General features: G+C 70.4%; 53 protein-coding genes and 1 pseudogene (2 of these 54 only partly in view). 28 read left to right on the top strand and 26 right to left on the bottom strand.

Features of this window, described 5'->3' with window-relative positions; translation table 11 throughout:
* The 4 genes from OG510_RS01035 to OG510_RS01020 all read right to left on the bottom strand — a co-directional run.
* A protein-coding gene (locus tag OG510_RS01035; protein ID WP_406134712.1) for an FGGY-family carbohydrate kinase crosses the window boundary here: on the bottom strand, positions 1-80 show its start. Its footprint begins 1390 nt before the window's first position; 80 of the gene's 1470 nt are visible here — the first part of the coding sequence; its start codon is at positions 78-80; the stop codon falls past the left edge of the window.
* Positions 81-127: 47 nt separating this feature from the next.
* Positions 128-1465: an MFS transporter gene (locus OG510_RS01030; protein ID WP_406134711.1), complete on the bottom strand. Its 1338-nt coding sequence runs from the start codon at positions 1463-1465 to the stop codon at positions 128-130.
* 107 nt (positions 1466-1572) lie between these two features.
* On the bottom strand, positions 1573-2349 hold the full coding sequence (locus OG510_RS01025) for a DeoR/GlpR family DNA-binding transcription regulator (protein ID WP_406134710.1): 777 nt from the start codon (positions 2347-2349) through the stop codon (positions 1573-1575).
* Positions 2346-2990: a histidine phosphatase family protein gene (locus tag OG510_RS01020; RefSeq protein WP_406134709.1), complete on the bottom strand. Its 645-nt coding sequence runs from the start codon at positions 2988-2990 to the stop codon at positions 2346-2348. Before OG510_RS01020 ends, OG510_RS01025 begins: the two co-directional genes overlap by 4 nt.
* 186 nt (positions 2991-3176) lie before the next feature.
* Between OG510_RS01020 and OG510_RS01015 the strand changes: the two genes are divergently transcribed.
* From OG510_RS01015 to OG510_RS01005, 3 genes are all read left to right on the top strand, one after another.
* Positions 3177-4238 (top strand): 2-hydroxyacid dehydrogenase, encoded by a 1062-nt coding sequence (locus OG510_RS01015; RefSeq protein WP_406134708.1) that lies wholly within the window; start codon positions 3177-3179, stop codon positions 4236-4238.
* Entirely contained in the window at positions 4235-5719 is a 1485-nt protein-coding gene (locus OG510_RS01010) for an FGGY family carbohydrate kinase (protein ID WP_406134707.1), read from the top strand. Before OG510_RS01015 ends, OG510_RS01010 begins: the two co-directional genes overlap by 4 nt.
* A gap of 291 nt (positions 5720-6010) precedes the next feature.
* Positions 6011-6886 carry an SGNH/GDSL hydrolase family protein gene (locus OG510_RS01005; RefSeq protein ID WP_406134706.1) on the top strand — a complete coding sequence of 292 codons (876 nt, stop codon included), beginning with the start codon at positions 6011-6013 and terminating at the stop codon, positions 6884-6886.
* Between the two features lie 31 nt (positions 6887-6917).
* Here OG510_RS01005 and OG510_RS01000 read toward each other — a convergent pair whose 3' ends face one another.
* From OG510_RS01000 to OG510_RS00985, 4 genes are all read right to left on the bottom strand, one after another.
* The gene (locus OG510_RS01000) at positions 6918-7724 is read right to left on the bottom strand and encodes an HAD family hydrolase (protein ID WP_406134705.1); all 807 of its coding nucleotides are present in this window, start codon (positions 7722-7724) and stop codon (positions 6918-6920) included.
* Positions 7725-7937: 213 nt separating this feature from the next.
* The gene (locus OG510_RS00995) at positions 7938-8849 is read right to left on the bottom strand and encodes a serine/threonine dehydratase (RefSeq protein WP_406134704.1); all 912 of its coding nucleotides are present in this window, start codon (positions 8847-8849) and stop codon (positions 7938-7940) included.
* Between the two features lie 66 nt (positions 8850-8915).
* Positions 8916-9560, bottom strand: coding sequence for a LysE family translocator (locus tag OG510_RS00990; RefSeq protein ID WP_406134703.1), 645 nt, complete (start codon positions 9558-9560; stop codon positions 8916-8918).
* Between the two features lie 191 nt (positions 9561-9751).
* Positions 9752-10762, bottom strand: coding sequence for a chitinase (locus OG510_RS00985; RefSeq protein ID WP_406134702.1), 1011 nt, complete (start codon positions 10760-10762; stop codon positions 9752-9754).
* A 701-nt stretch (positions 10763-11463) separates the two neighbouring features.
* Between OG510_RS00985 and OG510_RS00980 the strand changes: the two genes are divergently transcribed.
* The 3 genes from OG510_RS00980 (at position 11464) to OG510_RS00970 (ending at position 13415) form a co-directional block, all read left to right on the top strand.
* Positions 11464-12393 (top strand): serine hydrolase, encoded by a 930-nt coding sequence (locus tag OG510_RS00980; protein WP_406134701.1) that lies wholly within the window; start codon positions 11464-11466, stop codon positions 12391-12393.
* Positions 12394-12499: 106 nt separating this feature from the next.
* On the top strand, positions 12500-12871 hold the full coding sequence (locus OG510_RS00975) for a hypothetical protein (RefSeq protein ID WP_406134700.1): 372 nt from the start codon (positions 12500-12502) through the stop codon (positions 12869-12871).
* A 211-nt stretch (positions 12872-13082) separates the two neighbouring features.
* Entirely contained in the window at positions 13083-13415 is a 333-nt protein-coding gene (locus OG510_RS00970; RefSeq protein WP_406134699.1) for an ArsR/SmtB family transcription factor, read from the top strand.
* A gap of 59 nt (positions 13416-13474) precedes the next feature.
* Here the strand turns inward: OG510_RS00970 and OG510_RS00965 are convergent, their stop codons facing one another.
* The 3 genes from OG510_RS00965 to OG510_RS00955 all read right to left on the bottom strand — a co-directional run bounded on the left by OG510_RS00965 (position 13475) and on the right by OG510_RS00955 (position 16095).
* Positions 13475-14113, bottom strand: a complete 639-nt coding sequence (locus OG510_RS00965) for a DUF1707 domain-containing protein (protein ID WP_406134698.1) — start codon at positions 14111-14113, stop codon at positions 13475-13477.
* Positions 14114-14218: 105 nt separating this feature from the next.
* Positions 14219-14914, bottom strand: a complete 696-nt coding sequence (locus OG510_RS00960) for an erythromycin esterase family protein (protein ID WP_406134697.1) — start codon at positions 14912-14914, stop codon at positions 14219-14221.
* A 125-nt stretch (positions 14915-15039) separates the two neighbouring features.
* Positions 15040-16095 carry an SDR family oxidoreductase gene (locus OG510_RS00955; protein WP_406134696.1) on the bottom strand — a complete coding sequence of 352 codons (1056 nt, stop codon included), beginning with the start codon at positions 16093-16095 and terminating at the stop codon, positions 15040-15042.
* Between the two features lie 316 nt (positions 16096-16411).
* Here OG510_RS00955 and htpG point away from each other — a divergent pair, with 316 nt between their 5' ends.
* Complete coding sequence (gene htpG, locus OG510_RS00950; protein ID WP_406134695.1) at positions 16412-18406, top strand: molecular chaperone HtpG; 1995 nt, start codon at positions 16412-16414, stop codon at positions 18404-18406.
* A gap of 91 nt (positions 18407-18497) precedes the next feature.
* Here htpG and OG510_RS00945 read toward each other — a convergent pair whose 3' ends face one another.
* Together OG510_RS00945 and OG510_RS00940 are read right to left on the bottom strand one after the other, a co-directional pair.
* Positions 18498-19616: an alpha/beta hydrolase gene (locus tag OG510_RS00945; RefSeq protein ID WP_406134694.1), complete on the bottom strand. Its 1119-nt coding sequence runs from the start codon at positions 19614-19616 to the stop codon at positions 18498-18500.
* A 108-nt stretch (positions 19617-19724) separates the two neighbouring features.
* Complete coding sequence (locus OG510_RS00940; protein ID WP_406134693.1) at positions 19725-20144, bottom strand: nuclear transport factor 2 family protein; 420 nt, start codon at positions 20142-20144, stop codon at positions 19725-19727.
* Positions 20145-20453: 309 nt separating this feature from the next.
* Here OG510_RS00940 and OG510_RS00935 point away from each other — a divergent pair, with 309 nt between their 5' ends.
* Positions 20454-21722, top strand: coding sequence for an MFS transporter (locus OG510_RS00935; RefSeq protein ID WP_406134692.1), 1269 nt, complete (start codon positions 20454-20456; stop codon positions 21720-21722).
* Between the two features lies 1 nt (position 21723).
* Here OG510_RS00935 and OG510_RS00930 read toward each other — a convergent pair whose 3' ends face one another.
* The gene (locus OG510_RS00930; RefSeq protein WP_406134691.1) at positions 21724-22335 is read right to left on the bottom strand and encodes a TetR/AcrR family transcriptional regulator; all 612 of its coding nucleotides are present in this window, start codon (positions 22333-22335) and stop codon (positions 21724-21726) included.
* A 70-nt stretch (positions 22336-22405) separates the two neighbouring features.
* Between OG510_RS00930 and OG510_RS00925 the strand changes: the two genes are divergently transcribed.
* On the top strand, positions 22406-23299 hold the full coding sequence (locus tag OG510_RS00925) for an NADP-dependent oxidoreductase (RefSeq protein WP_406134690.1): 894 nt from the start codon (positions 22406-22408) through the stop codon (positions 23297-23299).
* Positions 23300-23386: 87 nt separating this feature from the next.
* On the opposite strand, the gene OG510_RS00920 is transcribed toward OG510_RS00925, so the two are convergent.
* Both OG510_RS00920 and OG510_RS00915 read right to left on the bottom strand, forming a co-directional pair.
* Positions 23387-24289 (bottom strand): NADP-dependent oxidoreductase, encoded by a 903-nt coding sequence (locus OG510_RS00920; protein ID WP_406134689.1) that lies wholly within the window; start codon positions 24287-24289, stop codon positions 23387-23389.
* A gap of 104 nt (positions 24290-24393) precedes the next feature.
* Positions 24394-25014, bottom strand: coding sequence for a transglycosylase SLT domain-containing protein (locus tag OG510_RS00915; RefSeq protein WP_406134688.1), 621 nt, complete (start codon positions 25012-25014; stop codon positions 24394-24396).
* Positions 25015-25485: 471 nt separating this feature from the next.
* Between OG510_RS00915 and OG510_RS00910 the strand changes: the two are divergent.
* A pseudogene (locus OG510_RS00910) lies at positions 25486-25790 on the top strand (Rid family hydrolase); the annotation flags it as partial.
* Between the two features lie 292 nt (positions 25791-26082).
* Here OG510_RS00910 and OG510_RS00905 read toward each other — a convergent pair.
* Positions 26083-26589: a GNAT family N-acetyltransferase gene (locus tag OG510_RS00905; RefSeq protein ID WP_406134687.1), complete on the bottom strand. Its 507-nt coding sequence runs from the start codon at positions 26587-26589 to the stop codon at positions 26083-26085.
* A gap of 1106 nt (positions 26590-27695) precedes the next feature.
* Here OG510_RS00905 and OG510_RS00900 point away from each other — a divergent pair.
* The 6 genes from OG510_RS00900 to OG510_RS00875 all read left to right on the top strand — a co-directional run bounded on the left by OG510_RS00900 (position 27696) and on the right by OG510_RS00875 (position 34323).
* Positions 27696-29240 carry an FMN-binding glutamate synthase family protein gene (locus tag OG510_RS00900; RefSeq protein WP_406134686.1) on the top strand — a complete coding sequence of 515 codons (1545 nt, stop codon included), beginning with the start codon at positions 27696-27698 and terminating at the stop codon, positions 29238-29240.
* A 158-nt stretch (positions 29241-29398) separates the two neighbouring features.
* Positions 29399-30205 (top strand): alpha/beta hydrolase family protein, encoded by an 807-nt coding sequence (locus tag OG510_RS00895; RefSeq protein ID WP_406134685.1) that lies wholly within the window; start codon positions 29399-29401, stop codon positions 30203-30205.
* 118 nt (positions 30206-30323) lie between these two features.
* The gene (locus OG510_RS00890; protein WP_406134684.1) at positions 30324-30857 is read left to right on the top strand and encodes a VOC family protein; all 534 of its coding nucleotides are present in this window, start codon (positions 30324-30326) and stop codon (positions 30855-30857) included.
* A 398-nt stretch (positions 30858-31255) separates the two neighbouring features.
* Positions 31256-32905 (top strand): MFS transporter, encoded by a 1650-nt coding sequence (locus OG510_RS00885; protein ID WP_406142267.1) that lies wholly within the window; start codon positions 31256-31258, stop codon positions 32903-32905.
* 189 nt (positions 32906-33094) lie between these two features.
* Positions 33095-33592: a DUF6314 family protein gene (locus OG510_RS00880; protein WP_406134683.1), complete on the top strand. Its 498-nt coding sequence runs from the start codon at positions 33095-33097 to the stop codon at positions 33590-33592.
* A gap of 191 nt (positions 33593-33783) precedes the next feature.
* A complete protein-coding gene (locus tag OG510_RS00875) occupies positions 33784-34323 on the top strand; it encodes an AAA family ATPase (protein WP_406134682.1) in 540 nt (179 codons plus the stop codon).
* 120 nt (positions 34324-34443) lie between these two features.
* Here OG510_RS00875 and OG510_RS00870 read toward each other — a convergent pair whose 3' ends face one another.
* The 3 genes from OG510_RS00870 to OG510_RS00860 form a co-directional block, all read right to left on the bottom strand.
* The gene (locus OG510_RS00870) at positions 34444-35112 is read right to left on the bottom strand and encodes a hypothetical protein (RefSeq protein ID WP_406134681.1); all 669 of its coding nucleotides are present in this window, start codon (positions 35110-35112) and stop codon (positions 34444-34446) included.
* Between the two features lie 353 nt (positions 35113-35465).
* Complete coding sequence (locus tag OG510_RS00865; RefSeq protein ID WP_406134680.1) at positions 35466-35813, bottom strand: MerR family transcriptional regulator; 348 nt, start codon at positions 35811-35813, stop codon at positions 35466-35468.
* A gap of 21 nt (positions 35814-35834) precedes the next feature.
* A complete protein-coding gene (locus OG510_RS00860; protein WP_406134679.1) occupies positions 35835-36773 on the bottom strand; it encodes an aldo/keto reductase in 939 nt (312 codons plus the stop codon).
* Between the two features lie 204 nt (positions 36774-36977).
* Here OG510_RS00860 and OG510_RS00855 point away from each other — a divergent pair, with 204 nt between their 5' ends.
* Positions 36978-37169 carry a hypothetical protein gene (locus OG510_RS00855; RefSeq protein WP_406134678.1) on the top strand — a complete coding sequence of 64 codons (192 nt, stop codon included), beginning with the start codon at positions 36978-36980 and terminating at the stop codon, positions 37167-37169.
* A gap of 190 nt (positions 37170-37359) precedes the next feature.
* Here the strand turns inward: OG510_RS00855 and OG510_RS00850 are convergent, their stop codons facing one another.
* From OG510_RS00850 to OG510_RS00835, 4 genes are all read right to left on the bottom strand, one after another.
* A complete protein-coding gene (locus OG510_RS00850) occupies positions 37360-38274 on the bottom strand; it encodes a trypsin-like peptidase domain-containing protein (protein ID WP_406134677.1) in 915 nt (304 codons plus the stop codon).
* Positions 38275-38466: 192 nt separating this feature from the next.
* A complete protein-coding gene (locus OG510_RS00845; RefSeq protein ID WP_406134676.1) occupies positions 38467-39378 on the bottom strand; it encodes a hypothetical protein in 912 nt (303 codons plus the stop codon).
* 4 nt (positions 39379-39382) lie between these two features.
* Positions 39383-40456, bottom strand: coding sequence for an NlpC/P60 family protein (locus tag OG510_RS00840; RefSeq protein WP_406134675.1), 1074 nt, complete (start codon positions 40454-40456; stop codon positions 39383-39385).
* A gap of 395 nt (positions 40457-40851) precedes the next feature.
* Complete coding sequence (locus OG510_RS00835; RefSeq protein ID WP_406134674.1) at positions 40852-42438, bottom strand: dienelactone hydrolase family protein; 1587 nt, start codon at positions 42436-42438, stop codon at positions 40852-40854.
* A gap of 111 nt (positions 42439-42549) precedes the next feature.
* On the opposite strand from OG510_RS00835, the gene OG510_RS00830 reads away from it, so the two are divergent.
* Positions 42550-43452: a MerR family transcriptional regulator gene (locus OG510_RS00830; protein ID WP_406142266.1), complete on the top strand. Its 903-nt coding sequence runs from the start codon at positions 42550-42552 to the stop codon at positions 43450-43452.
* A gap of 39 nt (positions 43453-43491) precedes the next feature.
* Here OG510_RS00830 and OG510_RS00825 read toward each other — a convergent pair whose 3' ends face one another.
* A complete protein-coding gene (locus OG510_RS00825; protein WP_406134673.1) occupies positions 43492-45420 on the bottom strand; it encodes an acyl-CoA dehydrogenase in 1929 nt (642 codons plus the stop codon).
* Positions 45421-45788: 368 nt separating this feature from the next.
* On the opposite strand from OG510_RS00825, the gene OG510_RS00820 reads away from it, so the two are divergent.
* The 7 genes from OG510_RS00820 (at position 45789) to OG510_RS00790 (ending at position 52412) form a co-directional block, all read left to right on the top strand.
* Entirely contained in the window at positions 45789-46475 is a 687-nt protein-coding gene (locus OG510_RS00820; RefSeq protein WP_406134672.1) for a ScbR family autoregulator-binding transcription factor, read from the top strand.
* A 192-nt stretch (positions 46476-46667) separates the two neighbouring features.
* Positions 46668-47837: a cytochrome P450 gene (locus tag OG510_RS00815; protein ID WP_406134671.1), complete on the top strand. Its 1170-nt coding sequence runs from the start codon at positions 46668-46670 to the stop codon at positions 47835-47837.
* A 160-nt stretch (positions 47838-47997) separates the two neighbouring features.
* Positions 47998-48201: an acyl-CoA carboxylase subunit epsilon gene (locus tag OG510_RS00810; protein ID WP_406134670.1), complete on the top strand. Its 204-nt coding sequence runs from the start codon at positions 47998-48000 to the stop codon at positions 48199-48201.
* A gap of 147 nt (positions 48202-48348) precedes the next feature.
* Positions 48349-49935, top strand: coding sequence for an acyl-CoA carboxylase subunit beta (locus tag OG510_RS00805; RefSeq protein ID WP_406134669.1), 1587 nt, complete (start codon positions 48349-48351; stop codon positions 49933-49935).
* Between the two features lie 58 nt (positions 49936-49993).
* On the top strand, positions 49994-50581 hold the full coding sequence (locus OG510_RS00800; protein ID WP_406134668.1) for a ScbR family autoregulator-binding transcription factor: 588 nt from the start codon (positions 49994-49996) through the stop codon (positions 50579-50581).
* A gap of 310 nt (positions 50582-50891) precedes the next feature.
* Positions 50892-51725, top strand: coding sequence for a BTAD domain-containing putative transcriptional regulator (locus OG510_RS00795; RefSeq protein ID WP_406134667.1), 834 nt, complete (start codon positions 50892-50894; stop codon positions 51723-51725).
* A 42-nt stretch (positions 51726-51767) separates the two neighbouring features.
* Entirely contained in the window at positions 51768-52412 is a 645-nt protein-coding gene (locus OG510_RS00790) for a ScbR family autoregulator-binding transcription factor (RefSeq protein WP_406134665.1), read from the top strand.
* Positions 52413-52451: 39 nt separating this feature from the next.
* Here the strand turns inward: OG510_RS00790 and OG510_RS00785 are convergent, their stop codons facing one another.
* Complete coding sequence (locus OG510_RS00785) at positions 52452-53417, bottom strand: BTAD domain-containing putative transcriptional regulator (protein ID WP_406134664.1); 966 nt, start codon at positions 53415-53417, stop codon at positions 52452-52454.
* A 302-nt stretch (positions 53418-53719) separates the two neighbouring features.
* Here OG510_RS00785 and OG510_RS00780 point away from each other — a divergent pair, with 302 nt between their 5' ends.
* The 3 genes from OG510_RS00780 to OG510_RS00770 form a co-directional block, all read left to right on the top strand.
* Positions 53720-54541 (top strand): BTAD domain-containing putative transcriptional regulator, encoded by an 822-nt coding sequence (locus OG510_RS00780; RefSeq protein WP_406134663.1) that lies wholly within the window; start codon positions 53720-53722, stop codon positions 54539-54541.
* A gap of 98 nt (positions 54542-54639) precedes the next feature.
* A complete protein-coding gene (locus OG510_RS00775) occupies positions 54640-55398 on the top strand; it encodes a thioesterase II family protein (protein ID WP_406134662.1) in 759 nt (252 codons plus the stop codon).
* Positions 55398-55680, top strand: the 5' end (the start) of a protein-coding gene (locus OG510_RS00770) for a beta-ketoacyl-[acyl-carrier-protein] synthase family protein (RefSeq protein WP_406134661.1). 983 nt of this gene lie beyond the right edge of the window; the window shows 283 of its 1266 coding nt (coding positions 1-283); its start codon is at positions 55398-55400; its stop codon lies beyond the right edge, outside the window. The genes OG510_RS00775 and OG510_RS00770 overlap by 1 nt, the downstream gene beginning before the upstream one ends.

Raw genomic sequence — 55680 nt, 5'->3', positions numbered from 1 at the left:
ACCCGGACCGCGGCGGTGGCCACATCGACCCCCGCGACGACGGGGACGGGCACGGGCCGGGCACCGGTGGCTGAACTCATCTGCGGAGCAGGTCCTCTCGTACGCGGAAGGCAGGGCGGGCACACGGTCAGCCGGCGGGCGCGGTGAGCGGCTCGTCGTCATCGGTGGCCTCGTGCAGGGACTTGCCCTCCCTGATGGCCTCCTCCGACGCCTTCGGCAGCCGCAGGAAGAGCGTCAGCACAGCCGCGACGACATACAGCCCCGCGAAGATCAGCACCACCCCGTCCCGGCCCAGCGGGCCGAGGAAGAGCGACACGATCGCGGGACCCACGAAGGCGGCGCCGCCCGCACCCAGGTTGAGCAGGGCCATCGCGCCGCCCTTGTTCCCTGGGGCCAGCGACGGCATCAGCGCCGAGATGGGCACGAACCCGGCGAGCGTGGCGCCGTAGACCATGCCGACACCGACCGCGACCCAGTAGTTCCCGGTCAGCAGCTTCGGTACGAAGTAGAGCGCCAGGACGCTCACCGCACAGCCGACCGCACCGAACCAGCCGATGGTGGTGCGCCAGCCGATCCGGTCGCTGACCACCCCGAAGAGCAGATTGAAGAAGATGTTGGTGGCGAACATGATCGAAAGCAGTCGCAGCCAGTCGCCGTCGGTGAAGCCCATCTCGTCGGTGAAGAACGCGGGCAGGATCACCCAGAGGCCGAACTGCGGCGCGGTGTTGATGATGCGCACGACGCAGCCGACGGTGACCTTCGGATGGGTCCAGACGATGGAGAGGCTGCGGGCCAGCGACTGGACCGGCCGGACCCCGGGCGGCGCCAGCCGTGCGAAGCCGGTCCGCTCACGCACCCCGATGAGGCAGAAGGCCCCGCCCACGGCGATCACACCGAGCGCGATCCACAGCGTGCCGAACTTCCCGAACAGCGGGTTGGTGACGGACGCGGTGAGCGAGCCGAGGGTCGGCAGCCCGCCGGTGAAGGCGAAGTAGAACCAGCCGACGGCCGCACCCAGCCTGGCCACCGGCGCCGTCGCCGTCACCCACACCAGGAACGAGAAGGCGAAGAGCGGATAGCCGAAGCCGCGCAGCCCGTAGAAGACCAGCATCAGCGGGTAGTTGCCCTGCGCGGCGCCCAGCGACAGGAACAGCACGTCGAAGACGATCCAGACGGTCAGTCCGATCTGCATGACCCGCCGCGGCCCCCACAGCTCGGACAGCGCGCCCGACAGCCAGGAGGCGAGCATGACGGTCACGCCGTACGCCGTGATCACATAGCTCGCACGGACTTCGGTGCCCGCGCCGTTGCCCTTGATGAACGGGGCGATGAACCCGGACTCGACCCCGTCGCCGATCATGAAGATCAGGACCCCGATGAAGCCGAACAGCAGCGGCCGGGGGATACCGGCGCGGTCCCAGACCGTTCCCGTACGTGCGGCGGTGCTCGCGGCGGTGCTGCGCATAGCTCGTGCCTCCACAGTGAGGTGTCATCGGCCCACGGGCGTACAGCCCCGACGAGAACGCATCATGACCTCTGTGAAATTAACACGCAATACTTTAAGAAGCCGTGTTATCGGCCCGTGGCCGCGACCCTGACATCGGTCCGCTCCCGCAGCGCGGCCAGCAGCTCCGCGTCCACCCGGTCGTCCACCACCAGATGGTCGAAGTCCTCCACCGGGCCGAGCCGGTGCAGCGCCGTCCTTGCCAGCTTCGTACGGTCCATCAGCAGCACCTTCCTGGTGCCCGAGGCCAGCATCGCCCGCTTCACCAGCACCACGTCCTGCTCCTGGTGGTACGTCATCCGGGCGTCCATCGCCGATGTGGAGACCAGCACCATGTCCACCGAGAGCGCCTCGACGGCCTCCAGGCACGCGACGCCCAGGAAGGAGTCGTGCGGGTGTGAGTACTCCCCGCCCAGCGAGATCAGCCGTATCCCGTCCCGGCCCGCGAACAGGTCGATGACCCGCCTGGCGTTGGTCACCACCGTCAGCGGCTCCAGCTCCACCAGCAGCGCGGCCAGCGCGAGCGCGGTCGTCGAGTCGTCGAGCAGCACCGACATCCCCGGTTCGACCAGCTCGGCCGCTGCCTTCGCGATCGCTTCCTTCTCGGTGGTGTTGACACCGAGCCGGTAGTCGAGATTGGACTCGAACACGGTCGAGGGCAGCGCGGACACCCCGCCCCTGAAACGGCGCAGCACCCCGCGCCTGGCCAGCTCGTCCAGGTCCCGGTGCACGGTCATCAGGCTCACGCCCGTCAGCTCCGCCAGCTCGGCGCCGCTCGCGGTCCCGCTGGCCAGGACGTGCTCCGTGATGATCTGCCTGCGGGCCTGGGCACCGTTCGTCGTCATACGGCCAAGTTTCGCGTACCGCCCGCGGAAGCCGGCCGGGTGGGGACGTTCAGCGACCGCAGCGCCGTACGGTCACCGCTCACCTCGATCTCCGTCACGGCCGCGTTGTCGAGCCGGGGGAACACCAGCCGGTAGCGCCCCACCGGGATGCCCAGCATCGTGCACAGGGCCATGCGCAGCAGCGTGTTGTGTGCCACCACCAGGACCGTCGCACCTGGGTGGCGCCCGGCCAGGGCCCGCAGCGCCTGCGACGCTCGGGCCGCGGCGGCCGACGGCGGCTCGGAACCGGGGAAGGCCCCGGTCTCCGCATCCTCGCGGAACCGGCGCACCGCATCGGCGTCCTCGGCGGCCATCTCCGCGATGGTGCGGCCCTCGCCCCAGCCGAAGTCCACCTCGCGCAGAGCCTCGACGACCTCGGGCTCCGCGCCGAGCGCCCGGGCGGCCGGACGGGCGGTGAGCAGGGCCCGGCTGACCGGCGAGCAGGCCACCGCGTCGACACCGCGCAGCCGCGCCCAGTCCGCGAGATCCTCCGCCTGCGCCAGGCCCTTCGTCGTCAGCGGTACGTCGGAGACCCCCGCGTACCGGTTCTCCGCATGCCACCGCGTCTCGCCGTGCCGTACCAGCAGCAGCCGGGCCTCCATCGGATCTCCCTCCCTCGCGGCGGGCCGCCCACGCCCGGGACGGGACCGCCGGGACCGTGTCGGCCCATTGATTCTTCAAAACGATGATGTTAAATCTATCAACGCCCATGATAGCGATGCAGCGGCCGGGCAGGTGCGGCACCGCTGACGCACCGCGCCCCCGTGACCCGAAGAAGGGCCCAGCCCATGCGCATCCTCGCCGCCGGTGACCACTTCGTCCTCCCCGCTCTGCTCCGTACCGCCCTCCGCGAAGAGCTGGACACCGCCGCCGAGCCCGGCGGAGCCGTGGAGATCGGCGAACTCACCCTGCCCTGGCCGCACGAGCCCTTCGGCCCGGTCGGCGACGTCCACGAGGCCAGCGGCACCGAGGACCAGATGATCGCGGCCCTCGAAGGCGCCGCCCTCTGCGTCACCCAGATGGCCCCGTTCACGGAGCGGGTCTTCGCCGCCTGCCCCGACCTCCGCATGGTCGCCGTCTCCCGGGGCGGCCCGGTCAACGTCGACCTCGCCGCCGCCACCCGGCACGGCGTCGCCGTCTCCTTCGCACCCGGCCGCAACGCCCCGGCGGCGGCGGAATTCGCCATCGGTCTGATGCTGACCGCCATGCGCCGGATCCCCACAGCGGACGCCGAACTCAAGCGCGGCGTCTGGCGCGGGGACTTCTACGCGTACGACGAAGCGGGCACCGAACTCGACGGCGCCACCGTCGGCCTCGTCGGGTACGGCGCCATCGGCCGCATCGTCGCCCGCGTGCTGCGCGCCTTCGGCGCCCATGTCCTGGTCGCCGACCCGTACACCGACCCCGTCGCCGCCCGCGCCGACGGCGTCGAACCGGTCACCCTCGACCAACTCCTCACGCGCAGCAGCGTGGTGAGCCTGCACGCCAGGCTCACACCCGAGACCCACCACCTCATCGACGCCGAGAAGCTCGGTCTGCTCCCCGCCGGAGCGGTCCTGGTCAACTCCGCCCGCGGCGGCCTCCTCGACTACGCCCCACTGCCGGAACTGCTGCGGAGCGGCCGAATCGGAGCCCTCGCCCTCGACGTCTACGACATCGAACCGCCGCCCGCGGACTGGCAGTTGCACACCGTGCCGAACGTCGTCACCGCCCCGCACCTGGCCGGGGCCACCCGCCAGACCGCCCACCGCGCCGCCGCCATCACCGCGGCCGAGGCCGGCCGCTTTCTGCGCGGCGAGAAACTGGCCCACCCCGCCAACCCCGAGGTCCAGGAGGCCGCGCGGCCATGAGCGTCATCATCGGCGTGGACATCGGCACCTCCGTCACCAAAGCCGTCGCCTTCGACGGCGAGGGCCGGCCGCTCGCCTCCGCGACCCGCCGCAGTCACCTGGAGCGGCTCCCGGGAAGCCGCGTCGAGCAGGATCTCGACGATGTCGTCCGTACCGTCGCCGAAGTCGTACGGGAGACCACCGCCGCACTGCCCGCGCCACCCGCCGCACTCGCCCTCACCGGCCAGGGCGACGGCCTGTGGCTGCGCGACGGGCAGGGCCGCGCGGTCCGCCCGGCCATCTCCTGGATGGACGGGCGCGCATCCGACCGGGTCGCCGGGTGGCTGGCGGACGGCACCGTACAGCGGGTGTACACGCGGACCGGCTCCGGCATGTTCCCCGGCTGCCATGCCCCGCTCCTCGCCCACCTTCAGGAACACGAACCGGAGAGCCTGCGAAGTGCGGCCGTCGCCGGGTACTGCGTGGACGCCGTCGCCCAGCGCCTCACCGGCAGCATCAGCGTGGACGCGTCCGACGCGACACTGCCGTTCCTCGACCCGGTGACCCGTACCTACGCACAGGAGGCGCTCGCCGCCTGCGGAATCGAGAGCCAGGCCCGTCTGCTGGCGCCCCCGGCGGCCCCCGGCACCGTCCTCAGCCTCGACACACAGGGCGCCGCGCTCCTGGACCTGCCCGTGGGGCTGCCGCTCACCTCGGGCCCCTACGACCTGCCGGCCTGCGCCATCGGCAGCGGGGTGCGGGAGGTGGGCGACGGCCTGCTGATCGTCGGCACCACCCTCGCCTGCCAGGTGCTCACCGACCGTGCCCGCACGGACAGTTACGCCGAACCGGCCGGCATGTCGCTCTGCACCCCCGACCCGGGCCGCTGGCTGCGCTCCATGCCGGCCATGGTCGGCACCGCCGCCCTCGAATGGATCCTCACGCTCACCGGCACCGCCACCGCCGACCTCGGTGCCCTGCTCGCGGACAGCACGCCGGGCGCCCGCGGAGTCACGGCGCTGCCGTTCCTCTCCGACGCGGGGGAGCGCGCGCCCTTCGTCGACCCGCAGGCCCGCGGCCAACTGGACGGACTCACCCTCGCGCACACCCGCGCCGACGTGGTCCGCGCCATGTGCGAGGCCATCGGCTACGCCGCGCGCCACTGCCTGGAGGCCGCAGGGCTCTCCGGCACGCTCGCCGCGTGCGGCGGCGGCACCAGGTCGGGCCCGTGGACCCAGCTCTTCGCCGACATCCTGGGCCGGGAGATCCGCGTCCCGGTGGAGAGCGAGGTGGGGGCGCTCGGCGCGGTACGGGTGGCCCGCCGCTTCCTCGGTGAACCTGCCGGTACGAAAGCGCAGTTGTTCCACACCGTCGAGCCGGGGGAGGGGTGCCGCGAGGTGTACGAGGACGGCTACGCCGCCTACCGCACCGCACTGGCCGCGGCGCGCACCCAGTGGGACGGGCCGCCTGCGCGGGCGACGACCGGGGCGAGCGTCGCGTAAGGCCGCGGCCTGTTCGGCGCGTATGCTCCCGGCCCGTACATCTCCAGCCCCGTGCGACTCCGGCCTTGTGCGACTCCAGCCCGTACGGCTTCCGTCCCCGTCCCCGTCCCCGTCCCCGTCCCCGTGCCGACTCCGGTCACCGTGCGACGCTGTCCCGTGCGCCCCGCCCCGTAAGAAGTCTGGATTCCGAACGGCCCGCAGGCTGTGGCGAGTTCTTGTTCCGGGCCTACTCAGCCGCCCTACCAGACAGTAGCCTCAACGGAGTTCTCCGTACTCACCGTTGGAGGCTCCATGCGCGTTTCCCTGTTCAGACCCGCCCGGCTCGCGCTGACGGCCGTGCTCCTCGCCGCGGTCGCGCTGCTGGGCTTCTCCGCCCCGGCCTCCGCCACCGGAGCCGCGGCACCGCGCTACTACCTGGCGTTGGGCGACTCACTGGCCGCCGGATACCAGACGCTGCCCGGCGGCGGACATGTCACAGGCCGCGGCTACGCCCAGGACATCGCCCGGACGCTGTCGGCCCGCGCGGCCGGTGCGGGACAGCCCTTCGACTTCGTCGGGCTCGGGTGTCCCGGCGAGACCACCGGCTCCATGATCGACGGCCCCTGCCCCTACCCGCATTCGTACACCGGCTCGCAGCTGGCCGAGGCCGAGCACTTCCTCCGCCTCCACCACGACGACCGGGTGGTGGTGACCCTGGACATCGGCGCCAACGACGTCGACGGCTGTCTGACGGACGGGAACATCGACCTCGGATGCGCCGTTTCCGGTGTGGGGAAGGTGGGTTCAGGTCTCCACACCATCCTGGGCCGGCTGAAGGCGGCGGCGGGACCGCAGACCCGGATCGTCGGCATGAATCTCTACGACCCCTTCCTGGCAGCCTGGCTGACGGGCACTCAGGGCAAGGCGGCGGCCACTCTCTCCGTACCGCTCGCCGACACCCTCAACACCACGATCGGGCTGGCCGACGCCGCTCACGGGGTGCCGACCGCCGATGTGGCGTCCGCGTTCCGTACCAACTCCTTCCTCCCGACGGCTCCGCTGAACGGACAGCAGGTGCCGTTGAACGTGGCGCGCGTCATGCAGTGGACGAACATGGCGCGCGGCGACATCCATGCCAATGACACCGGGTACCAGGCCATCGCCGACGCGTTCCTGAAGAAGATCTGATGCCGGGCGCCGCGGAGCCCTGAGGTCCGGTTCAGCCGAAGAGGCGCTCCAGGACGACCGCTATCCCGTCTTCCTCGTTGGAGAGCGTCACCTCGTCCGCGGCGGCGATGAGTTCGGGATGGGCGTTGGCCATGGCCACCGCGTGTCCGGCGCGGCGGAACATCGGCAGGTCGTTGGGCATGTCGCCGAACGCGAGCAGCCGCGCCGGGTCATGACCCAACACCTCGGCGGCCAGGGCGACTCCGGTGCCCTTGTCGACACCGTGGGGCGCGAGCTCCACGGTGCCGGGGCCCGCCATCGTGACGGTGGCCAGATCGCCCACCGCGGTACGGGCGACGGGCGCCAGCGCGTCGTCCGACAGCAGCGGGTGACGTATGAGGACCTTGATGACGGGCCTGGCCCAGAGCTCCGACCGCTGCCCGACCCGCAGGACGGGCAGCGCGGGGTGCGGCATCAGGTACCCCGGCTCGGCCAGTGTCCGGCCGTCCGGCCCGTCCTGATCGACAGCGGCGAAGACCGGCCCCGTCTCGGCCTCGATCTTGCCGAGCGCCGTGTCGGCCGATTCACGGTCGAGCGTCACGGAGTTCAGCATCCGCGCCGACCCGGCGTCGTACAGCTGGGTGCCCTGCCCGCAGACGACAGGGCCGCGGTACTCCAGAGCGCCGATCAGTCCGAGGACGCCGGGGAGCGACCGCCCGGTGACGATCAGATGCCTGGCCCCGGCCTCGGCGGCCAGGGCCAGCGCGGCACGGGAACGGGGGCTCACCGTGTCACCGCGGCGCAGCAGGGTGCCGTCCAGATCGGTGGCGACGATGTCATATGCGGGTGTGGTGGACATGGGCGTCAGCCTAGGGAGATCCTTCCTGGCCGGATCACGCGGTACGACCGGATCACGCGGTACGAGGCGAGCCGGCCGCAGCACGCGGTGCGAGACGGCCGGCCGTGTCATCCGGTACGAGTGTGTGGCCGGCCGCGGCATGCGGTAGTGAGTGCGGCCCGGCCTGCTCACGTGTCGATGTGTGAGTGCGCGTACGGGCCGCGGGGCCAGGGCTCAGCCGGCCGTCCAGTCGGCGTTCGCGCCGCACAGCACCACACACGGCAGCTGTCCCGGCACCTTGCCTGCCAGCCACGCGGCGAAGGAGGCGGCAGCCGCGGGCTCCACGGCGATCCGGCACTCCTCCCACAGACGGTCGCGGGCCCGGAGGATTTCTTCGTCGCTGACGAGCACCGACTCCACCTCGTACGAAGTAACGATGCCGAACGGCACCGCACCGATCTGCGAAGCACCCAGCGCCGACGAAGCGACCGAGTCCACAGGGGAGTTCACCGGTTCGCCCGCCGCGAGCGCGTCGTGCAGCGCACGGCAGCCGTCGGGTTCGACGGCCACCACATGACGCCCGCCCGCCGCGAGTGCCGTGCCCGCGGTGAGTCCGCCTCCGCCCGCGGCGACAGCGAAGGCGTCCGTCCCGGGGACATCGGCCACCACCTCGGCCGCCAGGGTGCCCTGCCCCGCGACGACCGCCGGATCGTTGTACGGGTGGAGGAAGCGGGAGCCGGGCCGCTCGGCGGCCTGCTGCGCGGCCTCGGCGGCCTCGGCGAAGGTCGCGCCATGCCGTATCAGCCGCGCGCCGGCCTCCTCGATGCGCCGGGCCTTCGCCTCGGGGGCCGTCTCGGGGAGGTAGATGGTCGCCGGGAGGCCGAGCAGTGCGGCGGCGGTGGCGACGGCGAGACCGTGATTGCCGCCGGAAGCGGCGACGATGTGGCCGTCCGCCGCCGATTCCAGCATCGCGTTGACCGCACCGCGCAGTTTGAACGAACCGCTGCGCTGCAGGTACTCCAGCTTGAGGACGACACGGCGTCCGTCGATCTCCAGGTCCAGCAGGGGTGTGCGGCGGACATGAGGGCGGATTCGGTCTGCGGCCGCCGCGACGTCGGTGGCCGAGAGCGTCTGGATCTGGTTCATGCTCCCCATCCTCACCAGGCCGGACCGTCAGCACCAAACAGGGGCTGCGACGGATGCGGCCGTCGCTCAGGCGGTGGCCGCCGGAGCCCGGTCCGTCGCGAGCTTCACGGCCAGTGCGCCGAGGACGGTTCCCATGAGATACCGCTGGACCCGCAGCCACACCGGGCGCCGTGCGAGAAAGACGGCGATGGTTCCCGCGGCCAGAGCGATGGCCAGGTTCACCGCGAGACTGACGGCGATCTGGATGCCGCCCAGTACGAAGCCCTGGAGGAGGACGTGTCCCGCGTGGAGGTCGATGAACTGCGGGATGAGCGAGAGATACATGATGGCGATCTTCGGGTTGAGCAGGTTGGTCACGAGGCCCATGGTGAAGAGGCGCCGGGAGGAGTCCGGTGGCAGCTCCTGAGGGGCGAAGACCGATGTGCCTCCGGGGCGCAGGGCCTTCCAGGCCAGCCATGCCAGATAGGCGGCACCGGCGAGCTTCACGGTCAGATAGAGCTCGGGGACGGCCAGGAAGACGACGGAGAGCCCGAGGTTGGCCGCGCTGAGATAGACGAGAAAGCCGACGGCCACCCCGGCCAGCGATATCACTCCGGCGCGTCGGCCCTGGGTGATGCTGCGCGAGACGAGGTACATCATGTTGGGCCCTGGGGTGAGCACCATCCCGAGTGACACCGCTGATACGCCGAGGACGGCGTTTGCACCGATCATGGCCCCATGATCGGCGCAAACGGGGTTCGGGCACCAGTGACTATGTGCGGGTTTCCCGTGACCGGCTCTCTGCTCCCGGTGCGGACGGCAGGCGGGCCGGGTCCGCGCGACGGCCGGGCCCCTGTGGCTCGTTGGGGCCCGGCCGTCCGAACTCCGTTGTGCGGGAGGCTGATGCGTACTGACTGCTCCGGTCAGCCGCCCAGGATGTCCGCGAAGGCCAGCTGGCCCTGGGTCACACCGCTGCACGTCGGCGAAGCAGCCGTGGTGACGGAGCCGCAGGACTGATCCCGGTTGACCGACCAGTACGACAGCCGCCCCACACCGTTGCTGTCGGCCCAGCTCTTCACCGTCGAGGCGTCGGCCGTCGAGAAGACCGAACCGTCGTCGTTCACACCGATCATGGGCGTGATGCCGAGATTGGCGTAGGTGTAGCTCGGGTCGACCGACTGCATCTGCGCGAGGGTGGCCTTCCCCGCGCTGATCGCCGCCTGCCCCATGTCCTGGGAGCCCTGGTAGTAGTCCATGGTCATGACGTTGACGACGTCGATTTTGACGCCCGCGTCCTTGGCGGCCTTGAGGATGTTGACGCCGTCGGCCGTGAGGCCGTCGGGCAGGACGGGCAGGGTGACCGAGAACGTCAGGCCCGGATTCGCCGCCTTGAGCGTCTTCATCGCGCTCATGTTGCGGGCCGCGGCAGCGGTGTCCGCGATGGCACCGCCCTCGATGTCGAAGTCGAGCGAGCTGGGACCGTACGAGTCGATGATCTTCTGGTACCCGGCGTTGATCGCGCTCTGGTCCGTACAGCTCCAGGCGAGCGGCAGCCCGGCCGCGCCGCCCGACGACACGATGACGGATGCGCCCTCGGACTTCGCGTTGCTGATCAGCGGGTCGGTGTACGAGTCGCCGCCCACCGGGAGTGTGTCGCCCCAGATCTGGTTGCACCCGGAGCCGATGACGAATCCGGCGGTGAACGTCTTGACCCCGTGCTGGGTGATCGCGGTGTCGAGCAGCCCTTCCTGGGAGTTGGACATGTCCGTGTACGGGGCGAAGCTCGCGGCGGCCTTGACGCTCACCGGTGTCGCCGCTGCGGGACCGGCGGTCAGGGCGGCTCCGGCTACGGCCAGCCCGGCGGCCGCGAGAACGGCGGCGGCCCGGGAGGCGGAGGTCGTTCGACGTGACGTGGTGGGGGGACGTCGACGCATGGTCCGGTCCTTTCGATGACAGTGGGGAACGTCATCAAGGTGCAGTGGGCCGGAGGAGCAAGGGGTCGGCCTGGGCGACAACTTGACGGCGTGCAGACATGAGATTGGACTAGACCAAGAGGGCTGTCAAGGTTGTGGCCCGAAGTCATGGACGGGCGTGGGCGGATGGCGTGGAGCCTCGGGGCGGGGGATGTGAACAGCCGCTGCCGGGCTGGGGTGTTGGGGGTCGGGGCTCGGTCAGTAGGCTGCCGGACGTTCGCCCGCGGGTGACTTCGGAGGGTGCGGGCGTGGGGCCGGGCGGGGTCCCTGAAATGGGGCCGAGGTGTCCGTGGCGGGGGTGTTGGCGCGGCCGCTCCGGCCTCGTGTGGGCGGTACTGGGGCGTGGTCGCAGGGTTGGCGAATATCACACGTCGACATACCTACTCAAAACGGACATTCCGCACCGTGTGTCCGATGTTTGGGCCGCGGATGCCTCTACGGTTGGTCTGATCCAGGAACGGGAATCCGAGTCGGCCCGCACGGCGGCCGGCCCCCGTCCGGCAACTCTCCCTGCGGGTCACGCCCCGGATCCGGGCTGTCCACCGCAGACCGTCCTGCCGGGCGGAACTCCACCGAAGCAGCGGTAGACCGGCCTTCCGGCCCGGTTGTGCGAAGTCGGGCGATATCGACTTCGAGCCACCGCGGGAACAGGACGTACCTCCATGCACCGATCACGCATACCGGCCTGCGCGCGGCGCGGACTCGCCGTTTCTGTGGCAGCCGGAGCGCTGCTCAGCCCGTTCGTCGGGGCGGGCACGGCCTCGGCGAGCACCGCAGGGGCCCCGAAGAGCGCCACCGGCTCCGCGAGCGCCGCTGTGGGCGGCTCGAAGGTCGTCTGCACCTCCAAGAAGGCCGGCCTGGCCCCCGAGCTGTCGCACGACATCGCCGGCGCGCTCAAGGGCCGCAAGGACTCCTCCGCGCTGGCTGTCTACGACCGCAAGACCGGGACCAGCTGCGAGTTCCGGGCGGGAACGCACTTCGACTCGGCGAGCGTGGTGAAGGTCACAGTGCTGGGGACGCTGCTGCGGGAGGCCGAGGAGTCGCACCGCAAGCTGACCGCGCGCGAGGTGAAACTGACCACCGCGATGATCACGAAGTCCGACAACGACTCCACCTCCGCTCTCTGGAATCAGCTCGGAGCGGCCCGCGTCAAGCATTTCCTCGGGCTCGCGAAGATGCGGCACACCGTCCCGGGCTCCGGTGGAACATGGGGCCTCACCCAGATCACGGCGGCGGACCAGCTCACCCTCATGCAGCTCCTCACCACCAAGAACTCGGTGCTGAGCGAGACCTCGCGGGGCTACGCCCTGGGGCTGATGTCCAAGGTCGAGGCCGACCAGAAGTGGGGCGTGCCCACGGGATCACCGGCCACTGCCACGACGCACGTCAAGAACGGCTGGCTCTCGCGTGCGAAGGACGGCTGGCGGGTGCACAGCGTCGGGTTCTTCACCGGGAAGGGCCATGACTACGGCATGACGGTTCTCTCCACCGGAAACCACACCATGGCGTACGGCATCGACGCCATCGAGGGTGCGTCCCGCGTCATCCATCGCGATCTGAACAGCAAGGTGCGGGCGGCTGCGGGCCACTGAGCGGATTCCTCTGGATATCCACTCCTTGGAGTGACGGAAGTGTCACGGTGTGTGAGGCGGGGCAGATCGGGAGCGCACACACGCACCGTCACGAAGGGACTCCGTCATGAACCCTCAGCCCCGTCCGCGCCGTACCTTCCGCCGCGTCGTCACCGCCGCCCTGGGCGCGGCCGCCCTGACGCTGACGTTCTCCGGTTCAGCCCAGGCGGCGGAAGGCGAATTCGTCTACGTCTTCCATGATTCCAGCGGCGCCCCGGAACTGGGCCGCCTGGTCAATCCCCCGAGCCGGGAGTGCATCACGCTCCCCGAGGCGGCGGAGGAGTGGATCACGCCCGCTGCCGACAGCCCGCGCAACTTCACGGACGCCACGGCCGTCGTCTTCTCCGGCGCCGACTGCAGGGGCGACCACTTCGCTCTACGACCTCACGGAGGGCACGCGTCGGAGCGTCTGAAGCTGCGCTCGGTCATCTTCTCCTGATGCGCTGATGCGCTGATGGGCTGATCCCCTGATGTCCTGAATCACGGATCGGCACCGCGACGCTCGGTTCCCCGGCCCGGGGGAGCCGAGCGTCGCGGTGCCGTTCCACGCAGGGGTGGGCTCCCGGCCCCTAGGTATGATTGCGTTAATACCTGTAAGGGTGGGCCGGACTGAGCGGTACGAGGCAATCCGTATCCGAGGGTGAGTGATCATGGCAGACGAGCTGGGGCATCCGAGCCCGGAGGAAATGGACTTCGGCAAGGTCCTGACGGCTCTCTCCGATCCGCTGCGCCGCCGTGTCGTGACGGAGCTGATCGCCGAGCAGGGGGATCCGGAGCGCACCTGCGCCTCATTCAACTTGCCGGTGTCGAAGTCGACTTGTACCCATCACTTCCGAGTGCTGCGCGAGTCCGGTCTGGTCACGGATGTGGACTACGGCAACCGTCGTGGGGTGCGACTCAGGCGGCCGGAGGTCGAGCAGCGGTTCCCCGGCCTGCTGGGACTGCTGGCCCGGGAGAGCCGGGCCGCGCGCTCGTCGGCGTAACACCGCGAATCCCGCTCGGTGGGTCTCCCGTACTGAGGGGGTGTCCGGGTTCCCGTCCCTCAGCGGCCGATACTTTTCGGGGTGCGGCGGCGCAGCCATTCCGACGGCTTGCGGTGCGGGGGACGGGCGGTGATGTCACCGCCGCGGGACCGCCCGGACAGCCGGACCCGCAGCGTGACGGGGGAGTCCGGGGCGGATGAGGGCCGGATCTTGATGTCGCCGCTGCTGCGTTCCAGATCGTCGGTGTCGATCACGATGCCCGGCCGGGTGACCAGAATGAGGTTTCCCCCGATACGCAGGTCGACATCGATGTGCAGGGTGCTGTGGGTGATCACCGCATCGGTGAAGTCCAGCTTCGCGTCGCCGAACATCATCCGGATCTCCATGCGGCGCGGGACCAGCCAGCGGCCGTTTCGGGTGATGTCGCCGAAACGCTGGTCGATCCGTACCAGTTCCCTGGCTTGCGGCGGCATACCGTCCGAGGGCAGATCGGCGGTCAGCTCGGCGAGTTGGCCCATGGTGCGGGCCGACAGTGCGGCGTCCAGACGCTCGTCCAGCTCGGCTGCGGTGAGCCGGCCGTCGCCCGCCGCCACTTGCAGAATCTCGACGACCTGGTCCCGCTCCCGGTCGGATGCCCGCAAGTCCGGCGACATGCCGCTTCCGGAAGAGTCGTCGGCCGATTTCGGTTCACCCGTCATGCCCGCATTCTGCTGGATGGCCCGCAGCGCCGCAATGTCGGCCCTACGGCGGGGTGGGGACGACTGACCGACGATGTCTCTCCGTACCGGAACAGCCTTGTCCGGTCAGCTCGATACGGCGGACAGCGGCCGGGTCGGGGTGACACTCCGGGCGTGCAGAATGACGTCGAACCAGGCCGAGAGAGAGCCCCCTGCCAGGTGATAGGCGGCGTTGTCCGCGGCGTCGTAGGCCGGGCCGATCATGCGGGTCCTGCCCGGTTCGTCGAGCCAGGACCGCACGGGGGCGGGGCCTTCCGCGTGCAGGTCGAGGAAGAAGGCATCCAGACCCGCGTCCCCCAGGACCGCGTCGGCGAACTCCGGCGGCGGGGCGGGGATCGGACAGGGGGCCATGCCGTGGTGGAACATGACACCGATGGGCACATAACCGGCTCCGAAGTGCTCGCGGAGGTAGCTCCCGCAGTTCCGGTGTGTCAGGGGAGGGGACGAAGGGGAGAGGGTGCGCGGGGTGCCTTGCCCTGTGCCGATGTGCGCGCCGAGGCCGAGCCTCTCCGGGTCGTCTCCTTCCAGAGCCAGGGAACGGAACCCCATCTCCTCGACCAGGAACCGCGCGACTCTGTGCGAGAAAGCGGACAGCTCGTGGGCCTGGCGGGCCGAGGTGCCGAGCGCCACGACCTGCGCGTCGCCCACGAGTGCGGCCAGCGGGAGGAGGTCGGTCTGCGGGGCGTGGACATCCAGGGTGGTGAGGTGGTGAGCGTGGTCCCTGATCCACTGGATCACTGTCGTACGGGGTGACTTCGGCACTGTCGAGCCTCCTTGTCCGGCGAACCGGTGGACCGGTTCCGCGCCATGAGCCTCGGTCATCAACCGTGCTTGAGGTCAAGGGACTTCATGAGCGGACCAACGGCGCACCGGACAGCCCGCACGGCTCAGGGGATGATTTTCCGCCTGCGGAATTCGTCGAAGATGCCGATGAACATCTGCTCGGTCTCGACGTACTCGTGAAAACCGGCCCGTCGTGACTTCGATGTGTCGGCGAACATGTCGTAGTCGAGCCCGAACACGAAATCGCCGAAATTCCAGCAGGAGACCTCTTCGTACGAGTGCGTGAGACCGTACCGGGCCGCCATCTCGTTCCACAGGGCCTCTTTGTCGGCCATGACGGTGGTGAGGGACATCTGAAGCGGCGGGGCGACGTCCATCCCGAAGTACGCGGCGATCCTGGGCCACATCTCCTCCCAGCGGAACAGGTCGCCGTTGGCGATGTTGTACGCCTGGCCCGCACCGTCCGTGCCGGACGCCGCCCAGACAGTCGCCTTCGCGAGCAGCCCGGCATCCGTCATCTCGAACAGGCCGGTATAGGCGCCCGGCTTCCCGGGGAAGCGCAGGGGCAGGCCGAGTTCCTTGGAAATGGACGCGTACACGGCGATGACCAGAGCCAGGTTCATCGGGTTTCCCAGAGCGGCGCCACCCACCATCGAAGGCCGGATCGCCGACCAGGTCCAGGACTTCCCAAGGCTCCTGCGCTCCAGGAAGGACTGCTGGTCCACGTTGAACTCCGGCGGCATGTGCCCCGCGTCGGTCTCCCTCGCCGGTGTTTTGAACGGGCCCAGATGCGCGCCGTAGACCTTGTAGCCTTGCATCAGGCTGATGTGCCGCAGCCCGGACGCCGCCGGCTCGACGGCGTCGACGGAATTCACCAGCATGGCGAGGTTCGGCGGTACGAGCTCCGCCCAGGTGGGCCGGTCCTGGAACGCCGCGTAGAAGATGTGCGTCACTTCGCTGAGCCCGCCGAGCTTCTCGCGGGCGTCATCGGCGTCGAGCAGATCCACGGCGACATAGCGGACCCTGCCGCTGTCCGTGCCTCCGCGCCGGGAGGCGCCGATGATCTCCCAGTCGTCGAGACCGCGAAGATGCTGGATGATGTCGCGGCCGACCACCCCGTTCGCCCCGACGACCAGGGCGACTTTGCGTTCCGGATTCATGACCCCGCTCCTGAATATGTCTCTGGCCCTGTTTCTGGCTCTGGCTCTGTCTCTGGCGCTCGGAAGCGGACGTGTGCGCCGCTGCCGATTGGTACGACTTGGTTCGTACCTGCGGTAGTGAATCACGCCCGAAGGTATGACGCAAGGCGTACCTTGAGGTCGGGGTGTGCGGGGAGACCGGCGCTGTCCGGAGCCCGTGGTTCCGTACGCGGGCGCCTGTCACCGGAGCGGTGAACGGGACCTGCGGAGCCGTCGGCTGTTCTAGAGTTCCCAGGTCAGTCCCGTCACTTGATGACCTGAGAAGGAAGCACGGATTATGCCGACAGAGACGTTCGAGTTTCAGGTGGAAGCGCGCCAGCTTCTGCAGATGATGATCCACTCGATCTACTCGAACAAGGACGTGTTCCTGCGTGAACTCGTCTCCAACGCCTCCGACGCGCTCGACAAACTTCGTCTCGAAGCCCTCCGCGACGACTCTCTCGGCGCGGACGTGTCCGATCTGCACATCGCCATAGAGCCGGACGAGAAGGCTCGTACGCTCACCGTGCGCGACAACGGAATCGGTATGTCGCACGATGAGGTGGTCCAGCTCATCGGCACGATCGCGAACTCGGGTACGGCCAAGTTCCTCCAGGAGCTCAAGGAGAAGGAAGCGGAGGGCGCCGCCGCCGACGGTCTGATCGGTCAGTTCGGTGTCGGGTTCTACTCCAGCTTCATGGTGGCTGACGAGGTCACCCTGCTGACCCGCCGTGCGGGCGAGAGTCACGGCACCCGCTGGGTGTCGACCGGCGAGGGAACGTACACCGTCGAGACCGTGGACGACGCGCCGCAGGGCACCGCGGTCACCCTCCGGCTCAAGCCGGAGGACTCCGAGGACCGGCTGTACGACTACGCGTCACCCTGGAAGATCCGGGAGATCGTCAAGCGCTACTCGGACTTCATCACCTGGCCCGTCCGGCTCATCAGCCAGGCACCGGCGGCCGGCACGGACACGGCGCAGAACGAGTCGGAGCCGGGCACCGGTGAGGACGCGGGTCAGGACGCGGGCGAAGGCACCGACGCGGCCGCCCCGGCCGAGCCCGAGACCCTGAACTCGATGAAGGCGCTCTGGGCGCGCTCGCGCGACGAGGTCACGGACGACGAGTACCACGAGCTGTACAAGCACATCAGCCACGACTGGAACAGCCCCCTCGAAACCATCAGGCTGCAGGCCGAGGGCACCTTCGAGTACCAGGCGCTGCTCTTCATCCCGGCACACGCGCCGCAGGACCTCTTCACCCAGGGCTACCAGCGCGGAATCCAGCTGTATGTGAAGCGCGTCTTCATCATGGACGACTGCGAAGCGCTGATGCCGCCGTATCTGCGCTTCGTCAAGGGTGTGGTCGACGCGCAGGACCTGTCGCTCAACGTGTCGCGCGAGATCCTCCAGCAGGACCGGCAGATCCAGCTGATGCACCGCCGTCTGGCGAAGAAGGTGCTGTCGACGGTCAAGGACATGATGTCCGGCGAACCGGAGCGCTACGCCACGTTCTGGCGGGAGTTCGGCCGCGTCCTCAAGGAAGGACTGCTGAGCGACTTCGAGAACCGCGACGCCATCCTCGGTGTCTCCTCCTTCGCCACCACCCACAGCGACGAGGAGCCGGCCACCCTGCGGCAGTACGTGGACCGCATGAAGGAGGGCCAGGAGCACATCTTCTACCTCACGGGTGAGTCCCGTCAGGCCATCGAGAACTCCCCGCACATGGAGGCGTTCCGGGCCAAGGGCATCGAGGTGCTCCTGCTCACCGACCCCGTCGACGAAGTATGGGTCGAGGCGGTCCCGGAGTTCGACGGCAAGCAGCTGCGGTCCGTGGCCAAGGGCGAGGTCGACCTGGGCACCGAGGCGGAGAAGAAGGAGGCCGGGACCGAACGCGAGAAGCAGCAGCAGGAGTTCGAGTCCCTGCTGACCTGGATGACGGAGCGGCTGGGCGAGAACGTCAAGGAGGTGCGCCTCTCCTCGCGGCTCACCGTCTCACCCGCGTGCATCGTCTCGGACACCCACGATGTGACGCCGGCGCTGGAGAACATGTACCGCGCCATGGGCCAGGCCGTGCCGCACGTCAAGCGCATCCTCGAACTCAACCCGGGACACCCGCTGGTCACGGGGTTGAACAAGGCGTACACGGCGCGGACGGACGACACCGGTCTCGGCGGTCTCGAAGAGACGGCGGAGCTTCTCCACGGCATGGCGCTGCTCGCCGAGGGCGGCGAACTGACCGATCCGGCACGCTTCGTCAAGCTGCTGGCCGACCGACTGGAGCGCACCCTGTAGCTGTAGCCGCGGCTGTACGGGCCTCGCGCCCGGGGGAGCGTCCCGCCGCACCGCGCGGGGCGCTCCCCCCTGCCTTCGACCGGTGCCCCCGTCAGTGCATCGGGACCTGGTGCGTCAGCCAGCGGAAGACCTCCGGGACCTGCTGCTTCCACACCACGGTGGCGTGCCCGCCGGCGCCGGCGGGCAGTCTCACGGCCTGTACGGTCGTCGGGCGCTTGGCCACCTGCTTGAGGGCGAGCGCTCCCGGGTAGCCGTCCGTCGGCGCACCGGAGACGAACAGCGCGACCCTGGGCGGGACCCGGTCGTGCTGGAGGATCTTCCACGGGTTGTTGCGGTCACGCAGCCGAGGCGTCCGCGCCGTGAGCGAGGCCGGCTCGCCGACCGGGTCGTTGTAGCCGGAGAGACCGACCGCGGCCCGGTAGCGGTCCGGGTGTTTCACCCCCAGCTCGACCGCGCAGTGCGCGCCCGCCGAGTAGCCCGCGACGGCCCAGCCTGCCGGCTTCCGCTCGGCCCGGAAGGTGTCCGTCACCATCTTGCGGACGTCAACACTCAGCCAGGTGTCCGCGTTGACCTTGCCGGGGATGTTGGCACAGCCGGTGTCGGCGTTGCCCAGCAGTGTCGTACGGGGCGCGACGACGATGTACGGGGCCACCTCACCGCGCAGCATCAACGGCGCGAGCTGCGTATTCACCTGGAGGGCCCCGAACCAGGCCCGGGCCGAGCCGGGATAGCCGGGAAGCACCTCGACCACCGGGAAGTCCCGGTGCCGATAGGCCGGTTGACCGTACTGCGGCGGCAGCCAGACGTAGACCTCGCCCGACACCCCCGATATCCGCCCCTTGAGCTGGGTGACCTGCACTCCGGGGCCCATCCGGGGGTCGCCCGCGGGCCGGAAACTCTGCTTGATCCGTGGCTCGGTTCTGACGGACTTGCCGCCGGTTCCGTCCGGGCCGAGATCGGCGGCGGCGTTCACATGGTTGCCGGTCCCCAGGAGGTCGTCCCAGTTGTCGTAGAGACCGTTGGAGTTGTTGACGATCACGAACACCAGGAGCACCCCGGTGGCCTGGACGACGAGCAGCATGACCACACGCGCGGTGTGCCGCACCGCCCCGGGGCCGCGGATCCGGCTCCAGAACACCAACGGCAGGGCGAGGGCCGCCGCCACCAGCACGATCGACGTCAGAAAGAAGGGTGTCCCCGTAAGGCTCATCAGAATCTCGTCTCCGGATAACGAGGAGCCGCGGGGGCATCCCTGCCCGTCCCGGGCCCCGGTCCGGTGAAGGAGATGGCCGGGGACGCGCCGGGGTTCCCGAATGGCTCACGGTGTCGCGAACGCCTGGGCCACGGCGAGACTGTCCTCGTAGACGTGGTGCCGGGTGACGAGGCCGTTCTCGACCGTGAGATGCAGCGCGAACCGGGCCCGGTAAGCGCGTCCGGTGGCCCGGGCGGTCTGACGGATCTCGCCGAGCACGACCGCGTCGCAGCGGTCGATGAGGATGTGCTCGATCTTGGTGGCCGCGAGCCCGGGGGCATGGTGCTCGGCCAGCTCGCGATAGTGCGCGGCAGCGTCGGCGCGGGTGGACCGGTGGCGGATCCACGGGGTGGCCGTGCGCCCGTGTTCGGCGTCCGGCCAGTTCAGCTTCCAGTCGCCCCTCTCTGCGTACAGCTCCGCGATCCGTTCCGGGTCGCCCTCACCGATCCGGTGGAGCAGTTCCTCCACCACGTGGCGGGTTGTCATGGGTTTGGCTGTAGGCACGGTGCGGTTCCTCTCGTCTGTGGCTCTTCGTGTGTCAACTCTGGTGCGGAGACTCCTGCGTGGGCCTCCGCGTCGGCACTGTCCGCCTCGCGGGGACGCGGGGTGTCGCCATCCTCGACGTCACTGGGGGCGACCGGCAATTACCTCCCGGGTAAGTACGGCAGGCGTGGCCGGATCTGGCACGTGCAGCCATCGAGGGGCGAGGGGGTGACTGAGGTGCATGGCCGTTTTCCGGTATCAGTTGGCAGAATATTGGAAGTGCGACAGGCGCGGTGTGCCGAGCATGGAGATGTGTCCAGGAACAAGTTGATCCCTCTGTTGTCCGTCGGCCACGCATGTGTGGATGTGTACCAGGGCTCGGTGGCGGCGCTGGTGCCGTTCTTCGTCGCTGAGCGCGCGTACAGCTATGCCGCCGTGTCCGGCATCGTCCTCGCCGCGTCACTGCTGTCGTCGGTGGCCCAGCCCGTGTTCGGTCTGCTGACCGACAAGTGGGCGATGCCGTGGCTGCTGCCCGTGAGCACTCTGCTCGGTGGAGTCGGGATCGCGCTCAGTGGCGTGAGCGGCTCCTACAAGCTGACGTTGGTGTTCGTGGCGCTCTCGGGGCTCGGTGTGGCGGCCTACCACCCCGAGTCGGCCCGGGTCGCGCGGCTGGCCAGCGGCGGCAGCCACAGTGGTATGGCGTGGTTCTCACTCGGTGGCAACGTCGGGTTTGCGGTGGCGCCGCTCATGGTCTCGGCGGTGGTGCTCTCCGGCGGTCTCCGGCTGTCGCCGCTGCTCGTGATCCCTGCCGTGGCGGGAAGCGCGCTCTGTGTGCCGGCGCTGCGGGCCTTGGAGAGGAGTGGCTCGGGGCGCGCCGCTGAGGCGGTGAACGCCCGTCGTGATGACCGTACTTCGTTCGTGAAGCTGTCGCTCGTGGTGGTCTGCCGCTCCATCGTCTTCATCGGCCTGAGCACCTTCATCTCGCTCTACGCCAAGCAGCGCATGGGGGGCAGCGCACCGGCGGGCACCGCCGCACTGTTCGTGCTCTACCTGGGCGGCGCGGTGGGCTCTGTGCTGGGCGGCAACCTGGCGGGCCGGTGGGACCGGGTGACGGTTGCCCGCTGGTCGTATCTCGCGACGACGGTCGCGGTGGCGGGGATTGTGACCGTGCCCGGGCCGGTGCTCTATCTGTTCGTGGCGCTGGCGTCGGTGGGTCTGTATGTGCCGTTCTCGCTCCAAGTCACCCTGGGGCAGGACTACTTGCCGTCGAGGGTCGGCACGGCCAGCGGGATCACACTGGGTCTGACTGTGAGCATTGGTGGTCTGGCCAGCCCGCTGATCGGTGCTGTCGCTGATGCGACGTCACTCCGTACGGCGCTGGCTCCGCTGGTGGTGTTGCCGGTGGTGAGCTGGCTGCTGTTGCGTACGCTGCCTGAACCGGCCTTGCCGGGACCTGTACTGCCCGGACGGGAGCCGCTTGAACCGGTACTGCCTGAACCGGTGCGGTCTGAACCGGTCATGCCGCCACCACAGGTGACGGAGCGAAAGGCTGACAATGGCGGGGCAGCGTCTGCTCCCTGACCTAGCCGACAGGAGGAACAGTTCCTCGCGTGTGTCGGGACAGGTCGGTGGCCTCCCAGGCTGCCTCGATCATCTGGAAGATCTCGTCCACGGCGGCCTGCGGATCGGCCGCCTCCCGGGCCAGGGAGTAGGCGTCGATCGCGAACCTCGCGATGGTCCGGCAGGCCGTTGTGGCCTGCGGCAGGCCGTGGTCGGTGGCGATGGCTGTTGCCAGCGTTTCCGCGTGGCGCAGTCTCATCGACTCTTCGTACTCGCGCAGTGCGGGCGATGTGTCGATCATGTGCCAGATCGGGGCGGCGCTGTCTGCTGTGCAGTGTTGCACCAGGGCCTGGATCGCCTCGTGCAGTGCGGGGATGAGGGGTGCGTGCGGTGGCCGGCCGGTGGCGGCCTGTGTGAGGCGTTGCTCGAAGTTGTCGTCCTGCTCGAACACCAGGGCCTCTTTCGAGGCGAAGTGGGAGAAGAGCGTGGTGACGGCAACGTCGGCCTCGGCGGCCACGTCGCGGATGCCGACGGCGTCGTACCCGCGTTCCAGGAAGAGCCGCAGGGCGGCGTCGGCGATCTTCTGGCGGGTCGCGGCCTTCTTGCGCTCGCGGCGTCCGGACTGCTCGGGCATGCCCTCACGCTATCAGGTGCGAAGCCGTAGCAGCTTCAAAAGACTAACGGTTAGTGTTATGGTCCACCGCATGAAGAAGATGAGCTTCGCCGAGTTCGGCGGTCCGGAAGTTCTGCGACTCATAGATGCCGAGGAGCCCCACGCGGGCCCCGGCCAGATACGCATTGCCGTGCGGGCGGCGGGTGTGAACCCCGTCGACTGGAGGATCCGTGAGGGCCAGATCCTGGGGGCCCATCCGACCGAGCTGCCCGCCGGGGTCGGGATCGATGCCGCGGGAGTGGTGGACGAGGTAGGTGAGGGCGTTGAAGGAGTCGAGGCCGGTGATCAGGTGTTCGGTGAAGGGGCCAGCACATATGCCGAGTTCGCGGTGTTGTCGGCTTGGGCCGGGATGCCTGAGGGGCTGACGTTCGAGGAAGCGGCGGGGTATCCGTCTGTGATGGAGACCGCGTTGCGCATCATCCGCGAAGTCGGTGTGCGGCCGGGGCAGACGTTGCTGGTCAGCGGTGCGTCCGGGGGAGTTGGATCGGCGGTGCTGCAGATTGCGCGAAGTCGTGGGATTGCGGTGATCGGTACGGCAGGGGCCGGAAACCAGGAGTATCTGCGGGGTTTGGGTGCCATTGCCACGACGTACGGGGAGGGGTGGGTCGAGCGGGTGCGTCGGCTGGGCCATGTCGACGCGGCTCTTGATCTGGCCGGCTCGGGCGTGATCCGTGAGCTTGTCGAGCTGACGGGTGATCCGGGGAGGGTGGTCTCGATCGCGGATCTCGATGCGCCGGAGTTCGGTGTGCGGTTTTCTGGTGTGGCGGGGAGTGTGGTGGAGGCGTTGGTTGAGGCTGTGTTGCTGGTTTCGCGGGGGGAGCTGCGTATTCCGGTGGAGAAGTCGTACGGGCTCGCGGAGGCTGCGGCGGCACATGTCGACAGCCAGGCCGGTCATACGCGGGGGCGTCGGGTGGTGGTTGTCTGAGTTGTAGTTCACCCCCACCGGTGCGGGGGTGCCGGTGGGTGCGCCGGTGGGGGTGTTTGTGTGTGGGCCTTGCGGGTGGGTGTGGTCCTAGCCGACGAGGAGTACGAGCTTTCCGCGTAGGTGGCCGTGCTCGCCGGCCTGGTGCGCCTCGGCGGCATCGGCGAGCGGGAAGGTATGTGTGGGCGGGGGCTGGAAGCGCCCGGACTGGATCAGTTCGCCGATGGTGTCGAGGGCGTGGAGGGCCCGGCCGCTTTCCCCGGTGCTGAACCTGACGCCGTGTTTGCGGGCTCCGGGGACGTCGGCGAGTGTGATGACGTGCTGGGCGCTGCCGGTGAGTTGGCTGAGCTCGGGCAGAATTCCGTTGCCTGCGATGTCGAGTGCGAGGTCGATGCCGTCGGGTGCGAGTGTGCGGACCCGGTCCGGGAGGCCGGGGCCGTAGGTGAGGGGTTCGGCACCGAGGGTGCGGAGGTATGCGTGGTTGGCGGGGCTGGCTGTTCCCAGCACGCGGGCGCCGCGTACCACGGCGAGTTGTACTGCGGCGCTGCCGACGGTGCCGGAGGCGCCGTTGATGAGGAGTGTGGTGCCGGGTCCGGCGCCGAGCTGGTCGAGTGCGCGGGTGGCCGTTTCGATGGCGGCGGGCAGCGCTGCGGCGGCGGTGAAGTCGAGGGGCGGCGGGATGGGTGCGTAGTGGGAGAGCACTGCGAGTTCGGCCTGGGCGCCTTCTTGGGCGGTGAAGCCGAATACGGGGTCGCCGATGGCGGTGTCGGTGACGCCTTCGCCGAGTTCGTCGACGGTGCCTGCTGCTTCGTGGCCGAGGGTCTGGGGGAGCCCTTGGTCCATGAGGCCCTTGCGCTTTTTCCAGTCGCTGGGGTTGATGCCGGCGGCGCGTACGGCGATGCGGATCTGGCCGGGGCCCGGGTGCGGGTCGGGGAGTTCCGTTGTCTCGAGGACTTCGGGTCCGCCGAACCGGCTGAATCGCACTGCTTTCATCGTTGGCTCCGCTTGTGGCCGGGTGTTGCTGGTGTCAGGTGCTTGTCGGTGGTGAGTGTGTCATGGGGTGGCGGGCGCACGGCACTTGGTGGCGTTGGTGGGGGTTAGTAGGCGGAGTTGACGTTGTCCATGGTGCCGTATTTGTCGGCGGCGTAGTTGGCTGCGGCGACGATGTTGGCGACGGGGTCGGTGAGGCTGTTTTTGGTGCCCTTGACGTGGTAGGTGTCGAAGGTGGGCTGGATGACTTGGAGGAGTCCCTTGGAGGGGATGCCGTTCTGGGCGTTGATGTCCCAGTTGTTCTGGGCGTGGGGGTTGCCGCTGGATTCGCGCATGATGTTGCGGTGGAGGCCTTCGTAGCTGCCGGGGATGTGTTTGGTCTTCATGATGGCGAGTGATTCCTTGATCCAGCCGTCGAGGTTGTTGCTGTATTTGGTGCTTTTGACGATCGCGGTGACGGCGTCGGTGTGCTTGGCGCTGGGGGTCTTCTTCGCCGTGGTCTTCGTGGCTGTGGTTTTCGTGGTGTGGTGTGCGGTTTTTTCGGTGTGGTGGGCCTGTTTGGTGATGGCTGCGGTGGTGATGGCGGCGGCGGAGACGGGGGTGGTGGTGTGTGTGGGTGTGGTGGCGTGGGCGTGGGGGGCGAGGGTGAGGGTGATGGCGGCGGCGCTGGTGGTGGCGAGGGCGGTGATGGTGGTCTTGCGGAGGGTGCGGGGGGTGGTGGCAGTCATGGGGGTGCCTTTCGGGTGGGGTGTGGTGGGGAGGCCGGCTGGGGGTGGGTGACACGGGTGGCTGTGGTGGCCGTGGTGTGTGTCGTGGGGCCGGTGTGTGGGTGGCGGGCGGTGGTGTTCCGTCCGGTCCGGTGTGTGGCTTCCCGGTATGTCCATCACCTTGCGAGAGGGTCCCTGCTGGTGGCAATTATGTGACCTACGACCCCAGATAGTGACAAAACGGACATGGGTGTTGTGGGGCCTGTGCTGGTGGGGGTGGGGGTGGGGTGTGGGTCTACTAGGGGGTGTCCTGTGTGACGGGGGTCCTATGTCCGGGCTCACAGTCCGCTGGTTTCAGCGCCTCTGATTCCTACTTTGTGTCACTGCCCGTGTACGGCGATGGCCCCGGTTCTGTGGTCCTGTTCCCTGTCCGGCGGAGGGGGATGGGGTGGGGGTGGGGTGGGTTGGTGTGGGGGCGGGGGTGTGCCGGGAGCCGGGGCGTGTCCGTTGAATGGTGGCGGCTCGACGGCTGCGGTCGGGGATTGTGCGGGCCGGGCGGCGAAGGCGGTTGAGGGTATGCGGACTGCTCTGGCTGCTTCGGGGTATCGCTCGAGGACGTCATCAGTACGCGGGTTCTTGTTGCGTCGGTTTGCCGGGAGGATTTGGTGGCCGCGTGGCGGGTCGTCCGGGACGCGTTCGCTGATCATGATGTCTCGAGCACGCTGATGGGTGTGACGGTGCTGGGTTACGAGGATCAGCTGGTCGAGATCGAGGCTGTTGCTGCGGTGCTCGATTCCTGGGCTTCTTCACAACGGCACGACACGGCGCGGCAGGATCAAGGGGGCGTGGCACGGCAGGTGCCGGCGGCCGGCCCCCCGGCCCCCGGAGGAACACCCCCCGGGGGTCGGAGGAACACCCCCCGGGGGTCGGAGGAACACCCCCCGGGGGGTCGGAGGAACACCCCTGGGGGTGTTCCTCCGGAGCTTTCCGGGGGTGGGGGTGCCGGGGTGTTTGGGTGCTGGGTGTTGTGGTGGTTGCCCCGCTCTGCGGGGAGGGTGCTGCTGTTGTTGTTGTGTTGATGGTGGGGGATCAGTGTGGGGGTGGGGTGGTTGGGCGGTTCAGGGCGTACACCGTGATGGGGTTGTCCTGGAGTTGGTCTTCTCGGCGGGGGGTGAATCCGAGGCGTTGGGCTACTGATATTGATGCGTTGTTGCCTGGTCGTATGAGGGCGGTGACGTAGTCGTTGTCGAGTGTGCTGAAGCCCCAGTCCAGGCATGCCTGGGCGGCTTCGGTTGCGTATCCGTGTCCCCAGTGGCTGGTTTTGAGGGTCCAGCCCAGTTCGACTTCGTCGAACTGTTCCCAGTACTGCAGGCCGGTGCGGCCGATGAATGTGTGGCTGGGTTTGAGTTCGATGGCGCACAGGCCGTGGCCTCGCTGGTTCCACTGCTGCTCGGTCTTGGTGAGCCGCTCTCGTGCCTGCCGGCGTGAGAAGGTCCCGGTGAAGTGGCTGACCTGTGGGTCGGCGTGGAGTTCGGTGAAAGCGTCGAGGTCGGACAGCCGGAGAGGCCGCAGGAGCAGCCGGTCGGTCTCGATCATGTCTTGAGCCTAGTTTCGCTGTCCCGGGGCTCTGGTGTGGTTCCGGCCGTTCTGCGGGGCGGGCAGCACGTGTGGGAAAGGGCGGGCCGGGCCTGCCCGTTGTCGCCAGCCTCGTGGGGGAGCGGAACACACACCCCCGCTGCGGTGTCCTGCTGCTCGGCGGTGCCCACGGCATTGCGGGCATGACGCTCAGCGGCCACCTCAGCACGTGCAGATTGCGCACTGCCTCCGACGAGCTCGTCGACGCCCTTATCTGCATGGTCACCACCACCAGCACCAGCACCAGCACCACCACCGGAGCCGTCGGAGCGGCATGCACCGGTACCGGCGAAAGCGCACAGCAACGCCCGTGCCCCGCCCCAGCAATGCCCGCGCCCCGCTTGGCAACACCCCTTGCCTCGCCCCAGCAATGCTCGCGCCTCGCTTCGCCTCGGCTGGCTGCGGCCGATGCTGTGTTTGGTGCCGGGGGTCGGGCGCTTTTCTTCGGGTGTCTGGTGTTGGGGGGTGTCGGCTGGCTGTCTTGCCGGTACGTGTATGTGTACGTGAACGGTGTTCGGCGGTCACGCAGTTGCCACGCTCTGTTATCGCCGGTAGTTCTCCGGCAGTGTTTGGGTGCCCGCCGCCGGCCCCCCGCCGCCGCCCCCCGCTGTCGGAACCCGCCCGTTGCGGGGCCACCCGCCGTCGGACCCACCGGCTGCGTGGCCCCTCGCCGCGTGGCCGCTTGCCGCGTGGCCGCTTGCCGCGTGGCCGCTTGCCGCGTGGCCGCTTGCCGCGTGGCCGCTTGCCGCGTGGCCGCTTGCCGCGGGTGTGCTGCGGCTGGGTCACTTGCTGTGGGGCCGCTCGCCTTCGACCGGGCGGGTCGCTGCTGGGCTGGCCGCCGCGGGGGCGGGCTGCTGCTTGGGCTGCGTTCTGTGTTGTGTTGTGGGTGGTCTGTTCTGTCTGGCGACCCTGGTCACATGGGTTTTCGTGTGGGCTTCTAATATTTGAATTCTGTGTTCTTCGACGGGGCGCTGATGCCTGTTTGGTCGTGCTCGGCGTCTCATGCCTGACATGGCGGCGTCCACCGTACGGGGGATGGAGCCGAGTACCCGAGGAGAGGAACGTTCATGCGCGCCCGGAGTATCGCAGCGGCCACCGCAGCAGCAGTAGCGGTGGTGGCGGCCCGTGACCTCGTTCAGAAGAAGCACGCGTTGCTGCGGAACTTTCCGGTGATCGGGCATGCCCGTTACCTGCTGGAGACGATCGGGCCGGAGCTGCGGCAGTACATCGTGACCTCCAATGATGAGGAGCGGCCGTTCAGCCGGGATCAGCGGACCTGGATCTATGCGTCGGCGAAGGAGGAGAACAACTACTTCGGGTTCGGGACCGATAATGACGTCGAGCACATGCAGGGGCACGCTTACCTCAAGCAGCGGACGTTCGCCGGTGAGCTGCCCGATGTGCATGATCCGCAGGCTCCGTTGCCCTCGGCGAAGGTGCTGGGCGGGCCGCGGGGGCGTGCCGGGGCGTTCCGGCCGGCGAGTGTGGTGAATATTTCCGCGATGAGTTTCGGGTCGCTCTCCGGTGCGGCGGTCACCGCGCTCAACAAGGGTGCGGCGCTGGCGGGCACGCTGCAGAACACGGGGGAGGGCGGGCTCTCGCCGTATCACCGCAACGGTGGTGACCTCATTCTGCAGATCGGTACGGCGTACTTCGGCTGCCGTAACGAGGACGGCACTTTCAGTATCGACAAGCTCAAGGATGTCGTTGCCGGTGCTCCGGTCAAGGCGATAGAGATCAAGCTTTCCCAGGGTGCCAAGCCGGGGCTCGGCGGGATGCTGCCGGGTGCGAAGGTGACTCCGGAGATCGCTGAGATCCGTGGTATCCCGCTGGGCAAGGACTGTGCTTCTCCGTCGCGGCACACCGCGTTCAGTGACGTGGACTCGATGCTCGACTTCGTCGAGCTGATCGCCGCGGAGACCGGTCTGCCGGTCGGGGTCAAGAGCGCGGTGGGCGAGATGGGTTTCTGGCAGGAGCTGGCCACGCTGATGGCGCGGGGGGACCGCGGTGTCGACTTCGTGACCATCGACGGTGGTGAGGGCGGTACCGGGGCGGCGCCGCTGACCTTCACCGACTCGGTGTCGCTGCCGTTCCGGATGGGTTTCTCCCGGGTGTACGGCACGTTCGCCGAGCTGGGGCTGACCGACGATCTGACGTTCATCGCGTCCGGCAAGCTCGGTCTGCCCGAGAACGCCGCGGTCGCGTTCGCTCTGGGCGCCGACATGATCAACGTGGCGCGTGAGGCGATGCTCTCGATCGGCTGTATCCAGTCGCAGAAGTGCCACACCGACAAGTGCCCCACCGGTATCGCCACCCAGAACCCGCGGCTGGCCCGGGGTATCGACCCGGTCTCCAAGTCCACCCGGGCGGCTGTCTACCTGCGGACCCTGCGCAGGGAGCTGATGAAGATCTCAGCGGCCGTGGGTGTCGCCCACCCGGCGCTCATCACGGCTTCCGACATCGAGATCATGAACGGCGACTACGACGCCCGTACGCTGCTCAGCGTCTACGGCTACAAGAAGGGCTGGGGCGAGCTCGGCCCGCGCCTCACCGAGGAGATCACCGCCCTGCTCACCACGAAACCGGCCTCCGGGCAGGAACCGGTCGTCTGAACCCGCCGGCAGCGGCCAGCACCGCGCCCACACGCTCACATGCTCACGCGTTCACCGTTCTTATGCTGCGTGGACGGGTGTGGTGCGGGTCCGGTGGCAGCGCCCCCGCCCCCCTCTTTTTTTGTCCTGCGAACAGTCCTTGCCTAGGTGATCACAGCATGAGTGAAAAAGTGAGATTCCGGAGCACTGTCGGCCCTGAACTGGCCGGAGTGATCGACCTTCCCGAGGGCGAGACGCGGGGCTGGGGACTGTTCGTGCACGGGTTCACCCTCGGCAAGGACTCGCCGGCCGCCTCGCGTGTCAGCAAGCAGCTGGCACGCGAAGGGATCGGGATGCTGCGCTACGACAACCTCGGGATCGCCGACTCCGACGGTGACTGGGGGGACGGTTCCTTCACCATCAAGGTTCAGGACACGATCCGCGCGGTGACGCTGATGGCGGAGCGGGGGACTCCGGTGGATCTGCTGGTGGGGCACTCGTGGGGAGGCGCCGCCGTGCTGGCCGCGGCGGCCGGGGCCACTGGTGTCCGGGCGCTCGCCACGATCGGGGCGCCCATCGATCCCAGTCACGTCGAGCGGCAGTACGACGCGGTCATGGACCGTGTCCTGAGCGAAGGGGCGCACGAGTGGTTCGTCGGCGGGCGGACCCTGGTCCTCAAGCGGGCCTTCGTCGAAGACGTCCATCAGGCTCATCTGCGCGACCGGATAAGCGAGTTGAACCTGCCGCTCCTCGTCCTGCACTCGCCCACCGACTCCACTGTCGGTATCGACAACGCGGGGGAGATCTTCCGCGAGGCACGCCACCCGCGCAGTTTCGTCGCGCTCGAGGGAGCGGACCATCTCCTGACCGCCCGGGGCCAGGCCCAGCGCGCCGCCCACATCATCAGCGCCTGGGCCGACCAGTACATCCACGGGACCCGGCCCGCAGGAACACTCCCGCCGGCCAGGGAGAGCTCACACAGCTAAGCCCTGGGCATCCTGCCCCTGCTCCTGTTCGCCCCCGGCGGGTCGCCTCGCCCTCGCCCTCCCCGGCTCTGTCTCTGGTTCCGGTTCCGGTCGGGCAGGATCCGGAAGCCGTGGCCCGGTGGTGTCCAGGGAGCTGGTGTCGGTCGCCGGTCCTAGCCTCGTTCCCGGGCTGACCGGCACCCGGCTGACCAGTCCCCGGCTGAAGGATTCGGCCGGCCAGTACGAGCGTCCGGAGAGCAGCGCCATGGCATCGATCCCGCAGAAGATCACCACTTTTCTCATGTTCGAGGGCAGGGCGGAGGAAGCGCTGACTTTCTACATGTCGCTGTTCGAGGACGCGGAGATCGTCGACATCTCCCGCTACGGCGCCGACGGCCCCGGCGAGGCGGGCACGGTCCAGCGCGCTACGTTCTCGCTCGCCGGACAGCGGTTCATGTGCGTTGACAGTTACGTCAAGCACGGCTTCGGGTTCACCCCGGCGGTGTCGCTGTTCGTCGAGTGCGGCACAGAGGCTGAGCTCGACCGCCTCTACGGTGCCCTCGCCGAGCAGGGCACGGAGCTCATGCCGCTGGGCTCGTACGGCTTCAGTGCCAAGTTCGGCTGGGTGAACGACCGCTTCGGTGTCTCCTGGCAGCTGAACCTGCCCGAGTGACAGCGGTGCGGGTTCGGTTCGTATCCCGCAGCGGAAGACCGTGAACGGCCGCCGGCGCCGTGTACGGGGGCTCGCCCCCCCGGGGCCGCTGTGGCCGGAGCCGTCCGCCTGTACCTCGGGCTGTGAGCGCCACACCAGTGTGTCCGCCCGTGGCGGTGCGTGCGTGGCGATCTTGCGCCAGGCTGGGGCCGAACCGTTCCGCCGGCGGCGCCTGCCCCACCCCCCTTCGGCGGTACAGCCAACGCCACTGGAGGTGACGGGTGGACCAGGGCCCTGCGAACCACGGCCCCGACCCCGACGGCCCCGACCGCGACCGCGACGGCACGAACCGCGACGGTACGGCACACGACGGCCCGGACTTCGACGGCCCGGACCGCGACGGCCAGGACTTCGACGGCATGGACCGCGATGGCCCGGACTTCGACGGCCCGGCTGGCGGTGACACGGCTCGTGGCCGGGGTTTTCCCGCCGGTGCCGTGTCCGAGGCGGCGGGCCGGGCCGGTTCCGGGCGGGCTGGTTCCGGGCGGGCGGGGAGTCTGCGGCTGGCTTCCCCGGCCGGGCGTGGTGTGCTGGCCTGCGCGGTCCTCGGCTCGGGCATGACCATGCTGGACGCCACCGTGGTCAACGTCGCGCTGCCACGCATCGGAGCCGACTTCGACGTCCCGCTCTCGGCGCTCCAGTGGACCATCACCGCGTACATGCTCCCGCTCGCCGGGCTGATCCTGCTCGGCGGCAGCCTCGGAGACCGCTACGGGCGGCGCCGGATCTTCATGACCGGGGTGGCCTGGTTCGCGGTGGCGTCCGTGCTGTGCGGGCTCGCACCCAACGACGGCGCGCTGATCGCCGCCCGCGCCCTGCAGGGAACCGGCGGAGCACTGCTCACCCCCGGCTCACTGGCCCTGGTGCAGGGCACCTTCCGCAAGCAGGACCGTGCCAAGGCGGTCGGACTGTGGTCGGGGCTGGGCGGCGTGGCCACCTCCGTCGGCCCTTTCCTGGGCGGCTGGCTGGTGGACGGGCCGGGCTGGCGCTGGATCTTCTACATCAACGCCCCGCTGGCCCTGGCCGTGCTGCTCCTCGCGGTGCGCTGGGTGCCCGAGAGCCGCGACTGGCTGGCGGCCGGGCGGTTCGACGCGGCGGGCGCCGCTCTGGCCGCTCTCGGCCTGGCCGGCATCACCTACGCGCTGATCGACGCGACCGGCGGTTTCGGGCCGGCGGTGATCGTGGCACTGCCGGCCGGGCTGCTGTTCACCGCGCTCTTCCTGCGGCGGGAGGCCAGGACCGGGCATCCCATGCTGCCCCTGGGAATGTTCCGGGTGAAGCTGTTCACCTCGGTCAACCTGGTCACCCTGTGCCTCTACGCGGCGATCGGCGGGGTGTTCTTCCTGCTGCCCACCCAGTTGCAGAACGGTCTGGGATACGAGGCACTGGCCGCCGGGGTGGCCTCGCTGCCCATCACCGTCCTGATGATGCTGCTGTCCGGGCCGGCCGGCGCCCTGGCCCAGCGGACCGGCCCGCGCCCGCTGCTCACCCTGGGACCGCTGGTCGCCGGGGCGGGCCTGGCCCTGCTGCACCGGGTGCATCCCGGCAGCTCGTACGGGGCGGACGTCCTGCCCGCCGTGCTGGTCCTCGGGCTGGGCATGAGTATGTTCGTCGCACCGCTGACCGCGACCGTCCTGGCGTCCGTCGACGTACGGCGGGCCGGAATCGCCAGCGGCGTCAACAACGCCGCCGCCCGGGTCGCCCAGTTGCTCGCGGTGGCCGCGCTGCCGCTCGCGGTCGGCCTGTCCGGCAGCGGATACCGCACCGTCTCCACCGTCGACCGCGCCTTCGGCCAGGCGGTGCTGGTCTGCGCCGGGCTCATGGTGCTGGGCGCCGCGCTCGCGTGGTTCACGGTGCCGGCCGACGTACTGCGCCCCGACGAGGACACCCCGCACGCCCGCCCCCAATGCACCGTGCACGGCGCACCCGCGCTCCCGCCGCTGGAGCCCGGCGCCCGCCGCGACCCCGGCCCCCCGCCCTCCCAGGGCCCCGGCACCGCACCCGCCTAGGCTGCCGCCCGCCAACAACCACAGCAACGCCCACGGCAACGCCCTGGCCGATGGGACTGGTGGGACCGGCGGGTTCGTCGGGCCCGGTCCAGGGCCCGGTCCGGGGCGGGGCGGTGGCGGGGCCTAGCATCACGACGCGGGACGGACCGGCAGGGCAGTGTGACGGTGGGACAAGGGGAGGGCGGGGCGGTGGGTGTGACACGGCAGGACACCACGGCAGGCGGCGAGGGCACTGTCCCGCCCGGCGGGCGGCTGCATCCGGTGGCGGACACTCTGGGCTACCTCGCCGGGCGGTGGCGGGTCGAGCGGACCGTGTACGACCTGTCCCAGGACCGGAACGGCACGTTCAGCGGCACGGCCTGCTTCACCCGCCGGGAACAGCCCGCCACCGGGCTGCTCCATGCCGAGCGCGGCGAGTTCACCTGGGGCGGGGTGACCCGGCCCGCTTCCCGTGAGCATCTCTTCGAGCCGGCGGGCGACGGGGCGGCCTTCGTACGGTTCGCCGACGGCCGCCCCTTCCACCTGCTGGACCTGCGCGGCGGACACTGTCTGGCCGACCACCCGTGCGCCGAGGACGTCTACCGCGGCGAGTTCAGTGTGCTCACCGCGGACCGCTGGCGGGTGGTGTGGACGGTACGGGGCCCGGCCAAGGACCTGCGGCTGGTGAGTGTGCACCACCGGATCTGAGACCCGCGGTGCGGTGAGTGTGCACCACCGGATCTGAGACCCGCGGTGCGGTGAGTGTGCACCACCGGATCTGATCCCGCGGTGCGGTGAGTGTGTACCACCGGATGTGAGTTCCGCGGCGGCCAAGGAGCAGCCCGCGCCGCGCAGGACAGGGCGTCCGGGGGCCGTGCACCTCGGCGTACGATGCCGGGATGTGCACGGACAGCCCTCTGGGCGCTTCGGCCCTGCTGATCAACGGCACTGTCGGGGTGGGTAAAACCACCGTTGCCGGCGCGGTGGGTGATCTGCTCGCCGGGGCCGGGACCCCGCACGCGGTCCTCGACCTCGACTGGCTGAGCCAGTCGTGGCCCGCTCCTGCTGGTGACCGGTTCAACTTCACCATGCTGCTGCGGAATCTGCGGAGCGTCGCCGGTAACTACCTCGCCGCTGGAGCGACCCGTCTCGTACTCGCCGGCGTGGTCGAGCGGCAGGAGGAGCGGCGGCAGCTGGCCGCTGCGGTGGGTGTCGGTCTCACGGTGTGTCTGCTGCGGGCCGAACCGGCCGTCGTCCACCGGCGTCTGACCCGCCGCCATGACGGGGAGCCCGGAGCACTGCGGTGGCATCTGGAGCGGTCCGGTGAACTGGACACCATCCTCGGCAGGGCCGCGGTCGAGGACTTCACCACCGACACCACCACAGGCTCCGTCCCCGCCATTGCCGCATCGGTGATCGGGGCAGCCGGCTGGCAGTGACCACCCCGGGGGCAATCCCGCTGTGCGGCACGAACAGCCTCCCCCCACACCAGCCGTTTCCACGGCATGGGTCACGCCGTCCGCGCCCCGGACCCTCACCGGGAGGCGGGGGAGGGGTTCTCAGGCGGCGGTTGCCGCGCCGCTGTCCGCGGTCTCCGTGCCGGCCGGCTTGGTCTGGTAGTAGACCGAACGGCCCTGCTTGGAACGCTCGATGACCCCACGGGCAACGCCCTGCTCCAGAGCATTGCGTACGACGGTCACCTGCACACCCCGCTCGGGGTGTGCCTGGGCCACCGCGGCGGCGACTTCGGTGGACGACTTGGGCTCACTGTGCCCGGCGAGGCAGGAACTCACCAGCTCGAGCCATGTGGGCCCGCCCGCACCCTGTGCGGGGGCAGCCTTCTTCGCGGGAGCCTTCGCGCGGCGTACGGGCTCGGCCCCGGCCTTCGGCGAGCGCCCCGCCTTCGGGGTCTTCGCACCGGCATTCTTCGCGCCGGTGTTCCTCGCGCCGGTGTTCTTGGCGGTCGCGGTCTTGTTCCTGGGGCTGCGTGCCGCGGGCACCTTGGCCGGCTTCCTGCCGGGCTTGGCTGCCGGCCCGGCAGAGGTGCCGAGGATGTCCTGCATCTTCACGAGGACCTGTCCGCTCTCCTCGAGCTGGACCAACTCCTCCTGCAGGCGCACCAGTTCGGCGCGGACCCGGTCTTGCTCACTCTGGTTGGCCGCGAGGTCATCGGCGACCTTCTGTGCGTACTCGGCCTGCACACCGGATGCGGCGTTGACTGTGGACATGAGGCCCTCATCTTTTAGCTGTGTGGTGGACGGGTGTGCTGGGGATGCTACTCACTTCCGCGAGGGTGATTCCCCAGTGGTACTGCTCGAACGCAGGCACCCCCGCGCAGGCTGCACACACGTCCAGGGCCCGCCCGCAGTGCCACGGCACCCCGGGCGGGCCCTGCGATTGACACTTCGGCCGCCTGCGGGACAGCTGACCGGGCCCCCGCCCTGGCACCAACCCGCCCCCGTACGAACGGTGTTGGACGACAGAAACTGCCGGTGCCGGTGCCGGTGCCGGTGCCGGTGCTTCACCGCGCCGGTGCTGTGACGGGTGTTCCTTCCGGTGCACGCGTGTCCCGGTGCTGTGCTCAGCTGTAGTAGGCGATCTTCTCGTCGAGGACCTCCATGGCCCGGCCCAGTGCCGCCACCCGCTCCTGCAGGGCGGCACGGCGCTCACGGAGGAAGACGACCCGGTCCTGCGGCGGGTGCTCGGCGCGCAGGATGGCGATGAACCCCCGCAGGTCCGCGATCCCCAGACCGGCCTCGCGGAAGCATGTGACCAGACCGATCCAGAAGACGTCGCTCTCGGTGTACTGCCTGCGCCCGCCGCCCGAGCGCCGGATCGGGCCGATGAGCCCTTCCCGCTCGTAGTACCGCAGCGTGTCGATGGAGACGCCGGTACGGTCGGCGGCCGCTGCCGGGGAAAGGGTGGTCATCGGGCTCCTCCGTGACTGCTGCTACCGCGCCTCGGCGAAGCGCGCCACGTGCTCGTCGTCGAGTTGCACCCGGCGTGCGGCGAGTGCCTCCTCGATCTGTTCCACCCGGCTCGCGCCGACGATGGGATCGATCCCCTGCCGCATCAGCCACGCGAGGACGACCTGGTTCCTCGTGGCCGCGAGCTCACCGGCGACATCGTCCAGGACCGCGAGTACCCGGGTGGTCCCGGGGTGATCATAGGCGGGCGGAAGCGGCCTGTCCGCGCGTACGTACGAACCCCACAGCAATGAGCTGTACGACCACACCCCGAGCCCCTCCGACCGCGCCAGGTCCAGATCTTCGGGGGTGAGCATGCGGTGGCCCGCCTCCGCGACGGGGGTGAGCGGGCGCGGCCCGACGAGCGAGTGGCGCAGCTGCAGGGCCGTCCACGGTTCCACGCCCCGCTCCCGCGCGAGCGACCGGGCCTGCCCGACACGCCAGGCGGTGTGGTTGGCCGCCCCGATGCGCAGAGCCACCCCCTTCGCGACCAGGTCGCCGAACACGCCGACCGTCTCCTCCAGCGGCACGGTCCGGTCCTCGGCGTGCGCCCAGAGCAGATCGACATGACCGACTCCCAGGCGCTCCAGACTCCCCTGCACACCGGCGCGGACGGCGCGGGCGGAGAGACCCTCGGCGCTCTGCGGCCAGGAGTGCGGGACCAGCGGGTTCTGCCGCACCTTCGTCGCGATCCGTACAGCGTCGCGAGCGCCCGGGCGGGCCCGCAGCCACGCGCTGATCAGGCGCTCGCTGGCGCCGCCGGTACCGCTGGGGTCGGCCCAGAAGGAGTAGCAGTTCGCGGTGTCGAGCCAGACACCGCCGCCGGCGACGAACGAGTCGAGGACCGCGAAAGCCCGGCCGGGGGCAACGCGGGTGCCGAAGTCCATTGTCCCGAGGACGATCTGGGGGTCGTTGGTGTGCATGCGGCCCATCCTCCGATCTGGTGCGCGCTCCAGGTCAAGAACCACACCCCGCCCGTGCCCGGCCGGCCTGCAACGCCTGTGCGAACACCACTTGTTGGAACACCACTTGTTGGAACGCCGCTTGTTGGAACGCCGCTTGTTGGAACGCCTCTGGGTTCCTGTGACGTCAGTAGGGGTGGACGGGGAACGCGGAGATGGAGAAACATGCTGGTTCTGGTGCTGATCGGTGTCGTGGTGCTCGCTGCCGCCGGGTGCGTGTGTGTGGTGTGGGCCCAGCGTGGCGGGCCCCGCTGGGTCAGGGCGGCGGCGTCCGTGACACTCGCCGCGGGCGAGGTGGTACGCCGCTCGAACCGGCGGCGCGGCCTGAACAGGACCACCGGTAACGGCGACGGCTGAACAGCCCGGGCCGGACCAGGCCGGGCCGGGCTGGGCCGGGCCGGACGGGCCGGGGACAGGAGGCGGGGGCGGGGGCGGCCGGTCCGGTGTGTGGACAACGGCCGTTCCCCACCCCGCCCCGCCCCGCCCCGCCCCGCCCCCGCCCCCTCCCTTCCCTTTTCCTTCGGTGTCAGTTCAGTGTGCTGACGCCTCAGTGTGCTGAGACCGCTGCCGGTTTCGGGAGTGTGCAGCCCGCGGCCGGCAGGTCGAGCTTGTTGCCCGTGGTGAAGCAGGCGGGGATGCCGTAGGTCTCCTCGGCGTATCCGATTCCCTTGCGGATGGTGACGGTGCCCTGCTCGTTCACCTCGCAGGGGTTGTCGAGGGTGCAGCTCTCACCGCTCTCGTTGATGGTGTTGTTGACCGCCGTGACCTGTCCCGTCGCCGTGTCGATGACCGGGGAACCCGAGGTGCCCCCGATGACCTGGCACTGCGGGGTGTAGCGGACGGCGTCCTTCCATGTCCACTGGTCTTCCTTCAGCCGGTAGGCGAATCCGTCGACGGAGCAGGAATAGACCTTTTTCCAGTAGCCGGAGACCACGTCGACCGCGTGCCCCTGCACCGGGTGAGCTGCGGAGAGTGTCAGCGCTGCGATTCCCGTGGACTGCTGTATCTGGGCGTAGGTCTGGGTCAGCTGGTAGAGCGTGACGTCGGTGTCGGTCATCGTCGAGTAGACGACTTTGTTCGCCTTGAGTGTTCCGGCGGTGCCGGCCGTTGCGTTGAGCAGTGTGAAGCTGCGGGTGGAGGGCTGGTCGGTGATGACCTGGCCCGCGCTCGGGAAGCCGGTTTCGAGACAGTGGCCGTTCGTCAGGACCAGGCCGGGGTCTGTCGCCTGCGAGTCCGGCATACGGATCAGGGAACCCGAGCAATTGCTGAGTGCCACGGTGCCGGCGAAGGAGGCGGCTTTCACCGGGACGGGGGTGCGTTCGGGGTGCGCGGCGGCCGCCGCGGCGGCGGGGGTCGTCCCGCCCGCATGGCCGGACGCTGCGGCTGCGGTGCCCGTGGTGCCCGCCAGGGCGGCGGCACCGAGGGTCACAGCGGTGAGGGTGGCGAGGAGAGGCTTGCGCATGGTGATGGTCGGTCCTCTCGGTTCGGCCCCGGGGGCCCGGTGGCCCCCGGACGGCGAAGGGTGACCGTATTGTCGGCGTACCGACAAACTCTTCGCTACCCCGCCTACCCCACCGGCCCCCCCCGCGCCCCCTGGCCCACCTGGTGGACCCGGTGGCGGGCCGGGTGGTGGTGGGGGCGGGCCCTGCGGGGTTCAGTCGGCCGAGCGGCCCGGCAGCCGGGTGAAGCGGCGCAGCCCCCGCCGGGTGGGCTTGAGCGGCTTGTCCTCGGGGGCGGCCGGGCCCTGACCGGCCGTCAGTGCCGCCGCGGGGGAGGAGGGCGGTGGCTCCACGGGCCGGGGGCCGCGTTCGAGCCGGCTGCGTACGGCCTGGGCCATGGTGTGGTGGGACGCTTCCTGCAGCAGGCCCTGCGCGGACAACCGGTCCCACATGTGCAGCAGTTCCTGCCCCCGGGTCGCCACCTGCTCCTCGTCCTGCAGCCGCTGCCACGCCGCGGTGGCCCGGGCCACATCGGGCGCGGCCCGGTTCAGGTCGGTGCGGCAGCGGATCCGCGCGACGGTCAGCGCGAGCACGGTGGAGATCATGTAGTCGCCGCGCAGATGCGCGATGTACGCCTCGATCGCCCGCGCCTCCAGCGACAGTTCGTCCTCCGCGCCCCGGCGCAGCGTCAGATGCTCCCGCAGCGCACCGGCGAGGACGTACGCGGCGTGCAGCTCCTCGCGCTGCGCATGCTGGATGATCCGCTCGACGCGCGCGAGCGGGGGGAACGCCTCTTCCTCCGCGGCGGTCCGCTCCCGGCCGGGCGGCAGGTCCTCCTCCTCGGCGATGGTGCGGCTGGAGCCGTCGGGATACACCCGCAGCCGCGCCACCTGCCGCACACTGCGGTCGATGACGGTCGCCGCGACCGGGGCCCCCAGGGTGCGGGCGAACATGGCTATGGCGTCGAGGATCGCCTCGTTGGGCGGGCGCATGCCGCCCATCTCCAGCAGATGGCCGTTGACGACCGTCGACCCGTCCTCGGCCACGTAGGCGTCGAGACGGATCAGCGGCGGTGCGCTCAGCGCGGGCAGGTTCCCCTTGTCACGGGGTGTCAGTGAATGGGACATCCGCTCAGACTCCGGGCCGGACCACGCCGAGGATGGGCATGGAGGCGGCCGGCGCGGTCGTGACCGTGCGTCCTGGCCGCGGGGCGTGGACGATCTGCCCGCCTCCGATGTACATGCCCACGTGCGTGGCGTCGTAGTAGATGATCAGGTCGCCGGGCCGCGCCGATGCCAGGCTGACCCGGGTCAGTGCCTGCCACTGCGCCTGCGAGGTACGCGGGACGGGGTGTCCGGCCGCCGCCCACGCCGCGGAGGTGAGCCCCGAGCAGTCGTACGACGAGGGGCCCACGGCCCCCCACACGTACGGCTTGCCGATCTGGGCCATGGCGAACGCGACGGCTTTCCCGGCCGCTCCGCTCACCTTCGTCCCGCCGCCCGGGCCGCCCCGGTCCGAGGGGCCGCCGCCGCCCTGCCACTTGGACTTGGCTTTCTGGGTGTCCTGTTTCTCCAGCTGGGCCAGCTTGCGGGTCTGGTCCTTCTGGAGGCCCGACTCGATCCGCTCGGCGTCGGCGATCTTCTTCTCGATCTTGTCCTTCGCCCTGGCCTTGTCCGTACGGGTGCGTTTCAGCTCCCGCAGCTCCTTCTCGGCGGCCTCGGTCCGCCCGTCGAGCTCCGCGCGGGCGGTCTTCTGGGTCTGGGCGGCGTTGACGAGGCCGAGCATGGCCTGGCGGGACTGGGCGGCCTCGTCCAGGACCCGGTCGGGGTGGTTGCCGAGCAGCAACTGCAGGCCCGTGGAGGCGAGATAGCCCCCGCGGTACTGCGTCCGGGCCGCCTCACCGGCGAGGTCGCGCAGGGTGTTGACCCGGTCCTCGGCGCGGGCGAGGTCCGTGTGCAGCGCCGCCAGCCGCTTCGTCTGCTTGGTGGCCTTCTCGTTGGCGGCGTCGTACGCCTCGGTGGCCACCTCCGCCTGGCGGTAGAGGCCGTCCAGCTCGGTACGGATGTGCTCGATCGACCCGTCGCCCTGCGGGCCTGGATCGTGGGGGGCTGCGTAACTGGGCCCGGGTATCAGGGCGATCGCGCAGACAAGGGCTGCTACGGTGGCCCGGCCTCGCAGCTGTCCGCCGCCCATCGACACGTTCATCAGCTCCACTTTCAGAGTCGCGTGCGGGCAGCCCGGACGGCCGGCTTGCCAACGCGGTCGCCACCACGGGGCATGAGGAGATCTGTTCGACCTATGAACACACTACCCTCACCCGAACGGCCGGTCCCGGTATCCCCGCGCGTGTCAGCATCCCCGTGAGCAACCCGCCCACCGCGACACCCCCGCACAAGCCGGCGCCCGCCGTGGCAGCCGCCCCCTCGGGCCGGAGCGAGGCAAGTCCCGGGACGGGCGAGAGCCTTGAGGCGGGCGCGGCCGGTTCCTGACGGGACGGCGGGCAGGGCCGGTTCCTGACGGGACGGCGTGCGGGGCCGGTTCCTGACGGGACGGTGGCGGTGGGTGCGGGGTCAGTTTCCGAGGTGGCGGTGGGTGCGGGGTCAGTTCCCGAGGTGGGTGAGGACGGAGCGTACCGCGTCGTGCACGGCCTGCCGGGACTCCTCGGTGGGGCCCGCCGTCTCGAAGCCGTGCACGCCGTCGGGGACGTCGATCACCTCGATGTCCCGGCGGCAGGCGGCCGCGGCGGTGAGGAACTCCTCGACGGTCGCCGCGATCTCCACGCGTTCGTGCTCCACCCGGGTCAGCACGATCGGCAGCGCACCGCCGGTGCGCAGCGCGGCCGCGGGCCTGAAACGGGTGTCGCTCAGGCCCCAGCTCGCCGGCGGGGCGAGGACCGGGTACGTGGCGGCCACGCAGCGCAGCCACGGCGGGGGCGCCGCGATCCAGTCCGCCGCGATCAGGGCGCCGGCGGAGAAGAACCAGAGGGCGATGCGGTCCTCGTCCACGCGCGGGTCGGCGCGGACCCGTTCGACGGCCGCGGCGATGTCCCCGGCGGCCTGCTCGTAGCCGGTGATGTCGTGCAGCCGGTGATCGACCGTCACACCGACGGCGCCCAGGCCCGCCACGTACTGGCCGTAGCCGGTGAAGGCCGGCCAGTCGCGCGGGGTCGGCAACACACCGGCGGGCACGGGGCCGCCGTGCACGAACACCACCGCGGGGCGGGGGCCCTGCGCCCGGGGCAGGTGGAGATCGATGTTTTGTGCCCGCTCGCGCGGCTGCTCGGGTACGTCGAGGAGGAAGGGCCGCAGATGCGCCGGCCGTTCACCGGCCGCCGGGTCCAGCAGGTGTCCGCCGCCCGCGGCGGCTTCGAGCAGGACGGTGCACAGCTCGGCGGGGGCGGAGAGCATCGGCCAGTGCCCGGTGTGGAGTTCGAAGAAGGTCACACGGCGCTCGACGAGTTCCTGGACGCGGGGGTCGCCGAGCCCCACGAACGCCTCGACGGTGGCGATGCTCGACCCGTTCCGGGTGCACAGGATTCCCGTCGCGGGCAGCGCGGCGGCAGCGCCGGTCAGCCGGAGCGGCTGGGTGAGGGTGCCCGCGGGGTGCGGGGCGGCCAGGCGGGTCAGCCGGGCCAGCGCCTGCTCGGAGAGGCCGGCGGTGCTGCCCCAGCGCTGCCACTCCTCGCACGCCGGCACCGGGACCACCCGGCCGGCCCCGGCCCCGGCCCCGGCCCCGGATGCGGCTCCCGCCCCTGCTCCCGCTGTGGCTGTGGCTTCGGCTGTGTCTGCCGCGTCGAGGAGCAGTTCGCGGATCTTCTGGTCGGGGACCAGGCTCAGGGCGGGCTCGCCGTCCTGGGGGATCCCGGTGTCCAGATGAACGATCCGGCCGATCCGCTCCGGGCGCCGGCCGGCCGCGCCGAGTACCGGGTGGATGCCGTAGCCGTGGCCGACGAGCACCAGCTCCTGCGTGTCCACCTGGTCTTGGGCGTTCACCTGGTCGATCAGAGTGACCAGGTCCTGGATGTGTGTCTCCAGGTCCGTCCCCGGTCCTGCCAGGTGACGCCGGTCGCCGAGGCCGGTGAGTGTCACCGGATGGGCCTGGGCTCCCGACTCCCGCAGCAGGCAGGCGAGTTCCTCCCAGATCCAGCCGCCGGTGTACGTGCCCGGTACCAGGATGAATACCGTCATGAACCTCTCCTCGCACGTGTGGGGTGCGCGGGGGCCCCGTACGGCCGTCCGCGCTCGCCGGTACCGTATGAACTCCCCCTGAGGGAGGTTCAAGCCTTGTCGCCCGACGGCATGTGGTCCATCGGAGAGCTCGCCGGGCACGCCGGTGTCTCCGTCAAGACCGTCCGCTTCTATTCGGACCGCGGTCTGCTGCCCGAGACCGCACGCAGCGCCGGGGGACACCGCAGGTACGGGCCCGTGGCGCTCGACCGGCTGCGTCTGATCCGCTCGCTGCGGACCCTGGACCTGCCGGTGCGGGAGGTGGGGCGGGTCCTCGACGAGGAGGACGCCCTGGAGGACGTCGTCGCGGGGCAGTTGAGGGCGCTCGGTTCACAACTGGCCGCCCTGCGCTGGCGTGAGGCGGCCCTGCGCCTGCTGCAGGACTGCACCGCGCAGGAACGCGCCGAGCGGCTGCACCTCGTCGGGGCCATGACCGCCCCGCCCAGCACGCAAGCGCTGGCCCGGTTCTGGCGGCGCTGGCTGCCGCCGCGGCTGCCGGCCCGGCTGGTGACCGCGTTCCTCGAACAGACCGTTCCGCAGCTTCCCGATGACCCGGACCCGGCCCAGGCACTGGCCTTCGCCCGGCTGCACGCGTTCGTCTCCCGCCCCTGCCCCGGAGACGAACGCGGCCAGCCCGCGGCCCACCGGCCGCAGGAGGGCTACCGCCCGGCGGTGCTCTACGACGGGCTCGCGGAGGCGTACGCCCTGGCCTCCCCGGCCCTGCGAGCGGAGCGCCCGCCGCAGCCGGGCGAGGCACTCGACTGCTTCGTCGCCGCGTACGCCCGCTCACGCGGGGCCCGCGACACCCCCGCCTTCCGGCACCGGCTGGGCGGTGTGCTCGCGGCGGACCCCCGCATCGACCACTACTGGCAGCTCGTCGCCGAACTGACCGGCCCCGCCCGCCCCACCCCGGGCGCGGCGCACGACTGGCTGCTGGGTGCGCTGGACGCCGACAACGCGGGCTCCGCCGCCTGAGGGCCGGCTCCCCGCCCAGTGTGTGGGGGGAGCCGGTTCTCAGGCGAGGGCGGGCGTGAGGGGTGGCGCGCCGTTCAGCATCGGCAGGGCATCGAAGTACTCGGCCGGCAGGTCGAACGCGTCGACGAGGGACTGCAGATGTGGTGCGAGTTCGGCCGTCACCGTGTCGATCGCCTCCGGCAGCGCGCACACGTGCTCGGCGGTCAGCCGGCCGTCGGCCAGCAGGTCCCCGGTGTGTTCACCGAGCTGCCGCAGCAGAAACAGTCGGCACAGCCGCTCGAGCAGACCCCGGGCCGTGGGGTCGAGGGCGTGTTCCACAGCGTTCAGGAAGGCGTCCGCCGCCCGGACCGCGGCGTGTGCGCCGACCATTTCCAGGGCGGCGTCCGACGCCGTGTTCCAGCGCCCCAGCGGATTGCCCGCCGGTCCGCGCCGAAGCGCCGCACCGGCGCGGGTGCGCCACAGCCGCTCGGCGTCGGCCAGCAGCTCGCGCAGGAACCGAAGATCCGTCAGCGTACGTTCGGCCACCGGTACGTCACCCTCTCCGGGGGCTTCGGCGGTGGACCGGAAGAGGATCTCGCCGGCTGCCTTCACCCAGATGACGAGGTTGTCGCCCTCGGCGGTGATCGTCCCCTCGGTGTACTGGGGGAAGTCGGCGAGCCCGTTGGCGGAGAACAGTCCCTGTGCGCCGCACCGTTCGCGGCACTCGGTCGTGATGGCGCGCGCCTGCCAGGTGATCCAGCCCTTCATGACGGCAGCCTGCCGCTCGGCGTCCTCGCGCTCCGCCGGATCGTGGGCGCACCAGCGGTCGACCGTCTCGCGGTGCGCGAAGGTCATGGCGTATGCCGTGGCCAGCGAGTCCAGGAGCCGGCTGTGGTGGCTGCGGTGCGCCTGCAACGGCACCCGCTCTCCGGGTCTCGGCCCGCTGACGTGGCGGTGCTGCGCGTAGCGCACGGCGATGGCGAGCGCGGCGCGGGAGGCGCCGACCGCGGCGCCGCTCATGCACAGCTTGCCTGCGGTGACCCGGCTGATGGAGTGCAGGAACCGCTTGCGTCTGTTGCCCAGGGTGCTGCTGAGCCTGCCCTGTGCGTCGAGCCGCCCGTGCTCCGCCTCCAGGAGCGCCGACCGGCCGAGGCGGACATGGTCGAAGGCGGTCAGGCAGTGGTCCACGGGGGCGCCCGGTCGCAGGGGCAGTGGGCGGACGTCGATGCCGGGCAGTGTCCCGTGTTCGTCGCTCAGCGGTGTCAGGAAGAGGAAGACGCCTTCGTCGTGCCCGTCGACGACGAGCCGGGCGGCTACGAGCGCGCTCTTGGGGCCGCCGACGGGGCTGGTGTTCGGCATGAATTTGCGCGCGCCCTCGGTGGGCGTGTGCAGAATGAAACCGTCGTTCTCCCGGTCGTACTCGGCAATGGTCTCCAGCGCGCCGGCGTCGTTTCCGTGCTCCAGCTCGGTGCACAGAAACGTTCCTGTGCGGCGCATCGACGTGAAGTCCGACAGGTCGCGCCGGCCGGAGTCCTCGTGGTCGAGCAGGCTGCCGAGGAACAGGTTGTAGTGGATGCTCGCCACGGTGCACAGACCCCCTCCACCATCCACGATCGCGGCCCACTCGTGCAGGGAGGCCAGCAGCCGCGGGTCGCGGGCCAGGCTCTGGGGATCGGCGAGGAGGGAGTTGACCTCGCGCAGCCGCTCGTAGGCAAGAGCCGCGCGCTCGGCGGGTCCGAGGCCGTCGCGGTGGCGGTAGGAGGGGGCGGAGATGAGTGTGTGCCAGGGCGCGTGGACGCGCTCGCGGTCGCAGCCGTCGAAGAGCAGGTGGCGCAGTTCGTCAGCGGCGGCCGCGGGCGTTCCGATCCGGGCCAGCGCACGGGAGGTGCGGCGTTCCACCGCGTCGGGTGAGAGTGCCGTTGCGAGCGGCTGAGGTTCGAGGAGGCCGCTGGAAACGGCCGAAACGTTGTGCCAAGTGACCAAGGTCATGCTTCTCCCCCGGAGTTGTCACGGATCCTCTGGCCGATTGGGGCCGAGACGCAAGATACGTACCAACCGGTTTTGTTTTCAAGGTGCGGAACCTGTCGGAATCCAGACGCCGCAAGGGGAATCCAGGGTTCAGCGTGGACGGGTGCCAGGGGCGGCGGGGTCGTCGTGTGGGGGTCAGGCATTGAAAAACCGTCTGACTGGTTTTATTCTCGTATCACTCGGAGGGACGATGAAGATCACGCTCCGTATGGACGTCACGGACGGCCTCTGGTTCAGCGGACGCTGGGCGCTGAGGGTGGCGGCCCCTGAGGTCCGTACCGCACGGCCTTTGGTTTCAGGCGGGTTCGGGGCAAGGCACGGAGGTGGCGGTGGCCAGGCAGGAACGAGCGGTGAGGACGCGTGACGCGATCCTGGTCGCAGCGGGTGAGGTGTTCGACGAGGTGGGCTACGAGTCCGCCGCGATCTCCGAGATCCTCAGCCGCGCCGGGGTCACCAAGGGGGCTCTCTACTTCCACTTCGCCTCCAAGAAGGAACTCGCGCAGGCGGTCCTCGCCAGCCAGGTGACGGCGGTTCCCGAAGTCCCGGAACGTGAACTGGCTTTGCAGCAGGGCCTGGACGAGTCCCTGGTGATCGCGCACATGCTCAGCACGGGCGACGCGATCGTCCGGGGCAGTGTGCGTCTCACGGTGGACCAGGGCTCGCGCCTGGACGGGCTCGACCGGCAGGTGCCCATGCGGGCCTGGGGGGAGCGCAACGTCGCGGTGCTCACCAGGGCCAAGGAGAACGGTGAACTCCTGCCGCAGGTGGACGTCGAGGCCTCCGCGCGCCTGTTCGTGGGCTGTTTCACCGGAGTGCAGATGTTGTCCAAGATCATGACGAATCATGCGGATCTGGTGGTGGGCGTGACGAACATGCAGCGTCATCTCATGGCCGGTATCGCGGTGCCGGGGGTGCTCATGCGTCTCGACATCTCGCCGGACCGGGCCGAGCGCGTGTACGAGGAGGCGCTCGCGGCCCGAGACAGGCCGGCGGCCACGCTCGACGCGAGCGGCTGACCCGGCGCAGCGGGACAGGGGAGCGGCAAAGGCGCGGGCGCCGGTACGGAGCAGGACCAGCACGGGTACGACCAGCACGGGTACGACGCACAGACTCAAGTCGACTTCGACCCTGGGGTGGGAATGACGGACCTTACTGCTTGCCCGTACGCACTGGACGTCACGGGCAGTGATCTCGCCGGAGAAGCCGATATGCTGCGCACTCGGGGGCCGGCGGCCAAAGTGCTGCTGCCGGGCGGTGTGACCGCCTGGGCCGTGGTGCGCCAGCCACAGGTCGAGCAACTGCTGCTCGACACACGGGTGTCCAAGGACGCGCGCAGCCACTGGCCGGCCCTGCGGGAGGGCCGCATCACCGACGCGTGGCCGCTGTATCCGTGGGTGGCGAACGAGAACATGCTCTTCGCCTACGGAAATGAGCATGCGCGGCTGCGGCGGCTGGTGGCGGGCGCCTTCACGGTGCGGCGCTCGCAGGCCATGCGGCCCCGCGTCGAGGAGATCACGGCCGAACTCCTCGACGACCTCATCGCGCTGCCGTCGGGCACCGCCGTCGACCTGCGCGCCCACTTCGCCGAACTGCTGCCCATGCGCGTGATCTGCGAGCTGTTCGGGATACCGCAGGGCGCCGCGACCAGAACCCTGTGCGCGGCCCTGCACACCGTGTTCAGCACCACAGTGTCGGGCCAGGAGATGGAAGCCGCGCGGATGGAGGCTTTCGGGCTGCTCAGCGCGCACGTGGCCGCCAAGCGCGCCGAGCCCGGCGACGACCTGACCTCCTCACTGATCCAGGCACGGGACGAGGGCGACCGGCTCACCGAGTCCGAACTCCTGGGCACCCTCTACCTGATGGTCGCCGGCGGCCAGGACACCACGGCCACGCTGATCACCAACGCCCTGGGCGCGCTCCTCACCCACCCCGACCAGCTCGCCCATGTCCGTGCGGGCCGGGCCGGCTGGGACGATGTGGTGGCGGAGACCATGCGCATGCACACGCCCGGGGCTTACTCACCGATGCGCTTCGCGGTGGAGGACATCGACCTGGACGGCGTCCGGATCGAGCAGGGCGACCCGATCCTGGTCTCGTTCGCCGCAGGCGGCCTCGACCCGGAGCGGTACGGCAAGGACGCGGCCGAGTTCGACCTGCTGCGCACCGACCGGGACACCCTCGGATACGGGCACGGAGCGCACCGCTGCATGGGACTTCCGCTGGCCGGGATTGAGGCGACCACCGCTCTGGGTGCCCTCTTCGAGTCCTTCCCCGAGGTGAGTCTGGCCTGCGCTCCCGATGAACTGGAGCCCATGCCCACGTTCCTGATGAACGGCTACCGCGCACTGCCCGTCCTGCTCGGCGGCCCGGCCGGCTGACGGCGCCGGGCGCGGCCTCGCGCCCCACCGGAGCTCCGTGCCCCTTCCCGGGCGCGGAGCTCCGCGCGTTCGGGGCCCGGAGCGGGCCTCGACTCCGGCTGCACCGTTGTTCGAGCGCTCCGGCGGACCGTGGGCCGGTGACTCGATGAAAGGAGGCCGTGTGAGCAGTCCGGCACGCACCGAGGACGTGATCCGCGTGGAGCGCGGCGAGGCGGACGAGGAGGAACTCGCAGCGCTCGTCGCGCTGTTGTCCTTCCTCGCGCGGGGCGAGGAGTTGCCGAAGACCCGCCCCGGGCGCCCTGCGGCGCATGGATGGCGGCCCCGGGAGGAGGGCTCCTACCGGGCCCCGCACAGCTGGCACTGACCGGTCCCCGGGCGTTCGCCCCAACCGGGGACCACGGTCAGGTATTTCTGCATCTGACATCTACAAACCGCTTGTGCGGTTTGTTAGGCTGCGCGGGTGGTCAGGGCGCACGCACCGCATCCGCGGCGACGAGAGGAAGGGGGCGTCATGACGACGTATCCCTCATCGGTCGGCGTGGAGCCGGCCCGGGAGCGCACGCATGTGGGAGAGCTGCTCGCGCTGCGCGAGCGGGCCCTGCGCGGACCTGGCGGGAAGGCGACCGAGGCCCAGCACGCCAAGGGCAAGCTGACGGCGCGCGAGCGCATCGGACTGCTCCTGGACGAGGGGTCGTTCAGCGAGGTCGAGCAGCTGCGCCTGCACCGTGCGCAGGGCTTCGGCCTGGAGGCGAAGAGGTACTACACCGACGGTGTCGTCACCGGGTGGGGCACGGTCGAGGGCCGCACGGTCTTCGTCTACGCCCATGACTTCCGGATCTTCGGCGGCGCCCTGGGAGAGGCGCACGCCGCCAAGATCCACAAGATCATGGACATGGCCGTCGCGGCGGGTGCGCCGCTGGTCTCGCTCAACGACGGTGCGGGCGCCCGGATCCAGGAGGGCGTCACCGCGCTGGCCGGGTACGGCGGCATCTTCCAGCGCAACACCAAGGCGTCCGGCGTCATCCCGCAGATCTCGGTGATGCTCGGCCCGTGCGCGGGCGGCGCGGCCTACAGTCCGGCGCTCACGGACTTCGTGTTCATGGTCCGCGAGACGTCGCAGATGTTCATCACGGGTCCCGATGTGGTGAAGGCGGTGACGGGCGAGGAGATCACCCACAACGGCCTGGGCGGCGCCGACGTCCACGCGGAGACCAGCGGCGTCTGCCACTTCGCGTACGACGACGAGGAGACCTGCCTCGCCGAAGTGCGGTACCTGCTCTCGCTGCTGCCGCAGAACAACCGCGAGGCGCCGCCCGCCGTCGCCGCCGACGACCCGGCCGGGCGGCGGACCGAGGCGCTCCTCGACCTGGTGCCCCTGGAGGGCAGCCGCCCCTACGACATGGCCAGGGTCATCGAGGAGATCGTCGACGACGGGGAGTTCCTCGAGGTCCACGAACGCTGGGCGCGCAACATCGTGTGCGCGCTCGCCCGCCTCGACGGGCAGGTCGTGGGCATCGTCGCCAGCCAGCCCCAGGTCCTGGCGGGCGTGCTCGACATCGGAGCGAGCGAGAAGGCGGCCCGTTTCATCCAGATGTGCGACGCTTTCAACATCCCGCTGGTGACCCTGCTCGACGTACCGGGCTTCCTTCCGGGTGTCGGCCAGGAGCACGGCGGCATCATCCGGCACGGCGCCAAGCTGCTGTACGCGTACTGCAACGCCACCGTGCCGCGGATCTCGCTCGTCCTCAGGAAGGCCTACGGCGGCGCCTACATCGTCATGGAGTCGCAGTCGATCGGCGCCGACCTGACGTACGCCTGGCCGGGCAACGAGATCGCGGTGATGGGGGCCGAGGGCGCGGCCAACGTCATCTTCCGCCGCCAGATCGCCGAGGCCGACGACCCCGAGGCCATGCGCGCCCGCCTGGTCAAGGAGTACAAGGCCGAGCTGATGCACCCCTACTACGCGGCCGAGCGCGGCCTGGTCGACGACGTGATCGACCCCGCCGACACCCGTGCGGTGCTGGCCCGCGCCCTTGCCATGCTGCGTACCAAGCACGCCGGTCTGCCGTCGCGCAAACACGGGAACCCGCCCCAGTGACCCACGTACACAGCAGGCGACGGGAGCGTGCGCCGTGTTGAGCCCCAGGAGAGACGCCATGGTCAAGCAGGAACGTGCCCAGCGCACGCGGACGTCGCTGATCCACGCCGCGGCCGAAGTGTTCGCGCAGGAGGGGTACGCGCCTGCCTCGCTCACCACGATCAGCAGACGGGCGGGCGTCAGCAACGGCGCACTGCACTTCCACTTCGCCAATAAGCAGTCACTCGCCCAGGCCGTCGAGGACGAGGCCGTCGCCTCGGTGGCCCGGATCATCCGGGCCGCGCGCCCCGCCGGTGGCTGCGTGCTGCAGGCACTGGTCGAGGCGACGTACGAGCTGATGAGCCGGCTCGCGGACGACATCGTGGTCAGGGCCGGGTTCGGGCTCGGCTCCGACCGGGCCCGCGCGGGCGGTTCCGGCCCGCGCCGGGACTGGGAGCGGTGGGTCGGGGAGATGCTGCGTCTGGCCGAGCAGGAGGGGCGGCTGGCCGAGGGCGTCTCGGGCCGCAGCGCGACGCACGCCGTCGTGGCGACGACGGTGGGACTCGAAGTGCTCGGGGGAGAGGACCCCGAGTGGCTCAGCCGGCGCAGGATCGCCGGGATCTGGGAACTGTTGCTGCCGCACCTGAGGTCGGAGATCCGCTCGTGAGCGTACCGACGCGTCCGGAACCCTGCTGAAGCGGCGCCCCCGGAAAAGACCAAACGTGTCTTTTCCGAGGGCGCACCGCCCGCGGGCGCAGAGAGAACGCGCCCAGGTCCAGCACTATCCGCCCCCTCAAGTGCCCCCGCCTGTACGGCTGCAGGCCGCCCGGCTGCATCACGATCAGTAAAAAAACAGCCTGGACGGTTTGATATTGACAAACCGTCCGGACTGTTTTTAACTTCGATGAGGGCCGAGAAGTGCCTCTTGACGAGGTCTCGGGCTGCTGATGACTCATGCGTGACGAGGGGGAAACGGCATGGACATCGAAGTACTGGGCGCGTTGGCCGTCACAGAGGGCGGGATATCGGTCACCCCGACGGCGCCGAAGGCGCGACAGGTTCTGGCTCTACTGGCCCTGCACGCCGATCGCGTCGTGCCGGTGGCCTCGCTGATCGAGGAACTGTGGGGGGAGGAGCCGCCGCGCAGTGCCCGCACCACGCTGCAGACGTACGTGCTGCAGCTGCGCGACCTGATCGCGGCGGCTCTGGAACACGACTCCCGAGGAGCCCCGCCCCGCACGGCCAAGGACGTCCTTGTCACGGCTCCCGGCGGATACATGCTGCAGACCTCCGGCGGCACCATCGACGTCCGTGAGTTCGAGCGGCTCGCAGGGCGGGGCTACCGCGCGATGGACGCCGGCGACTTCCCGCGCGCGGCACGGGAACTGCGCGACGCGCTGGAGTTGTGGACCGGCTCCGCGCTGGCCGACGTCCACACGGGCACCCAGCTGGACATGGAGCGCCGGCGTCTGGAGGAGACTCGGCTGTGCGCGCTCGACCAGCGCATCGAGGCCGACCTGCGTCTGGGGCGCCACCGGGAACTCCTCAGCGAGCTGACCGTCCTGGTCCGCAGGTACCGCACGCACGAGAACCTGCACGCCCAGTTCATGCTCGCACTGCACCGCTCCGGCCGGCGCAGCGAAGCACTCGATGTCTACCAGCGGCTGCGTGCATCTCTCGTGCGTGAGCTGGGACTTGAGCCGTCGGCGGGGCTGCGTCGGCTGCAGCGCTCGATCCTGATGGCAGGCCCCGAGCAGCCGCGCGAGGCGACCGCGGCCGACTCCGGCGAGCGGCTGACCCGGGTCGGCTGAGCGCCCGCGGGGCGAGCGCCGACGGATCCCAGGGAGGGGCGGATGCAGGACAGATCGGAGCGCACCCGGCGCAGGCTCCTGGAGGAGGGGGCGAAGCTGCTCACCAGGAGCGGGTACGCGCATACCACGCTCGGGCAGATCGCGGCGGCCGCCGGCATGACCAAAGGCGCGCTGTACTTCCATTTCACGTCGAAGGAGGGCCTCGCCGACGCGGTGCGCGAGCAGGGCCGTGTGCGGCTGCTGGACTTCCTGGGCGAGCGGCGGGACTCGGGTGATGAGCCCGTGCAGATCCTCATCGACCTGACGCACTGGCTCGCCCGGGCCCGGCGGGAGGATGCCGTGGTGCGCGCCGCCTTCCGGCTGTCCGACGACGGCACCGACGGGCGGCCCGAGAGCACCGGCCTGCGCCGGATCTGGCTCGATGAGGCCGTGCGCCTGCTCGGCGAGGCCGAGGCGGCCGGTCAGCTGAGCGAGGCCGCACGCGGTGACGGCATCCGGACGCTGCTCGTGGCGATGCTGTACGGCATAGCGGCGCCCGGACCCGACGGCCCCGCGCAGGCCGGAGCCCCGCGCGGTACGGCCGAGTTGTGGCGGCTGCTGCTGACGGTGCTGGTCGCTCCCGGGCGGGCCGGCCACTACCGAACGGCGCCGCCGCGCACCCGGTACATCCCTGCGCGCGCCGCGTGAGTATCCCGCCCCAGACCGGCCTGACCCAAACGAAAGACCCTAGCTCTCCGGAGCCGTGACCGCGTCGACGCGATGGGTCAACTCATGCTGTGCTAGGCCGAGTTCGGTGACCCGGTGGCGCAGCCGGCCGAGTTCCTCCAGCAGCGCGGGGGCGGGCGCCGCGGACAGGCCGGGGGAGTGGGCGAGGATCGCGTCGAGCCGGGCGCGCAGTGCGGGGCCGGGCTCGATTCCCAGAGCGCCGACGAGACGGCGGCGCGCCCGCTCGTACACCCCGAGGGCCTCCGTCTGCCGGCCGCTGCGGTACAGGGCCACCATCAACAGGTCGTAGAAGCGCTCGCGCAGCGGGTGGTCGGCCGTGAGGCGTTCCAGTTCGCCGATGCTCTCGCCGTGCCGCTCGCAGCGCAGGTTCGCCTCGTGGAGGGCCTCCAGTGAGGTGAGCCGTATCTCGTCGAGCCGCTCGGCCTCGGCCTCGCAGATCGGTCCGGTGCGGCAGCCCTGCAGCGCGGGGCCGCGCCACAACTCCAGTGCGGAGTGCAGGAGTTCCGCCGCCCTCGCCGGATTCGCCGCGAGCGCGGCCCGGCCCTCGCGCGAGCGCCGGGCGAAGTGCTGGACGTCGGTGCGGGCGTTCCCCAGGTTGAGCGTGTAGCCCGTCGGCAGGGTCCTGATCCACTCGTGTCCGCCGCCCGCTGCCGGCAGCAGCCGGCGCAGCCGGGCCACGTGGGCCTGGAGCGCGTTCGCCGCGTTCGCGGGCGGCGCACCGTCCCAGAGCTCCGCGGCGAGCCGGTCCACGTCGAGCAGCACCCCGGCTTGCGTGACGAACGAGGCGAGCAGGGCGCGCTGTTTGGATCCGGGCGGTGTGATGTCCCGGCCGCCGGCGCCGTCGTGGACCGTGACCGGGCCCAGGAGGCGGAACTCGACACATCCGCTCGCGGATGCCGCCCGGCCGGTCCGGGCCGGCGCGGCGATGAGCGCCGGCTCGTGGTGCGAGGTGGCGACGACGCTCATCGTGTACCCCTCCGTCGTGGTCCGTTCGGACTTGGACGGTATCGGCCACCCGGCGGTCGTGCGCCCTGGCGCGAGCGGGCCTCCAGCGGTCGTACGAGTGTTCTCGAGACGGCCTTGCGGGGGCCGACTGCCTTGTGTGGAGGGCCACTTGAACGCCGGTCGAGAGATCGGGGCGGGTGGTGCGGCCGGGGTTAGCGTGCCTCGCACCGACGGCATTCGGCCACCGAGGCGACCGAAGGGACAGCGCCGGCGCAGCCGACCACACAGTCGGGGGAACGTAATCGGTCCTTGGGGAGGACACCGTGCGGATACAGGTTCTGGGCCCGCTGAGCGCAGAGGTCAACGGAGTGTCGATCGTGCCGACCGCGGGCAAGCCGAGGCAGCTCCTTGCCCTGCTCGCCTTCTACCCGGGCCGTGTCGTGCCCGTGCCCACACTCATGGAGGAGATTTGGGGAAGCAACTCGCCGCAGAGCGCGATGACCACGCTGCAGACATACATCCTGCAGCTGCGTCGGCGTCTCGGCACCGCGATGGGCCCCGATGCGCCCGGCGCCGCCAAGGAGGTCCTGGCCACCCGGCACGGCGGCTATCTGCTGCAGATCGCACCGGACGCTGTCGATGTGCACCGTTACGAGCAGCTGGTGGCGCAGGGGCGCCGAGCGTTCGGCGAGGGCGAGGACGAGCGGGCCGCGCTGCATTTCCGCGACGCGCTCGGCCTGTGGCAGGGGCCCGCCCTCGTCGACGTACGCCTCGGCCCGGTCCTGGAGATCGAGGTGATGCGCCTTCAGGAGAGCCGCCTGGCCACCGTCGAACGCTGCATCGACGCCGAACTGCGCTGCGGACGGCACACCGAGGTCATCGCCGAGCTCATCGACCTGATCGCCCGTCACCCCCAGCACGAGGGACTGCACTCGCAGGCGATGGTGGCCCTGTACCGCTCGGGGCGGCAGGCCACCGCGCTCGATGTCTACCGCAGGCTGCGCATGCGCCTCGTGCAGGAGCTCGGCGTGGAGCCGTCGCCGCAGTTGCGACGCCTGCACCAGGCGATGCTCGCCGTCGACCCCGCCCTCGACGTGGCCGGCGGGCCGCGCGGCCTGTCCACGTTCGACCTGTACGCGGCCTGAGCGCGAGCGCCGTTCGAGCGGCCCCTGCCAGGCTGCGGTCGGCCAAGGCCAGCAGACCCGGCCCGGCCCCAGGACGAAACCGCGCGAGAGGACGGCCCATGACCGACGAACGGCCCGTACGGCTCCACTGCTTCGCGCATGCCGGGGCGGGGGTCTCCGCCTTCTACGGCTGGGGCCCCCGTCTGGGCGCCGGCGTCGAGACCGTGCCGCACCTGCTGCCCGGCCGCGAACGGCGCCGCCGCGAGGCCCGCCTCACACGCCCCGCGGACCTGATCGACGACCTGCTGGGCCACTTCACCACCCAGGACCGCGACGTGCCGTACGTGCTCTACGGGCACAGCCTGGGCGCGCTGGTCGCCTACACCCTCACCCGCGCCCTGCACGAGGCGGGCCTTCCGGGGCCCTCGCTGCTCGTGGTCGGCGCCTGCCCGCCGCCCGACGCGCTGTCCGACCTGTCCAACTCCTGCCGGGCCGGCGACGAGGACCTGCTGCACCTGCTCGACGAGGTCGGGGCGCTGCCCCGCGGCGCGCAGCCCGGCGGGCTGTGGCACCGGGCCGTGCTGCCGGTGCTGCGCGACGACCTCGTCCTCGCCCACGAACTGCGCGCCGCCGCCCGCGAACCGTCCCCCGCCGGCCCTCTCGGCGTCCCGGTGCTGGCCGTGGCCGGCGCCGACGACCCGCTGGCGCAGCCCCGGGCGATGGCGCGGTGGCGGCTGTGGACCACCGGCCGCTTCACCGCGCGCACCGTGCCCGGCGACCACTTCTTCGTCCGCGGCCCCGAACTGCCGCGCCTGGTGGGTCGCGCGGCCCGCGTCGTGCGCCGGCTGACGCCGGAGCCGGCAGGGGTGAGCAGCTGATGCGACGCGTCGTCATCACCGGGATCGGGGTGGTCGCCCCCGGCGGGATCGGCACCAAGGCGTTCTGGTCGATGCTGACCGAGGGCCGCACCGCGACCCGCCGCATCACGCGCTTCGACGCCGGCTCGTTCCGCTCACAGGTCGCCGCCGAGGCCGACTTCGACCCGGCACTGCACGGGTTCGGCGCGAACGAGGCACACCGCCTGGACCGGGTCGCCCAGTTCGCCCTGACCGCCACCCGGGAGGCTGTCGCCGACAGCGGTGTCGACCCCGCGGCCCGGG

Origin of the sequence: Streptomyces sp. NBC_01089 (assembly GCF_045162975.1) — a bacterium.
GTDB lineage: Bacteria > Actinomycetota > Actinomycetes > Streptomycetales > Streptomycetaceae > Streptomyces.
Note: the sequence above shows the minus strand (reverse complement) of the source record. Positions and strands in the feature narration are given on the sequence as shown.

Excerpts from the sequence above, each read along its gene's own strand:
- OG510_RS01030 (WP_406134711.1), bottom strand. The coding sequence starts at position 1,465 with ATGCGCAGCACCGCCGCGAGCACCGCCGCACGTACGGGAACGGTCTGG.
- OG510_RS01025 (WP_406134710.1), bottom strand. The coding sequence starts at position 2,349 with ATGACGACGAACGGTGCCCAGGCCCGCAGGCAGATCATCACGGAGCAC.
- OG510_RS01020 (WP_406134709.1), bottom strand. The coding sequence starts at position 2,990 with ATGGAGGCCCGGCTGCTGCTGGTACGGCACGGCGAGACGCGGTGGCAT.
- OG510_RS01015 (WP_406134708.1), top strand. The coding sequence starts at position 3,177 with ATGCGCATCCTCGCCGCCGGTGACCACTTCGTCCTCCCCGCTCTGCTC.
- OG510_RS01010 (WP_406134707.1), top strand. The coding sequence starts at position 4,235 with ATGAGCGTCATCATCGGCGTGGACATCGGCACCTCCGTCACCAAAGCC.
- OG510_RS01005 (WP_406134706.1), top strand. The coding sequence starts at position 6,011 with ATGCGCGTTTCCCTGTTCAGACCCGCCCGGCTCGCGCTGACGGCCGTG.
- OG510_RS01000 (WP_406134705.1), bottom strand. The coding sequence starts at position 7,724 with ATGTCCACCACACCCGCATATGACATCGTCGCCACCGATCTGGACGGC.
- OG510_RS00995 (WP_406134704.1), bottom strand. The coding sequence starts at position 8,849 with ATGAACCAGATCCAGACGCTCTCGGCCACCGACGTCGCGGCGGCCGCA.
- OG510_RS00990 (WP_406134703.1), bottom strand. The coding sequence starts at position 9,560 with ATGATCGGTGCAAACGCCGTCCTCGGCGTATCAGCGGTGTCACTCGGG.
- OG510_RS00985 (WP_406134702.1), bottom strand. The coding sequence starts at position 10,762 with ATGCGTCGACGTCCCCCCACCACGTCACGTCGAACGACCTCCGCCTCC.
- OG510_RS00980 (WP_406134701.1), top strand. The coding sequence starts at position 11,464 with ATGCACCGATCACGCATACCGGCCTGCGCGCGGCGCGGACTCGCCGTT.
- OG510_RS00975 (WP_406134700.1), top strand. The coding sequence starts at position 12,500 with ATGAACCCTCAGCCCCGTCCGCGCCGTACCTTCCGCCGCGTCGTCACC.
- OG510_RS00970 (WP_406134699.1), top strand. The coding sequence starts at position 13,083 with ATGGCAGACGAGCTGGGGCATCCGAGCCCGGAGGAAATGGACTTCGGC.
- OG510_RS00965 (WP_406134698.1), bottom strand. The coding sequence starts at position 14,113 with ATGACGGGTGAACCGAAATCGGCCGACGACTCTTCCGGAAGCGGCATG.
- OG510_RS00955 (WP_406134696.1), bottom strand. The coding sequence starts at position 16,095 with ATGAATCCGGAACGCAAAGTCGCCCTGGTCGTCGGGGCGAACGGGGTG.
- htpG (WP_406134695.1), top strand. The coding sequence starts at position 16,412 with ATGCCGACAGAGACGTTCGAGTTTCAGGTGGAAGCGCGCCAGCTTCTG.
- OG510_RS00945 (WP_406134694.1), bottom strand. The coding sequence starts at position 19,616 with ATGAGCCTTACGGGGACACCCTTCTTTCTGACGTCGATCGTGCTGGTG.
- OG510_RS00940 (WP_406134693.1), bottom strand. The coding sequence starts at position 20,144 with ATGACAACCCGCCACGTGGTGGAGGAACTGCTCCACCGGATCGGTGAG.
- OG510_RS00930 (WP_406134691.1), bottom strand. The coding sequence starts at position 22,335 with ATGCCCGAGCAGTCCGGACGCCGCGAGCGCAAGAAGGCCGCGACCCGC.
- OG510_RS00925 (WP_406134690.1), top strand. The coding sequence starts at position 22,406 with ATGAAGAAGATGAGCTTCGCCGAGTTCGGCGGTCCGGAAGTTCTGCGA.
- OG510_RS00920 (WP_406134689.1), bottom strand. The coding sequence starts at position 24,289 with ATGAAAGCAGTGCGATTCAGCCGGTTCGGCGGACCCGAAGTCCTCGAG.
- OG510_RS00915 (WP_406134688.1), bottom strand. The coding sequence starts at position 25,014 with ATGACTGCCACCACCCCCCGCACCCTCCGCAAGACCACCATCACCGCC.
- OG510_RS00905 (WP_406134687.1), bottom strand. The coding sequence starts at position 26,589 with ATGATCGAGACCGACCGGCTGCTCCTGCGGCCTCTCCGGCTGTCCGAC.
- OG510_RS00900 (WP_406134686.1), top strand. The coding sequence starts at position 27,696 with ATGCGCGCCCGGAGTATCGCAGCGGCCACCGCAGCAGCAGTAGCGGTG.
- OG510_RS00895 (WP_406134685.1), top strand. The coding sequence starts at position 29,399 with ATGAGTGAAAAAGTGAGATTCCGGAGCACTGTCGGCCCTGAACTGGCC.
- OG510_RS00885 (WP_406142267.1), top strand. The coding sequence starts at position 31,256 with ATGGACCGCGATGGCCCGGACTTCGACGGCCCGGCTGGCGGTGACACG.
- OG510_RS00875 (WP_406134682.1), top strand. The coding sequence starts at position 33,784 with ATGTGCACGGACAGCCCTCTGGGCGCTTCGGCCCTGCTGATCAACGGC.
- OG510_RS00870 (WP_406134681.1), bottom strand. The coding sequence starts at position 35,112 with ATGTCCACAGTCAACGCCGCATCCGGTGTGCAGGCCGAGTACGCACAG.
- OG510_RS00865 (WP_406134680.1), bottom strand. The coding sequence starts at position 35,813 with ATGACCACCCTTTCCCCGGCAGCGGCCGCCGACCGTACCGGCGTCTCC.
- OG510_RS00860 (WP_406134679.1), bottom strand. The coding sequence starts at position 36,773 with ATGCACACCAACGACCCCCAGATCGTCCTCGGGACAATGGACTTCGGC.
- OG510_RS00855 (WP_406134678.1), top strand. The coding sequence starts at position 36,978 with ATGCTGGTTCTGGTGCTGATCGGTGTCGTGGTGCTCGCTGCCGCCGGG.
- OG510_RS00850 (WP_406134677.1), bottom strand. The coding sequence starts at position 38,274 with ATGCGCAAGCCTCTCCTCGCCACCCTCACCGCTGTGACCCTCGGTGCC.
- OG510_RS00845 (WP_406134676.1), bottom strand. The coding sequence starts at position 39,378 with ATGTCCCATTCACTGACACCCCGTGACAAGGGGAACCTGCCCGCGCTG.
- OG510_RS00840 (WP_406134675.1), bottom strand. The coding sequence starts at position 40,456 with ATGAACGTGTCGATGGGCGGCGGACAGCTGCGAGGCCGGGCCACCGTA.
- OG510_RS00835 (WP_406134674.1), bottom strand. The coding sequence starts at position 42,438 with ATGACGGTATTCATCCTGGTACCGGGCACGTACACCGGCGGCTGGATC.
- OG510_RS00830 (WP_406142266.1), top strand. The coding sequence starts at position 42,550 with ATGTGGTCCATCGGAGAGCTCGCCGGGCACGCCGGTGTCTCCGTCAAG.
- OG510_RS00825 (WP_406134673.1), bottom strand. The coding sequence starts at position 45,420 with ATGACCTTGGTCACTTGGCACAACGTTTCGGCCGTTTCCAGCGGCCTC.
- OG510_RS00815 (WP_406134671.1), top strand. The coding sequence starts at position 46,668 with ATGCTGCGCACTCGGGGGCCGGCGGCCAAAGTGCTGCTGCCGGGCGGT.
- OG510_RS00805 (WP_406134669.1), top strand. The coding sequence starts at position 48,349 with ATGACGACGTATCCCTCATCGGTCGGCGTGGAGCCGGCCCGGGAGCGC.
- OG510_RS00800 (WP_406134668.1), top strand. The coding sequence starts at position 49,994 with ATGGTCAAGCAGGAACGTGCCCAGCGCACGCGGACGTCGCTGATCCAC.
- OG510_RS00795 (WP_406134667.1), top strand. The coding sequence starts at position 50,892 with ATGGACATCGAAGTACTGGGCGCGTTGGCCGTCACAGAGGGCGGGATA.
- OG510_RS00790 (WP_406134665.1), top strand. The coding sequence starts at position 51,768 with ATGCAGGACAGATCGGAGCGCACCCGGCGCAGGCTCCTGGAGGAGGGG.
- OG510_RS00785 (WP_406134664.1), bottom strand. The coding sequence starts at position 53,417 with ATGAGCGTCGTCGCCACCTCGCACCACGAGCCGGCGCTCATCGCCGCG.
- OG510_RS00775 (WP_406134662.1), top strand. The coding sequence starts at position 54,640 with ATGACCGACGAACGGCCCGTACGGCTCCACTGCTTCGCGCATGCCGGG.